Genomic DNA, 56,995 nt, shown 5'->3' on the forward strand with positions numbered 1-56,995 from the left:
GCGAACTGCCCGCGCGCGGTGCGGCCGACGCCCTCGACCGGTACCTACACGTGCCCGGGCTGGATCAGTCCCGCCGGGCCGAGGCCGGCGCGTTGCTGACGGTCGCGCTCACCGGCGCGGCGCCGGACGACCCGGAGTCGGCCGCGCGCCTCAGCCGGATGACCAGGCCGCCGCACAACGTCGCGACCTCCACGGTCGTGTCCGCCTCGGCCGCGATCAACCGTGAGGCCGAACTACTCGGCGTCGGTACGTCGCCCGCACCGCGGCGCGGACGCCATCGCGCCCAGGTCGGCAGCCGGCATCGGAGCGCGGAGGGTCGGCGCGTCTGGACGGCGCAGATCCGCGGCACCGGTCTGTCGATCGGCAGCCGTCCGAGCACGCAGCCACCGCTCACCGAGACCCATGCGCTGGACGTGCTGGCCGGTATGGACCGGCAGTCCCTGTCCGGGGCCGTCACCGACCAGCCGGCCATCGACCACGGCACGAACCAGGCGATCCTGCAGACAAGCGCGTCCGGCGTACCGCACCGGCTCCGGATCGAGGTCGGCGACACCACGCTGGGCGCGATGGGCCAGGGCGTCATCCGCGCCGGTACCGAGGCGGACCCGAGTGTCCTGCGGATTCCGCCGGGACTCAGCGACGAGCAGGTCCGCTACGTCTACACCCACCAACTGACGCTGATGAGCCAGGAGATGGCCGCCGCGGAGGCCGGTGCGTCCCGCGGGGTCCTCGGCCGGCTGCGGTCGGTCTTCAGCCACGAGCGCCGCGACCGCCGGTTGCAGGCCGACGAGGCCGCCTTCCAGGGGCTGGTCCGGGACTGGCACGAGGCCCGCGCCGAGACGCTGGCGCACGGGCAGCCGAGCGGGCCGCGGAGCGTCGCCGACCTGCAACGCGACATCGAGGCACTCGGCCGGACGATCCGCCGGCACGGCGGCGCCGAGCCGGCGCTGCCCTGGAACTCGGGCGCGGTCCTCACCCCCGACGCGGTCACCGCCGGCCGGGCCGCCGCACGTGCCGAGGCCGCGACGAAGCCGGCGCGGAACACCCCCGCGCACCTGCGCGGCGAGGTCGTGACGCAGATCGAGACCCTCCGGGCCGCGGTCGCGGATCTCGACGAGAAGGCTGCGCACAAACGCGACACCTCGCGAACGGCGACCGACGAGGCCGCGCAGAAGGAGAAGGCCGCCACCGACGAGGCCAAGGCCCGCGACCGCGGGGCGCCGGAGCGCGCCCGGCAACTGCGGGTCGCGGCCAGGACCGCGCAGAACAAGGCCGGCCGGCACACCGAGATCGCCGGCGCGTACGAGCAGGCCGCCACCGACGCCCGCGCCGCCCTGGCGGGATACCAGACTTTGCTGACCGAGCTCGACGCGGACGGCCCGCAGGCCCGGATCGCCGACCTCGCTGCCGCCGCCAAGCAGCAGGTCGCGGTGTACGAGCAGAGCCTCGGCCAGGCGATGCCGGCCAAGGACCTGCTGCTGACCGGTGTCCCGGAAGGCGACCAGCTCAGGCTGCCGATCGACGACATCAACCGAGTGCTGGCCAGGAACGGCATCGCCACCCAGGTGGCCGACCGCTCCCCGGAGCAGATGCCCGCGGCGGAGTACAAGCGGCTGATGTCCCGCGACGGGATGCTGCTGACCCTCCCCGACGGTCCGAAAACCCCGGGCGAAGAGCTGACCGAGGTGCGGGTCGTGCTGGTCGCCGACGACGTCACCGAACTCGACAAGATCGACTTCCGGATGGCCGAGCAGATGTCGGGCACGCTCGGCGAGGGCGGGATCGGCTTCGGCACCACGGACACCCATTCGTCGAACATCAACGTCGGCGTCAACTTCGGCCCGCTGCTGGCGATGGCCGCACCTGGTACACCGCTGCACGCCGCCGGGCAGCTCGTCTCGCCGCGCGTCGAGGTGTCCCGCGGCCGCTCGCTCGCCGAGAGCAGCGGCGCGACGGCGCACCACCAGGCCGGCTGGGTCGACGACAACCGCGGCGAGTCGATTCTGTACGAGTGGTCCGGGAAGTGGCAGGTCGAGGTACGCCGCTCCCCCGGCGAGCCCTGGTCCGCGGTCGAGACCATCGATGCCGGCCGCCAGCAGACCTGGGTGTCCAGCGCGTACACGGTGAAGCCGCCGGCGCAGACCGTCACGCTCGCCGAACTCGGCCACGGCAAGGACGTCACCGGCGAGTTCCCGCGGCTCGCGGTCACCAGCATCGACGGCCTGCAGGACGTCACCGACCGCCTGTTCCGCAGGACCCAGCAGCAGTACGGCGACCTGGACCGGGTCTCGTACGACCACATCGCCGGCCTGATGGTCAACGACTCGGAGCGCCTGCTGCGCGAGATGAGTCAGCCGGGCGGCCTCACCCGGCGGATCCCTGCCCGCGGCGAGACGGAGTACGAACTCACCTGGGAGGTCGAACCGGTCTGGAGCAACGCGGAACTCGTCGGCGAGGCCAGCTCCGAGATGTGGCAGGAAGAGGTCCTCGTCGACTTCGCCGGGGTCAACGCGAGCCAGACGTACACCGCGTCGGTGACCGGCACCGGCTCGGTCGGGTTCCCGGGCACACCCTCCAAGGTGAGCCCGGTGGCCGCGGCGAGTGCGCTGAGCAACGTGTTCGGCACGCCAGTAGCCGTGGGGCCGAGTGTTTCGGCCGGACGCAACGTGTCCCGGTCCGGCGGCCAGTCCGTCAGCATGACCACCATCACCCCGGCCGTGCACCGCAACCAGGGTCCGACCCAGGGCATGCGGCTCGGTCTGAACGTCCGCGCGACGTTGCGCAAGGTCGGCGATGCGAAGGCCGAGCCGATCGTCGAGACCGGCGAGGCCAAGGCGCTGGTACGGGTCGCGGAGAACGACCTGCTGCGCGTCGGCGGTCGCGCGGACCGGAACGCCGTTCAGTGGGAGGACGACGGCAAGACGCCCAAGCTGGATGCGAAGGGGCGGGTCCTGCTCCGGGGAGACGCCGAGCCGTCGACGACGCCGCCGAAGATGCCGCCGTGGCACGGCCGCGGCGAGAACCAGATGCGCGGTGTCGGCAAGGCGCTTCCGCAGAAACTCCAGGGCGCCGAGCAGACGCAGCACCAGGCGTTGACGCAGCTGGCCGAGATGGGCCTGGTCGCGCGGCCGGGTGAGCCGGCCAGCGCGCAACAGATCGCCAACTACAAGCGGATCAGGGACACGATCAGCGCGCCGCGGATCGAGGCCGGGATCAACCAGGCCTGTCAGGGCGGCCTGATCGTGATGCTCGAGGACGACGGCTTCGCGGGTACGCCGCGCTGGCGGCCGTTCCGGCTGTCCGTCACGCAGGAGACCGACCCCGCGACCGATCAGTTCCCGGTCGAGAGCGCCGGTACGAGCACGAACGAGAACGTCGTGCTGCTCGGCATCAGTTCGCGGGCCACCGGGCGGACGTCGAACCGGTCCCGCGGGGTGCCGCTGTCCGCCGGGGCGGGCGCCTCCGACGGTCCGGACGAGGGCCACCGCGGGTGGGCCGGACGGCTCGGGATCAAGCTCAGCCGGAACGCGATCGGCCGCAGCTTCAGCTGGACCGCCGGACGGCGCGTCAACCGCGTCACGCTGAGCGAGAGCACCGAGCCGCTCGACCGGATCAAGCAGAACGTCCGGATCACGTTCGCGGAGATCACCGACCGGGGTGACGCGAAGCCGATCGCCGACGTCCAGGGCAGCATGGAGGTCGCGTACGACAGCTCGATGACGCGGGCCGACACCCCCGTGTACGAGCAGGACCCGAAGCCGCCGCACCACCTGGCGGTCGAGCAGGCGATCCCGGTCGCCGTCGACGCCGGGAACGCGGCCGACGAACTGGTCAAGGCGATCCCGGCGATCAGGTCCGACTCGACGGCGCTGCCGGCGCTGCACGAGGCCCTCGCGCCGACGAGCCTGGTCGCGAACCGCGAGTGGATGAACGGCGAGTACCGGCTGCCGTTCGTAGTGGTCCGCGCACCGGGGAGCCCGGCGCACGCGTTCCAGGACGGGACGCTGCTGCCACAGGAGTACGAGGTCGTGATCCGGGGTGAGGCGGTCAGCCTCACGCACGTCGCGATGAGCCAGGAGAACACCCTGGACATCAACTTCACGATGACCGACGTCGGCTCCACGTCCGGCCGGTCCGCGGGCGGCGGGGTCAGCGGCGACGCACGGCTCGGTGTGACCCAGGCCAGTGGCGCCGCCACGTCCGGCGGTGTCTCGGCCGGTCGCACCGGCGGCCGCTCCGAGTCCGTCGCGACCAGCGAGACGTCCGGTGACGAGCGGCTGCTGGTCAACACGGGTACGCACCACGAGTTCATCGAGCGGCACAAGATGACCGCGGACATCGTCCACAACGGTCAGGTGATCCGGTCGATCGAACTGCCGGACGCGATCGCGCAGAAGGCGCTGGCCGAACGGCGCGCGCTGGAGCTGTACGGCGCCGGCAAGCTGGATCTGCCCCTGTGGGTGGCCGCCGACGCGGCCGAGCGGTATCTGAACGACAAGCTGCCGATCAGCCAGCGGGTCGCGAGCCGCTTCCTCAGCCGGTACGTGAAGGAGAAGGAGGGCGCCACCACCGGCCTCGCCGCCGACCACACGACCGAGCAGCTGACCGCGAAGCTCCGCAAGCACGGAAAGGTCCGGGCTTCGCGCGCCTCGACCGAGTCCCGACGCTTCGAATCGACGACGCAGCGGGTCGAGGCGCAGGCGGATCGCCGCCGGGTGATGCACGCGTCCGAGGCGTATGACGACAGCCTCGGCGCGGCCCAGATCGAGTCGATCACCGTCGAGGGCACCGATCAGCGGGTCGACCTGCGCGCGCTGGTGGGTCCGCAGGTGGACGAGCTGGCCCCCGGCCTGCGGGACGCCAGCCGCGTGCTCCAGGGCGCGCTGAACGTCGACCTAGGCCCGGACAGCTACCAGGGCCACCTCGACGACATGCTCGGTGCGGACGGGTTCGAGGTACCGATCGAGGTGCCGATCCAGGGGCAGGAACGCCCGGACGTGCTGTTCGTCAAAGTCTGGGCCCGGTACGAGGGCGAACTCACCGTCGACGGCGTACCGGTCGACAAGGACGGCACTCCCCTGCTCCCGAAGGAGGACGTCTGGGGCATCGGGCAGAACTACGACTACAAGCAGCTCGACCGATCGGCGAGCCGTACCGTCACGGTCTCGGGCGGTATCGACGGCAAGACCCCCGGCGCTCTCGGGGACGGATCCGTCGGCGTCTCGACCGACCTGACCTCGACGGAGACGCAGGGCAGCGGCGAGCAGAACACCACGATCGACCGGCTGGGCAACGAACTGGACAAGGCACACCGGACGATCGTGTTCGAGACCGAGGTCGTCCGAGTTCGCAACGCCGGCGCGGCCGCGATGGCCAGCGCCCGCTGGAAGCTGGGCCGGATCGACCCGGACGAAGTCACCACCGTGTCGGCGCGGCGCGAGGTGCGGGCCGACATGGTGCTGTGGGTGCCACGCGACCAGCTGCTGGACGGCCCGCGTCCGCAGGCCGCGCAGGAGTTGGAGGAGGTTGCTGAACACCGCCCGTCCCGGCTGCCGGAGGGCGCGATGGTGATCCGCGCCGCGCTGCACGCCCGGAACGGCACCCGGCGCAACGAGCTGGCCGAGAACCTGACCGAGTACCTCGCGCGTCCCGACGTACTCGGCAAGCGCGGAACGCGCGAGTACCGGCACCTGATCCGGTCGAACCTCAAGCCGACCGCGCTGAAGGCCAAGGCCGGCCGCTTGCTCGGCGACGGGATCTCGCTGCCGCCGATGGCGAAGCCGGGCAACGGGCGGACGATGGTCAGTGTCGGGATCGACGCGACCCCGGCGGGCTGGGAGTTCGTCGGCCTCGCCGACGGTCAGAGCGGCCGCGTGTGGCGCCGTCAGGACAAGACCTTCGCGTCCACCAGCAGCAACCGCCTGGCCCCGGCCACCGGATCCGCCGGCGTCGACGGAGGACTCGTCTCGGTCAGTGGCTCGGTCGGCGAACAGCTCCGGGAGCAGTCCTCGGACCAGGACGGCACCCGCAAGGAGGAGAGCAGGTTCACCGCGGGCACGATGGTCGTCGTCCGGATCCCGCTGGTGTACGACGCCACGGTGCGGACGACCACCGACAACGGCCGCGGCGAACCCGTCGTCCGGGACTCCACCCACCTGCCGGACCTGGCCCGGGGCGAGATGTTCGTCGAGATGCGCTGGCACCAGTACCTGGAGGGACTCCGGCAGATGGAGGCCGGCGCGTCGCTCGACTCCGTCCTGGCGAACGCGCGGCTGGAGGCGCGGCCCGCGGACCTCGGGCGCCCGGACATCACCGCGACCGAGTACGGGCAGGGCAAGGACGGTGCGGTCTTCCAGCCGTACCGCCCGCTGCTGAACGCCCTCGACCGGGCCAGGTCCGAGCGCAAGCCCGTCGTACTGCTGGTCCAGCAGGCCGACGGCAGCGAGCGGAAGTACCAGGCCTTGCCGAACGGAACCATGGTCGGCGACCGCGACGGCGGGTTCGCGTCCGCGTTCGCCACCCTGAATCCGAAGCTGGCGCTGATGGCCGAGGGCCGGGTCGACCTGCGCGAGCTGTACAACACGTCCGGACCGGACGGCAGCTTCAGCGCGAAGGTGTCCGGCGAACTGGAGAAGGCAGGTGTACCGCGGGACGTGCTGAAGGCGCTCGACTACACGACGGCGGCGCGCGCGCTGCCGCCGGGCACCGGGCAGGGAGCGCGCACCACGGTCGGTTCGGGCTGGACGATCGCGACTCCCGGCCCGGTGCAGGGCATCACCGGGCCGTGACGGCGATGATGGGAACCCGACTACTTCTCGAGCGAAAGGGGCTTCATGGCCTTCGCGGTGGCACGCACCTGGGACGAGGCACAGCTGTACCTGGAGCTGCATCCGTGCCCGGACTGCGGGTCGGTCGAGGCGCCCTGGGAGCAGGCGCTGGTCCAGATCGACGGTGAGCCGGCGTCCAGCTACCTGGCGGTCTGCCCGGGGTGCTCGGCCGAGCGCGAGTACCTCTTCGGTCTGCCCGCGCAGGAGACCGCGGTGCAGGGGTGGCCGACGTTCGGTGGTCCGGAACCCTCCGAGATCATCGACGCGGGCCAGTGGCTGGACGTCGCCGACACCGCCGCGGCCGCCGTCCCCACAGATCCCGCCGAGGCCGGTAGGGTGCTGGCCGTCGCGCGGGCCGCGGTCGTCGAGGTGATCAAGTTCGTCCCGGCCGGCGCGGACGCCGTACCGGACGACGAGTTCTGGACACCGGAAGGACAGGCGGTCCGGGACGCCGATCCCGGGCGGTTCCGGCTGGACAGGTTGCTGGTGACTCGGGACGCGTACGGCGAATTGGCCACTCAGATCAGCGAAACAGGAGCGAGATAACCGATGCTGACCGCGAGGACCCTGATGGAGGCCGACATCTACGTGGCCCTGACCCGCGCGCAGGCCGCGCCGGAGCTCGGTGTGGAGCTGACGCCGGCGCCCGGTTTCGAGCCCGGCGTCAACACGACCGAGGGCCCGGACGCCTGGATCTACGCGTCGCCGGTCGGCGAGATCACGATCCCGTACGCCTCGGAGAAGTCGGCGACGCTGAGCGGCGCGCACTGGGGACTGGGTCGGTCGCGGCTGATCGACGCGGCGGAGTGGACGGCGGTCGGGCGACTGTACTGGGAACGCGGGGTCGAGGCGGACCTGGCCTACAACGGCGAGCCCGGGAAGGAGCGGTACTTCGTCGAGCTGAGCTTCGAGCTGGCCGCGGAGGCGATCGCGGAGGCGATCAAGTTCCTGCCCGAGGGCGGCGACGAGGTGCCGGACTCGGAGATCTGGACGACGTACGGCGCCGATCTCAAGGCGGACGACCCGTTCGTGGTGACGCGCGCGCGGCTCGAGGACGACCTGGAGACGTATCGCGGGACACTGTCGGACTTCCGGGCGTTGTACAGCGATTCCTGATGTGACAAACCCCACCGGCAATTGTTAACCACTGTGGTGGGATTTATGGCGCGAACGTGAACAGCTGGTTGTTAATCTCCCCGTCCGGTGATCTGAACGGGGAGATTGGCGTTGACGACTGCTGCCAGCACGCAGGACAGCCCGCGGGACCGCGCGCGCCAGGCGCTCGGGCTCGCGATCGGTGTGGTCGCGCCGGATGCTTTGGCGCTCCGCGACGGCACGCTGCGGCTGCGGCACTCCCACGAACGGCTGGCCCGCAAGGCCCTGCGCCGGCTGGAACGCCGGCTCGAGCGTCGTGCCGCCGCGGTCTCCGACGACCGGCTGGTCGCCGAGGCGGTGGCGTTCGTCGGCGCCGAACTCGACCGCAGCCGAGGCGGGGCGCCGGCTGACGGCGCAACCGCGGCGCTGGACACCTTGCTGGACCTCCCGGCCCTCCCCGAGCCCCAGCAGCTCGAGGCCCGGGCCCTCCTGCAGCACGTCCTCGACGGCAACCCCCTCGAAACGGACTCGGACCTCCACCGCCTGACCAGCACCAGAGCCCGCCAGTCGAACTCGGACCGTCCTTTCGCCGCAGACCTGGTCGCCAACACCCAAGCCCTGACACGTGACTTCCAGCGCCTGACAGCACAGCCGCCGGCGTCGACTCTCAGGTCCCCAGGCGGCACCCGCCGCGCCGTCGGTGGGCGGCCGAACGGCCGAAGCGCCTCCTCCGATGGTGCGGAGCGGGTGGCGGTGGGTGGGTTCTTCGGTGGGATCCGGCGGTTCCTCGGCGGAATTCGGGCGGAAGCTCGGGCTGTGCGGGACGAGCGGGATCGGCGGGTGGAAGGGCAGTACGAGGAGTTTCGCCGGCTGGGGGTGGAGTGGCGGGAGACCCGGGACGGGTTGGGGACCCGGCCGCTGGCTGAGGTCGAGGCCGAGCTGCAGACGCTGTCCGGTGCGATTCGGCAGGGTGGGCATCCGGCGCCGAGTGTTCCGTGGGCCGGCGTGCAGGTCGTCGTACCGGAGGTGCCGCAGACGCCGGTGACCACGCCGGAGGAGCGCTTGCAGGCGTGGGTACGCCGACAGGTCGCCGAGCTCGAGTCCGCGGCGACGGATCACGATCTCCGCGCCGACGTCCGAACCGCCAGCGCGACCGCCGCCCGCGAACAGGCCGCCGAACTGTTCGAGGCCGCCGACACCGAGGCCGCGATGCGGGACTCGTCCGCCGGCGAACGCGCCCGCCGTCTCCGAGTCCGCGCCGAGGCGCGCCTCCGCGTCGCCGACCGCCACACCCAGATCGCCACCGCCTGCACCACCGCAGCCGACCAGGCCAGGACCGCCGCAGAAGCCGGCCGCGCCCTGGCAACAGGAGGCGACACCGCCGTACGAGAGGTTCAGGCGTACGAACGCGCAACGGCGGCCACCCTCCCGGCCAAGGACGTTCAGCACAACGGACTGCCGTCAGGCCGGCTGCCGTACCTGAGCAAGCTGTGCGGCGAACTCAACGACGCCCTGGGCGAGCCCGGGCTGTTCACAACGGACATCTTGCATCGAACCTTGCGCGGTGAAAGCCGACGAATCCTGTCGCCGGACGGTTTCGTGCTGACGATCGACAACGACCCGCGGGCCGGCGTCGGCAAGGTCCGGCAGGTCCACCTGCACCTTGATGCCGGCGAGCTTCACGAAGTACTGGACAGCCCACTAGCGATCGACGAGGCGCAGGTCGGGCAGGTGGTCCAGGGCGGGTTCAGCGTCGCCACCGCGGCCGCTCAGAACTCCGGCGCGTCCGCCAACGCCAGCCTGGGGTTCATGACCCAGGCGCTGCCGGACGGCAGCAAGCTGCGAGCGGCCGCAACGTTCGTCTCCCCCGGTGCCGAGCTGAGCCAGGGCCGTGGCCGCACGGTCAGCGGCGGCGCGACCGACTTCGCGCAGACCGGCGCGATCGAGGCGCTCCGCGGCGAGTTCCTCCGGTACCGCGCGGATCGCCCCCGCTGGATCTGGCGGATCCGTGAGTCCGCGACCGCCGACTGGTCGGAACCCAACCTCGTCGACACCGGCGCCGGTCGCGACGCGACCACGCTCGACCTCGGCTTCATCCACACCTACACCGTCCCGCCGCCGACCGAGACCACCAGCCTGGAAGCACTCGGCTCGAGCGCGGAACGCCGTACTGCGATGCCCGAGCACATGGCCACCCGCGTCGACGGTCTCAACGACCTGTGCGACACGACGACGGCCGAACTCCAGCAGCGCCTCGGTTCCCTCGATCGCGTCGGTCACGACCGCGTCCGCAGCCTGATCGCCGAGGACGGGATGATCCGGCTCGACGAGACCACCCGCCCCGGCGGCGTCTGGCGGCTGATCACGAGCGGCGGCCGGCCGGTCGCGTGGGCCCAGCTGGAAACAACCGTCGAGCTCGACTCCGCCGAGCTGACCAGCGACAGCTCACCGGACCACAAGCTGGAGGTCTGGCGCGTCGGCAACACCGGCGCGTCCGGCAGCCAGACGTTCAGCTCGTCGCGCACCGTCGGCCTGAACGCGAGTACGGCGATCTCCGGCATCGGCTCGACGACCGCGGACCTCGGCCCCGGACTGCGCGCCGGCCGCAACACCAGCCAAGAGGAGACGGCGTCGACCGCCGACCTCGGCAGCCGGTGGAGCACCCAGCGGATCGCACCGACGGTCGGCGTGAAGGTGCGTCTGCGGCACAAGGTCACGGTCCACCGCCTCGATCGCACCGGGTCGTTCACTGTGAACGGCGAGGGCGACGCCTGCCTGCGGATGGCGGAGCGGGACGCGTTCCGCTACGGCCTCCCCGTCCCTGCCGCGGCCTTGGTACGGGACGAGAACGGCGCCGTACGACGTGGCGCGGACGACCGCCTGCTCCTGCGCGGGGACCCGCTGCCGACCGACGCTCCCCTGCGGCTCCCGACCTGGCTCGGCAACGAACCGGGCCAGCTGCGCGGCGCCGGACCGGCGATGATCCGCGACCTCACCGGCGGCGACCAGGCACTGCACGGCTTCCTCCAGCACCTGTCGCGGCAGGGCATGATCCCGCCGCTCGACGAGCACGGCCAACCGCTGCCCGAGGACCTCGCCGGCGCGGACCCCGCGGTCGTCGTGAGCCGCGCCGAGAACTGGGAACGCGCCTGTCAGCAGATCGCCAAACACCGGCTGGAAACCGGCTACGACCATGCCGCGCAGGACCGGCTGACCTTCCAGCTCACCGAGCACCGCACCGGTCACGCGCCGCGGGTCAGGTCCTACCAGATCTCCCTGCGGCAGCACTTCGAGCGCGCGACGCCGATCGGTGTCGCGGACAACGACATGGTTGTCAACGTCGACATCGGCGTCAGTACGTCGGGACGCACCGGCACTCGCGCGCGGAGCCTGCCGTGGTCGGCCAAGCTGGGTCTGAGCAATGCTCCGGCCGCCGGCCGAGCCGGCACCACACCCGAGGCAGGCGCCTCGGTGGGCCGGACGTCACAGGGCCGCTCGCTCACGTGGTCGTCCAGTCGAGGCGTGTACCGGATGACGGTGGCCGAGTCGAGCTCGCCGGTCGCCGTGTTCGACGTACCGCACACCATCACGGTCAGCGAGATCACGTCCGACGGTACGGCGGCACCCATCACGTCGGCCGAAGGCAGCGCCAAGGTCTGGCTGGACAGCGAGTTCTGCCGCGGACCCGAGCAGACCGCGGTCGCCGTCCGCGGCAAGGTCGAGCCCAACCTGTTGCAGACGGCAACCATCCACCATGTCGATGCGCGCGATCCGATCAGCCGGCTGACCGCCGCCGTACCGGCGCTCGGCCGTCCCGACAGCGCGGCGCTGCACCACCTCAACGCGTTCCTCGCCCCGCGGAACCTGATCTCCCGGCCGGAGCTGCTCAGCACCGAGTACCGCACCGGCCTGGCCGTCGGTTCGCTGCCGTCCGACCCGCTCGACGCGATCCGGCAACGCGGCCTGACCCCACGGCCGACCGCCCTGAGCATCAGCACCCGCGTCGAGAACCTCCGGTACGTCGGATCCGGGCAGCCGATCGTCGCCGAGCTGAACGTGACGCTGGCGACCACCGGCAGCACGACGGGCACGTCCGCCGCCACGACCGCCGGCATCAGCGGCGGCACCGGCGCGGTGTCCGCCGACGGCCAGTCGTACGGCGGCTCGCTCGGGCTGACCCGGACCACGAGCGTGTCGTCGACCGCGTCCGAGTCGGCCACCACCGGCGTCGAGCGGACGCTGATGCGGGACGGGCAGCACTACCAGTTCTGGGGCGATCTCGTCCTCGAGGCCCAGCTCCGATCGGGTGGCGCCGCGCCGCAGCAGATCGCGCTCGACCACGGCGCCGTACTGCTCACGCTCCCCGAGCGCGAGGCCCTCCTGTCGTACGGGCGTCGCGAACTGGACCTCCCGCTGCACCAGGTGTCCGACGCGGTGGAGCGAGTACTCAACGGCAACCTGGACCTCCCCCGCCGCACCACGACCGCGCTGCTGCGTCGCTACCGGATCGAGAAGCGTGGGGCGACCGACGACCTCGCCGTTGGCCACACCAACGAGGTCCTGTCGACCGCGGTCCGCAAGGCGGCCGGCCTGCCGCAGCGGCCCGATCAGCGCCTGGGTGCCGTACTGCGCAGCGCCGAGGAGCTCGCGAAGCTGCGGATCGCGGCGCAGCTCCCCCGCCACTACGACAAGACGATGGGCGCCGCGCAGGTCGAGCAGGCCTCCTTCCAGGACGGGAACGGCAACGACACCGACCCGTTCCGCGCGGTGACCGCAGCGGTCGCGGACCACTCCAGGATCGCGTTGGACGATCCCGTCCTGGTCAACGCGCTGCGCGGCGACCTGGCCGGTACGCGCTGGCGGAACCAGCTGGACGACATGCTCGACCCGCGCGGTTTCGTCCGCGAGCTCCCGTTCCGGGACGGCTCAGGCACCCGCAACCTCCGGGTCCGGATGCGGCTGCGGTTCGTCGGCGAGCCGACCACGGAGGTCGGCGGCACGCGGGGCCAGAGCGGCAACGGCTACGGCCTCGTCCAATTGTGGAGTCTCCGCGACCGCACCCGCAGCGTCACCGAGGGCACCTCGTACGGCGGTTCGCTCGACGGCTCGGCCGCCGACGGGATTCCGGCGACCGCGGGCGTCGGCGGCGAACTGAGCACGTCGACCACCGCGTCGAGCAGCGAGGCGAGCACGCGGATCAACACCGGCCTGGCGATCGAGACCGCGCGCGTCGAGCGGGACTTCCAGCTCGTCGTCGAGATCGAGGACTCGGCGGAGCCGGGCGGCAAGACCGCTTCCACCACGACTCGGGTCGCCGCCGGGCGGCTGGCTCTGGCCGTACCCGCGTCCGTACTCGATTCGGCTCCACCACAGCTCGGCCCGGACGACCACCGGCCCGTCGTCCTGCCCGAGCGCTACCTCCCCGAGGCCACGCTCCCGTACCTGACCGGCGACGCGGAGGACAACGCCCTGTTCGAGGCCGCCTATGCTCGCCTCGGCGAGTCGGACATGCTCACGCCCGAGGGCGTCCGGATGCACGCGACAACCCTGGAGTCGGAGCTCAGCGCCGCGAACCGGTTGGTCGAGTTCCAGTCGATGGCCGGCGAATCGGGGTACGAACTCGTACCGCTCGCCGTCCCCGGCGAGACCGCGCGAGTGGTCACCGTCCGGGTCCGCGCCGAGATCTCGGGCCTGGAACTGGTGTCGGATCCGGACGAGGACCTGACCGCCCAGCTCGGCGAGAACACCCGTGGGCACAAGGTCAGCCAGCTCACCGCACGCAGCAACCAGATGCTGCCCGGGTCCCGGACGATCGGCGGCAGTACGCCGGGCGGCGAGCTCAGTACGAGCCTCTCCAGCAGCGGCCGCGTCAGTCAGCAGGACACCGGCACCGTCGGCGCGCGGCACGAGACCGGGGTGTACGAGTCCGGGCAGGTCGTCACGGTGAAGGTGCGCACGGACTATCACCTGGATTTCGAGCGCCTCCGGCTCGGGCGGCGCAAGCGCCCGAAGGTGGAGCGCGCGGACACGCTACGGCGGGCCGCGTCGGGCGAGGCGTACCTGACGATGTACCGGTACGAGTACGACGCGATGCGGGATCGGATGGAGGCCGGTCAGCGAGCCGGTACCAAGCCCGCCCGGGTCCCGACCGTCCAGGTGACCGTGGACGCGGACGCGCAGCACCCGTACCAGCCGTTGGTCGACGCCCTCGACCAGGCCAGGCGCGACGACGTCAACGTACGGCTGGCGGTCCGGGAGGCGAACGGCCGCCGCACCGTCTACGTCGCGCATCCCGACGGCACCATGACCGGCCGCGGCGACAACGGCTTTGCGGCCGCGTTCGCGACCCTGCACCCGCGGCTGGCTCTGCTCGCCGAGGGCCGGGTCGACCTCAGGGCCCTGCACACACCGGATTCGCCGCGCCGCTTCACCAGCGCGGTCGTCGACGCCCTGCAACAGCACGGCATCCCGGCAGCAGCCCTCGCCGAAACGGACTCGCGCGTCAGCCGTACCCGGGTCTCGAACGCACCGATGCGCCGCAGTCACACCGCCAACCCCGCGACCGGAATGACCATCGAGTGAACGGCTACGACCCGCCGTACGCGATCGCGCGGACGACCACCGAGGTGTCGCTCTACCTCGACCTCACCGCGTGCGCCGGTTGCGGCTCCGATCAGGCGTCCTGGGAGCACGATGTCCACGACGGAGCCCTGCGGTACGTCGGTGCGTGCGCGGGCTGCGGCGCGGAGCGGGAGTACCTGTTCTCACCGCCGTACCAGGGCCTCGACGACAGCACGACCTTCGGCGGGCCGGAGCCGTCGGAGCTGGTCGACGCCGGACAGTGGCTCGCGGTGGCCGACCGGATTGCCGGTGAGGTGCCGGCCGACGACCGGTCCGAGGCGGCGCGCACCGTGATGGAGTACGCGCACCAGGCCGTGCGGGAGGTGCTGAAGTTCGTCCCGCCGGCCGCTGACGCCGTACCCGAGGAAGCGTTCTGGACCGACGCCGGGCGGGCCGAACGGGATCGCGAGCCCGGCCGTTTCCGGGTGGATCGCCTGCTCGCCGTACGGGACAGCTACTCCGCCTGATCCACGTCGATCCGGATCGCCAGCGCGTCCAGCCCGGCCTGCTCGAGAACCTTCTGCTTCGGATCCGGTACGCCGAGGAACGGCGGCCGCACCAGTGCGCCGAGTTCCTTCAGGCGAGGATCGTCGAGCACGGTGTCGACCGCCCGCCGGTCTCCGCCGCAGACGAGGACGTCGAGGCGCGCCGGGGCCAGGATCCGCACCGCGACCTCGGTCGCCGCCGCGAACGCCTCGCGCGCCTGGTTGTCCCGCCGGCGCGCGTACCGCTGCTGCGACCAGCCGCCCGCCTTGGTCGTCCCCTGCACGTGCCGCGACCCGACCTTCGAGTCGAGAAGCTTGCCGCCGGCAAACACACCCGCGCCGTAGCCGCCGCGCCGCACCAGCAGCACGCCGAGCCGCCGGTCGGTCAGGACATGCGCGACGAGCCCCTCGCGGGACAACACCGCGAGGGGCTCGAAGGGTACGGCGACGACGGCAGACGCACCGTCCTCCGCGGACAACGTGACACTCGACGGCGTCACGTCGTACCGCACCGCACCGTGGCGCTCACCGAAGCCGTCCAGCCACCTGTCCAGTCGGCCCGGCGCCACCGAGACGGTTTTCACACGTTGAAGCCGAGGGCGCGCAGCTGGTCGCGGCCGTCGTCGGTGATCTTCTCCGGGCCCCACGGCGGCATCCAGACCCAGTTGATCCGGAAGTCGTTGACGAGGCCGTCCAGCGCCATCCGGGTCTGGTCCTCGATCACGTCGGTCAACGGGCAGGCCGCCGACGTCAGCGTCATGTCGATGGTCGCCGTACTGGTGTCGTCGACGGTGATGCCGTAGATCAGGCCGAGGTCGACGACGTTGATCCCGAGCTCGGGGTCTACGACGTCCTTCAGCGCCTCGGTGACGTCCTCGACCTTGGCCGGTGTCGTCCCTGCCGGGGCGGCGGCCGCCTCGAGGTCGACCTCGGGCAGCTCGATCTTCTCGTCGGTCTGGTCAGGCATTGCTCACTCCTTGGTCGGCTGCGAGGGCCTGCGCGGTGGCGTCCCGCCACGCGGACCAGCCCAGCAGTGCACACTTCACCCGGGCCGGGAACTGCGCGACGCCCGCGAACGCCACACCGTCCTCCAGGACCTCTTCGTCGGGTTCGACATTCCCCCGGCCCTGCATCAGTTCGAGGAACTTCTCGTACGTCGCCATACCTTCCGACACGGGCTTGCCGATCACCAGGTCCGACATCACCGACGTCGCTGCCTGGCTGATCGAGCAGCCGACACTGTCATGGGTAACGGCCTTCACCGTGTCGCCGTCGAGCTCGACCCGGAGCGTGACCTCGTCCCCGCAGGACGGGTTCACGTGGTGCACCTCCACGTCGTACGGGTCCGCGAGGCCCGCGTGGTGCGGGGTCCGGTAGTGGTCCAGGATGATCTCCTGGTAGAGGCTGTCGAGCTGCATATCAGTCCACCTTGAAGAATTTTCGGACGAATCCGAGGCCGTCGACGAGTGCGTCGATCTCCTCGGGAGTCGTGTACAGGTAGAAAGACGCTCTGGTCGACGATTGCATTCCGAACCGCTCGTGGACCGGGCGCGCACAGTGGTGACCGGCCCGCACGGCGATCCCCCGGGTGTCCAGAACCGTCGACACGTCGTGCGGGTGCACGCCGTCCAGCTCGAAGCTGATCGCGCCGCCGTGGTCCTTGGCGTCCGTCGGGCCGAGCAGCTTCAGACCCGGAACGGTCTTCAGCCCCTCCAGCGCGTACTCGACGATCGCATGCTCGTGCGCGGCGATCTTGTCCATGCCGATCCCGGACAGGTAGTCCACGGCCGCACCCAGACCGACCGCCTGCGCGATCGGCGGCGTCCCGGCCTCGAACCGGGCCGGCGGCGGCGCGTACGTCGAACCGGTCATCCGGACGACCTCGATCATCTCGCCGCCGCCGAGGAACGGCGGCAGCCCGGCGAGCAGCTCGTAGCGGCCCCAGAGCACGCCGATACCGGTCGGGCCGACCACCTTGTGACCGGTGAAGACCAGGAGGTCCGCGCCCAGTGTGGAGACGTCGACCGGGAACTGCGGGACGGCCTGCGAGGCGTCGACGACCACGGTCGCGCCGACCGCGTGCGCCTTGGCCGCGATCTCCGTGATCGGGTTGATCGTGCCGAGCGCGTTCGACACCCAGGTCAGCGAGACGACCTTGGTGTTCTCGGTGAGCAGCTGCTCGATGTTGCTGAGGTCGAGCCGCCCGTCCTCGGTCACGCCGAACCACTTCAGCGTCGCGCCGGTGCGCTCACACGCGAGCTGCCACGGGACGATGTTGCTGTGGTGCTCCATCTCGGAGATCACCACGACATCGCCCGGCTTCAGCGCCGCACCCAGCGTGTGCGCGGCCAGGTTGAGCGCCTCGGAGGCGTTCTTGGTGAAGACGATCTCGTCCCGCGACGGCGCGCCGATGAAGGCCGCGACCTTGTCCCGGCCGCCCTCGTACGCCGCGGTCGCCTCGGCGCCGAGCTGGTGCATGGCCCGGGCGACGTTCGCGTTGTGCTTCAGGTAGTGGTCCTCGATCGCCTGTACCACCTGGCGCGGCTTCTGCGACGAGTTCGCCGAGTCCAGGTAGACCAGCGGGAACCCGCCCGCGAGTTCGCGGGACAGGATCGGGAAGTCCGCCCGGACCGACTGCAGGTCCAAGGGACTGCTGAAAGTCCGGGCGTCGGTCACTTGGACGCGCCTGCCTTCACGAACCGCTCGTACCCGTTGGCTTCCAGCTCCTCGGCCAGCTCCGGGCCACCCTCCTCGGCGACGCGGCCGTCGACGAAGACGTGCACGAAGTCCGGCTTGATGTAGCGCAGGATCCGCGTGTAGTGGGTGATCAGCAGGATGCCCTTGTCGCCCTGGCCGGCGAACCGGTTGACGCCCTCGGAGACGATCTTCAGCGCGTCGATGTCGAGGCCGGAGTCGGTCTCGTCGAGGATCGCGATCTTCGGGTTCAGCAGCTCGAGCTGGACGATCTCGTGGCGCTTCTTCTCACCGCCGGAGAAGCCCTCGTTGACGTTGCGCTGCGCGAACTCGGGGTCCATCTGCAGCTCGGCGAGCGCGGTGTTCACGTCCTTGACCCAGGTCCGCAGCTTCGGCGCCTCGCCGTCGATCGCGGTCTTCGCGGTGCGCAGGAAGTTCGCCACCGACACCCCCGGCACCTCGACCGGGTACTGCATCGCCAGGAACAGGCCGGCCCGGGCGCGCTCGTCGACGGACATGTCCAGCACGTCCTCGCCGTCCAGCGTCACGGTGCCGCCGGTGATGTTGTACTTCGGGTGCCCGGCGATCGAGTACGCCAGCGTCGACTTGCCGGAGCCGTTCGGGCCCATGATCGCGTGCGTCTGACCACCGGCGATGGTCAGGTCGACGCCGCGCAGGATCTGCTTCGGGCCGGCCTCGGTGTCGACCGACACCTGCAGGTCGCGGATCTCGAGTGTCGCCATGGTTTCTGCTATCTCCTACAGCTCAAAGTGAAGCCTGGTTGATGGGGTTCTTCACGTCGACGAGGACGTCGTCGCCGTCGAGGCGCACCGGGTAGATCGGCACCGGGTCGTACGCGGGCAGGCTGGTCGGCTCGCCGGTGCGCAGGTCGAAGCGCGACCCGTGCAGCCAGCACTCGATCTCGCACTCGCCGACGTCGCCCTCGGACAGCTGGATCTGCGCGTGCGAGCACTCGTCCCGCACCGCGAAGTACTGTCCCTCGCTCTTCACGACCGCGACCTCGACACCGCCGACCTCGACCGGGACCACGCCCTCGTCGGGTACGTCGGCGGCGGCGCAGGCGCGCTCGAACGTGTCGCTCACTTGCCGACGACCGCCTTGGCCGACTCGCTCAGCTCGGCCGCGCGGGCGAGCTTCTCCTCGATCACGTCGTGCAGGCGGTCGGAGACCTCCGGCACGCCGATCTTGCCGATGATGTCGTTGAAGAAGCCGGCCACCACGAGCCGCCGGGCGGCGTCCTCGGGGATACCGCGGGCCTGCAGGTAGAACAGCTGCTCGTCGTCGAACCGGCCGGTCGCCGACGCGTGTCCGGCGCCCTCGATCTCGCCGGTCTCGATCTCCAGGTTCGGCACCGAGTCGGCGCGGGCGCCGTCGGTGAGGACCAGGTTCCGGTTCAGCTCGAAGGTGTCGGTGCCCTCGGCCGCGGCCCGGATCAGCACGTCGCCGATCCACACCGAGCGGGCGTTGTCGCCGGCCAGCGCGCCCTTGTAGAGCACGTTGCTCTTGCAGTGCGTCGCCTCGTGGTCGACGAACAGCCGGTGCTCGTGGTGCTGACCGGACTCGGCGAAGTACACCCCGACGAGCTCGGCGTCGCCACCCGGTCCGGCGTACCGGACGTTGGTGCCGATCCGGACGATCTTGCCGCCGAGGGTGACCGCGACGTGGTGCAGCCGCGCGTCCCGGCCGACCAGCGCGTCGTGCTGACCGAGGTGGATCGACTCGTGGTCGGCCTGCTGGATCGAGACGATCCGCAGGTCCGCGCCGTCGCCGACCTTGATCTCGACGTTCCCGCTCAGCTCACCGGCACCGGTGTGGTCGATGATCACGATCGACTTGCTGTGCCGGCCGGCCTCGACGATCAGGTGGCTGAAGCCGCGGCCGCCGAGGCTGGCGACGTTCACGTGCACGGGCTCGGTCAGCTCGGCCTCGACCGGGATCCGCACCGCCAGCACCTCGGGCGCCTGGGTCCAGGCGACGGCGGCGGAGCGGTCCTGCGGCGTACCGACCTTGACCGCGTCGGCGGCGACGGTCTCGATCACGACGCCCTCGGGACCGGAGGCGTCGATCTTCGGGCTCTCGGTGCCCGGCGCGTCCTCGAACAGCGCCTTGAGCTGCTTGACCGGGGTGAAGCGCCACTCCTCCTCGCGCCCGTTCGGCACCGCGAAGTCGGCCACGTCGTACGACGTCGGCCGCTCGCTCCGCGCCTGGAGCGGGACCGGTGACCCCGGCCCGTGGGAGTGTGCCTTGTTGCCGGTAGCAACAAGCGTTTCAGAGGTCGACATCAGCCGACGGCCCCTTCCATCTGCAGCTCGATCAGTCGGTTCAGTTCCAGCGCGTACTCCATCGGGAGCTCGCGGGCGATCGGCTCGATGAAGCCGCGGACGATCATCGCCATCGCCTCGTCCTCGGCCATCCCCCGGCTCATCAGGTAGAAGAGCTGGTCGTCGCTGACCTTGGACACGGTCGCCTCGTGCCCCATCGCCACGTCGTCCTCGCGGACGTCGACGTACGGGTAGGTGTCCGAACGGCTGATGGTGTCGACCAGCAGCGCGTCACAGCGCACCGTGGACTTGCTGTGGTGCGAGCCCGGCGCCACCTCGACCAGACCGCGGTACGACGTCCGGCCGCCGCCGCGGGCCACCGACTTCGAGACGATCGAGCTGGAGGTGTACGGCGCGTTGTGCACCATCTTGGAGCCGGCGTCCTGGTGCTGGCCCTCGCCCGCGAACGCGACCGACAGGGTCTCGCCCTTGGCGTGCTCGCCCATCAGGTACACGGCCGGGTACTTCATCGTCACCTTGGAGCCGATGTTGCCGTCGATCCACTCCATGGTCGCGCCCTCCTCGCAGGTGGCGCGCTTGGTGACCAGGTTGTAGACGTTGTTCGACCAGTTCTGGATGGTCGTGTAGCGGCAGCGGGCGCCCTTCTTCACGATGATCTCGACGACCGCCGAGTGCAGCGAGTCGGACTTGTAGATCGGCGCGGTGCAGCCCTCGACGTAGTGCACGTAGGCGCCCTCGTCGACGATGATCAGCGTCCGCTCGAACTGGCCCATGTTCTCAGTGTTGATCCGGAAGTAGGCCTGCAGCGGGATGTCCACCTTGACGCCCTTGGGGACGTAGATGAACGAGCCGCCGGACCAGACCGCCGTGTTCAGCGAGGCGAACTTGTTGTCGCCGACCGGGATGACCGAGCCGAAGTACTCCTTGAAGAGCTCCGGGTGCTCCTTCAGGCCGGTGTCGGTGTCCAGGAAGATGACACCCTGCTCCTCCAGGTCCTCGCGGATCTGGTGGTAGACGACCTCGGACTCGTACTGCGCGGCGACGCCGGCGACCAGGCGCTGCTTCTCCGCCTCCGGGATGCCGAGCTTGTCGTAGGTGTTCTTGATGTCCGGCGGCAGCTCCTCCCAGGAGGTGGCCTGCTTCTCGGTGGACCGGACGAAGTACTTGATGTTGTCGAAGTCGATCCCGGACAGGTCGGCGCCCCAGGACGGCATCGGCTTGCGGCCGAAGAGCTTCAGGCCCTTGAGGCGCAGGTCGAGCATCCACTCCGGCTCGTTCTTGAGGGTGGAGATGCCTCTCACCACGTCCTCGCTCAAGCCGCGCTGAGCGACCGCGCCGGCGGCGTCGGAGTCGGACCAGCCGTACTGGTAGTTGCCGAGGCCTTCCAGTTCGGGGTGAGCGGTTTGCGTCATCGCGTAGTCCTCGCAGATTCGCCGTCGGTTACAGGGGCCACAGGGGCAGGGCCCGGGATATGCGTCGTACACACACCGTCGCCGTGGGCGATGGTGGCCAAACGCTGTACGTGCTTGCCGAGGAGTCTCGAGAACACCTCGGTCTCGGCCTCGCACAGCTGGGGGAACTGCTCGGCCACGTGCGCGACCGGGCAGTGGTGCTGGCAGAGCTGGGCGCCGTGGCCCGCCTCCGCCGTGGAAGCGGCGTACCCGTCGGCCGTCAGGGCCTGGGCGAGCACCTCCGCCTTCTTGTTCTCGGGAGCCTGCGCGAGCAGCTCCCGGTACCGCTCCTCCACCTCGGCGACGCGGCGCCGGGCGAACTCCGTGATCGCGTCGTCACCGCCCGCTTCGGCGATGAACCGCATCGCGGTGGCCGCCAGGTCGTCGTACGCCTGGTGGAAGGCGTGCCGGCCGGTGTCGGTCAGCGCGAACACCTTCGCCGGGCGGCCGCGGCCGCGCGGGCCGTAGACGCGCTCCTCGCGGGACTCCACCAGGCCCTCGTCGAGCAGGTGGTCCAGGTGCCGGCGGACCGCCGCCGGGGTGAGCTCGAGCCGCTCGGCCAGCACCGCGGCGCTGGACGGGCCGTTGGTCAGGATCGAGCGGGCGACCCGGTCCCGGGTGGACTCGTCCCGCGCGGCGCCGCTGACGGCTCCGGTGGTCGCAGGATTTTTCACAACATCAGTGTCGCGTAATTCCCCGGAGCCTTCAAATAAGGTTCACCTAACCGTTCCCGGGCTCACGCGGAACTCCAGGGGTAGGCGTGAGCGAGGTCACTCCGGGGCGTTCTCTATGCTGCGTTTGTGCCAGTCGCGGTGGAGATCGACAACCTCGTCGTGCGGTACGGCGAGAAGACCGCGGTCGACGGTCTCAGTCTCACCGTAGCCGCCGGCACGGTGACGGCCGTGCTCGGCCCGAACGGTGCCGGCAAGACCACGACCGTGGAGACGTGTGAGGGCTTCCGGCGCCCGGACTCGGGCAGCGTCCGGGTGCTCGGCCTGGACCCGCTCGCCGACCACGACGAGCTGATGCCGAAGATCGGCGTGATGCTGCAGGAGGGCGGCGCCTGGTCGGGCGTCCGCGCCGTCGAGATGCTCCGGTACGTCGCGACGCTGCACACCCACCCGCTCGACATCCCCGCGCTCGTGGAGCGCCTGGACCTGGGCAGCTGCGGGCGCACGCCGTACCGCCGGCTCTCGGGCGGGCAGAAGCAGCGGCTGTCGTTCGCGCTGGCGATCGTGGGGCGGCCGGAGATCGCCTTCCTCGACGAACCGACGACCGGGCTCGACCCGCACGGCCGCCGGGAGATCTGGCAGCTGATCCGCGACCTGCGCGCCGACGGCGTCACCGTGGTGCTGACCACGCACGCGATGGACGAGGCCGAGCAGCTGTCCGACCAGGTGCACGTGGTGTCGGCCGGCCAGGTGATCGCGTCCGGCACGCCCGACGAGCTGACCCAGCACCACACGAAGTCCCTCGAGGAAGTGTTCCTCGAGCTCACCACGCCGAGGGGCAAGCAATGACAGCGCTGATGCCACGCCTCCGGCGCGGCGGGTCACGGGGCTGTGACTCCCGTCCTTCCCTCGTCGCTCCGGTCGCTTCGCTCCCTCCGCTCCTCAGTCCAGGACGGGAGGCCCCGTGACCGGCTACGCCCCGCAGCCCGGCAGCGCGCCGTGGACACGGAAGGTGATCGCGCACACGCGGATGGAGTTCAGGCTGCTCGTCCGCAACGGCGAGCAGTTGCTGCTCGCGCTGGTGATCCCGCTCGGCCTGCTCCTGCTGCTCGGCGGCACCGGCCTCGGTGAGCGGCTCCCCCTCGGCAGCGGCCGGCCGATCGACGAGGCCGTCCCGCGGGTGCTCGCGCTGGCCGTCCTGTCGTCCTCGTTCACGTCGCTCGCGATCGCCACCGGCTTCGAACGGCGGTACGGCGTCATCAAGCGCCTCGGCGCCTCCCCGCTCTCCCGCACGGGCCTGCTCGCGGGGAAGATCGGCGCGGTCCTGATCGTGCAGGCCATCCAGCTGGCGGTGCTGATCGGCACCGGGTTCGCGCTCGGCTGGAAGCCTGTCGGAGGATTCGCCGCGGTCTTCGGTGTGATCCTCACCGTCCTGTGCGGTACGGCGGCGTTCGCGTCACTGGGCCTGCTGATGGCCGGCCTGCTCCGGGCGGAAGCAACCCTCGCCGCGGCGAACCTGCTCTACCTCCTGCTGCTCGTGGGCGGCGCGATCATGACGCCGGTCACCGAATACCCCGAGGGCATGCAGGGCATCGTCCGCCTGCTGCCGAGCGCGGCTCTGGCCAGCGGCATCGCGAACTCCACCGTCGAAGGCGTGATCCCGTGGGCCGCCGCGCTCTCGCTGGCGTTGTGGGCCGCGGTCCTCGGATACCTGGTCTCCAGGACCTTCAAATGGGACTGACCTTTAGAGTGTGCCGGTGATGACGACGGAGACCCCGCCCCAAGAGACCGAGCCAGTGCGCGGATTCTGGCGACTGGTGCCCGAGCCGAGCCTGGACGTCGTCCGGCGCTGGGGCTGGGCGTCCGTGGCGGTGAACATCGGCATCGTGGTCACCGGCGGACTGGTCCGGCTGACCGGTTCGGGGCTCGGCTGCCCGACGTGGCCGTCCTGCACCGACGACTCGTACGTCCCGCATGCCGCGCTCGGCGTGCACGGCGCGATCGAGTTCACCAACCGGATGCTCGGGTTCGTCGTCGCGATCGTCGCGATCATCACCTGGCTGGTCGTGATGCGCTACCGCCCGGTCCGGCGGGACCTGCGGCGGCTCGCGACCGCGGCCGCGCTCGGGGTCCCGCTGCAGGGCGTGATCGGCGGCATCAGCGTGCTGACCGGACTGAACCCGTGGATCGTCTCGGCGCACTTCCTGGTCTCGCCGATCATCATCACGCTGACGGTCTCGATGATGCGCCGGTCACGCACCAGCCCCTACCCGCACACTCCCCCGGTGGTCCGCGCGCTCGCCACCGCCTGTGTGGTGGCGGTCTGGCTGTCCGTTGCCCTCGGCACCGTTGTCACCGGCGCCGGTCCGCACTCCGGCGACCCGGAGACCGGCCGCAACGGTTTCGACCCGGAGCTCGTCAGCCAGTTGCACGCCGACGTCGTCTTCGGCCTGTTCGGCATCTCGATCGCGCTGGTGATCGCCACCAGGGTGACGGCTACCTCGCGGACGCTCCGCAAGCTGGCTGCGTGGCTGCTGGCCGTCGAGCTGCTGCAGGGCGCCGTCGGTTTCACGCAGTACTTCACCGGCCTGCCCTGGCCCGTCGTGCTCGTCCACATGTTCCTGGCCGCGCTGCTGATCGCCCTGGTCACCGCTGTGTACGGCGAACGCGGGACACCCGCCACCTGACGGGCGCCCCGCGCGTCTCTCAGTACCTCACCTTGTAGACCGCGCCCGGCCCGAAGACCGGTCCGGCGACATACAGTCCGCCCCACCGGTTGAACGCCGTGCCGCCCGGCAGTGTCAGCTGATCCTTCACCAGCTCACGCTTGTAGCCGGCCCGGTGGTTCTTGCCCGGGTACTGCAGGAACAGGCCGCCGTGCGTCGGCCCGCTCAGCTCGAACTTCAGCCAGCTGGCCTTGTCGAGCTCGACGACCGCGAGCACGCCCCGCGGACCGCCGGCCAGGTCGACGATCGACGTGTAGCCGTCGGCGTACCGCTGGCACTTGCCCTTGTTCGGCTTGACCGGGTCGCAGATCGCACCGACCGTGCCCGGCTTGATCCGCCAGATCTGCGACGTCCCCGGCGTGGCCGGGAAGCCGCGGAGCTCGCCGACGTACCAATAACCGTCCGAGCCGACGGTCACCGAGGTCGCGACGGCCTCGGCGGTGATCGGTGTCCCCGCCGGTGGCAGCGGGTTGCCCTCCGGGTCGGTGGCGGGCAGACCGGACGGGACCTTCACCACCCGCGGCTTGAGCTTCGCGACCGTCTTGATGTGGCCGTTCGGCCAGACCCGGAGCAGGTCGTTGCCGGCCGCGTCCGAGACCAGGACCGTGCCGTCGTTCAGGGCCGCGACGCCGAACGGGTTCGAGTCCGTCGGGTTCTGCTCCTGGTCGTAAGGGTCCGGATCCGTCTTCTGGTACGCCCCGATGTCGGCGATCTTGACCGGCGACTTGCCGTACCGCATCCGGTACAGGGTCGTAGCGCCCGGAACCGGCGGCTGGCCCGGTTCACCGCCCGCGCCGGTCAGCGCGTACGTCGTACCCCACTTGTTGGTGTCGATCGCGGGCGCGAACCCGCCGGAGCCCGGCACCGTGCCGAGCTTCAGGGTGCGCCGCCCGTCGGTCACGTACACCGACCCGTCGGAGACGCTGTAGACGACCCAGTTCTTGTACGTCGAGACTCCGCGCGGCCCGTTCAGGCCCGTTGCCACCGGCTTCAGGCTCGAAGAGTGCTTGCCCCCGGCCTCCGCCTGCCCCGCGACCAGTACCGATCCTGCCAGCGCGAGTGCCGCGAGTGCGGCAATACGTGCTCGTACCCCCATAGATCCCCCTGCTGCAGCGCCTCCCCAGGCGTGGATCCCCCTCCACAGGCAGGACCCCATCGCAACATCAGATCACGATCAGGTCAACGGGGAAAACTCCCCGCACCCGGCATGCGACGCTCAGTGCAGCAGCGGGTCGATCGCCGCGGCGATGAACAGCAGCGCCAGGTAGATGTTCGAGAAGTGGAACAGCCGCATCGGCCGCAGGGCGGCGCCGTCCGCGCCGGTATGGGCCCGCAGCAACAACCGGCGCGCCTCGCGCAGGAACACGAAGCCGAGCACGATCGCGGCCAGCGGGTACACGAAACCGGTGTCGCCGATCGGCCAGAGCGCGATCGACGTGATCACCATGACCACCGAGTACGCCATGATCTGCCGCGCGGTGGCGACCGGGGTGGCGACCACGGGCAGCATCGGCACGTCCACCGACGCGTAGTCCTCGCGGTACCGCATCGCGAGCGACCAGGTGTGCGGCGGCGTCCAGAAGAACACCACCAGGAACAGCACGACCGGGGTCCAGGCGAGCTTGCCGGTGACCGCGGTCCAGCCGATCAGGGTCGGGAAGCAGCCGGCGATCCCGCCCCAGACGATGTTCTGCACGGTGCGACGCTTCAGCACCATGGTGTAGCCGAAGACGTAGAACAGGTTCGCCGCCAGCGCCAGGCCGGACGAGAGCCAGTTCACGAAGAAGCCGAGCTCGAGGGTGGCCAGCACGCCGAGCACGACGCCGAACGTGGTCGCCGAGCGCGGGCTGACCGCGTGCCGCGGCAGCGGGCGGCGCCGGGTGCGGCGCATCTGCTCGTCGATGTCGCGGTCCAGCACGCAGTTGATGGTGTTCGCGCTGCCGGAGGCGAGGATGCCGCCGATCAGGGTGGCGACCACCACCTGCAGACCGGGCACACCGCCGGCCGCCAGGAACATCACCGGCACGGTGGTGATCAGCAGCAGCTCGATGATGCGCGGCTTGGTCAGACCGACGTACGCCTTCACCACGTCGCGCACCGACGGACGCACCGTTGCAGCTGATACAGCGGTAGCGTCCGGCAGCGGCGTCGGGTACGACGTCGTCGCGGCGGGACGCGGGTCGACGGCCGTCACGAACACCTCGAACAATCTGGGTTGACGCCGGAGCACCGGCGCTGACGATTCAGCAGTCTACGACGCCCCGTAGGAGGGTTCTGCCACCCCCCTCCGATCGCGTGTGTCTGCGGCCGAACAGGTCGGGGAACAGGCAGAGTCGGCGAACGGTTGACAAACAAGTGAGCGGTGCGCAAGGGAACGCCCCGGCCACAGTAGGCTCACCCTGAGGCGACATCGGAAGACCATCGAGAGGAGCGCCGCCGGCGTGACGGAGAAGACCAGCCCAAAGCTTGAATGGACCGAGCTCGACCAGCGCGCGGTCGACACCGTGCGGGTGCTCGCGATGGACGCGGTCGAGAAGGTGGGGAACGGACATCCCGGTACGGCGATGAGCCTGGCGCCGGCGGCGTACCTGCTGTTCCAGAAGGTCATGCGGCACAACCCGACCGACCCGCACTGGGCCGGCCGCGACCGGTTCGTGCTGTCCGCGGGGCACTCCAGCCTGACCCTCTACATCCAGCTGTACCTGGCCGGCTTCGGCCTGGAGCTGGACGACCTGAAGTCGCTGCGGACCTGGGGCAGCAAGACCCCCGGCCACCCGGAGTACCGGCACACGGCCGGTGTGGAGACCACCACCGGCCCGCTCGGCCAGGGCGTCGGCAACGCGGTCGGTATGGCGATGGCGGCCCGCCGCGAGCGCGGCCTGCTGGAGCCCGACGCCCCGAAGGGCGAGGGCCTGTTCGACCACCAGGTCTACGTGATCGCGTCCGACGGCGACATCGAGGAAGGCGTCGCGTCCGAGGCCTCGTCGCTGGCCGGCACCCAGAAGCTCGGCAACCTGACGGTCATCTACGACGCGAACAAGATCTCCATCGAGGACAACACCGACATCGCGCTGTCCGAGGACGTCGCGGCCCGCTACGCGGCGTACGGCTGGCACGTCCAGGACGTCGACTGGACCCAGGGCGGCACCGGCTACCACGAGGACGTGGAGGCGCTGTACGACGCGCTCGAGGCGGCGAAGGCGGTCACCGACAAGCCGAGCTTCATCCGGCTGCACACGATCATCGGCTGGCCGGCCCCGAACAAGCAGAACACCGGCAAGATCCACGGCTCGGCGCTCGGCGCCGACGAGGTCGCCGCGACCAAGAAGATCCTCGGCTGGGATCCGGAGCAGTCGTTCCAGGTCGCCGACGACGTGATCGCGCACACCCGCGAGGCGCTGGACCGCGGCAAGGCCCTGGAGGCCGAGTGGAGCGCGAAGTTCGACCAGTGGAAGGCCGCGAGCCCGGAGCGCGCCGCGCTGCTCGACCGGCTGTCGAAGCGTGAGCTGCCTTCCGGCTGGAAGGACGCGCTGCCGAGCTGGGACGCCGACGCCAAGGGCGTCGCGACCCGCGCTGCGTCCGGTGACGTGCTCACCAAGCTCGCGCCGGAGCTGCCCGAGCTGTGGGGCGGCTCCGCCGACCTGGCCGGCTCGAACAACACCACCCCGAAGGGTCAGCCGTCGTTCATCCCGGCGGAGTACTCGACCAAGGAGTTCTCCGGCGACGAGTACGGCCGGGTCCTGCACTTCGGCATCCGCGAGCACGCGATGGGCTCGGTGCTGAACGGCATCGCCCTGCACGGCCTGACCCGCCCGTACGGCGGCACGTTCCTGGTCTTCTCCGACTACATGCGCCCGTCGGTGCGGCTGGCGGCGCTGATGCAGCTCCCGGTCACGTACGTGTGGACGCACGACTCCATCGGCCTCGGCGAGGACGGCCCGACACACCAGCCGATCGAGCACCTGTCGGCGCTGCGCGCGATCCCCGGCCTGGACGTCGTCCGGCCCGGTGACGCGAACGAGACGGCCGCCGCCTGGGCGACCATCCTCGAGCACACCGACCGCCCGGCCGGCCTGGCGCTGACCCGGCAGAACGTGCCGACCTTCCCGCGCGGCACGGACGGCTTCGCCACCACCGAGAACGTGCACAAGGGCGGCTACGTGCTGCTCGACGCTGATGGGGGCACCCCCGACGTCGTGCTGATCGGCACCGGCTCCGAGCTGCAGATCGCGGTCGAGGCCCGCAAGGTCCTGGCCGAGGAGGGCGTCCAGGCCCGCGTGGTGTCGATGGTCTCCCGGGAATGGTTCGACGAGCAGGACGACGCGTACCGCGAGACCGTCATCCCCGCGGACGTCCGGGCCCGGGTCTCGGTCGAGGCCGGGATCGCGCAGAGCTGGCACGACATCGTCGGCGACTCGGGCCGGAGCGTGAGCCTGGAGCACTACGGCGCCTCCGCGGCGTACCAGACGCTGTACGACGAGTTCGGCATCACCACCGACGCCGTCGTCCAGGCCGCGCGGGACAGCATCGCCGCCGCCGCGAAGATCAGCGGACCGGGTGTACCGCCCGGGCGCGCGGCCGCAGGCCCGGTCGGGCCGGCCGACACGAGCGAAGCCAACTGAAGACACCACAACAGAACATTCCGGAAGAAGGCATCGGAACCATGAACGATCGCTTGAAAGCACTCGCCGACGCGGGTGTCTCCATCTGGCTCGACGACCTGTCCCGTGTGCGGCTGACCAGCGGCAGCCTGCAGGCCATGATCGAGGACAAGCACGTCACCGGCGTGACCACCAACCCGACGATCTTCGCGAAGGCGATCTCGGACGCCGACGCGTACGCCGAGGTGATCGGCAAGCTGGCCGCGCAGGGCGTGTCCACCGACGAGGCGATCCGGGTGATCACCACCAGCGACGTCCGCGACGGCGCCGACGTGTTCAAGCCGACGTACGACGACACCGAGGGCCAGGACGGCCGGGTGTCGATCGAGGTCGAGCCGACGCTCGCGCACGACACCGCGAAGACGGTCGAGCAGGCCAAGCAGCTGTGGGACATCGTCGGCCGGGAGAACATCTTCATCAAGATCCCGGCCACCAAGGCGGGCCTGCCGGCGATCACCCAGACGCTGGCCGCCGGGATCAGCGTGAACGTGACGCTGATCTTCTCGCTCGAGCGCTACAAGGCGGTCGCGGACGCGTTCCTGACCGGCCTGGAGCAGGCCGTCGAGAACGGTCGCGACGTCACCAAGATGGCCAGCGTCGCGTCGTTCTTCGTCAGCCGGGTGGACACCGAGGTCGACAAGCGGCTGGACGCGATCGGCACCGACGAGGCGAAGGCGCTGAAGGGCAAGGCGGCGATCGCCAACGCCCGGCTGGCCTTCGAGGCGTACGAGGAGATCTTCGACACCGACCGCTGGCGCGAGCTGGAGACCGCCGGCGCGAAGCCGCAGCGTCCGCTGTGGGCGTCGACCGGCACCAAGGACCCGTCCTACTCCCCCACGCTGTACGTCGACAACCTGGTCACCCGCGGCGTCGTCAACACGATGCCCGAGGCAACGATCAAGGCGGTCGAGGAGCATAGCGAGTTCACCGGGGACACCGTCCGCGGCGACTACGCGGGCGACCGGAAGGTGATCGACGACCTGGAGCGGCTGGGCATCTCCTACGACGAGGTCGTGCAGGTGCTCGAGGACGAGGGCGTCGCGAAGTTCGACGCGTCCTGGTCGGAGCTGCAGGACACCGTCACCGCGGCCCTGAAGGCGGCCGCCAAGTGAGCACTCCGAAGGTAACCACGCAGAACGGCGACTGGGCCGAGGTCGTCGACAAGCTGGTAGCCGGGAAGATCGCGTCCCGGATCGCCGCGAAGGACGCGACGATCTGGGGTCCGGAGGCCGAGTCCGAGGCCTCGATCCGGCTCGGCTGGGTCGACCTGCACGACACCTCGCGTCCGCTGCTCGCCGAGATCGAGGCGCTGCAGGCCGACCTGCGGTCCGAGGGTCTGGACCGGATCGTGCTGTCCGGCATGGGCGGCTCGTCGCTGGCGCCGGAGGTCATCACCCGGACGGCGGGCGTGGAGCTCGTCGTCCTCGACTCGACCGACCCGAGCGTCGTCAAGCGCGCGCTGGACGGTGACCTGTCGAAGACCGTGATCGTCGTGTCCAGCAAGTCCGGCGGCACGGTCGAGACCGACAGCCACCGCCGGACCTTCGCCAAGGCGTTCACGGACGCGGGCATCGACGCGGCCTCGCGGATCGTCGTCGTGACGGACCCGGGGTCGCCGTTCGAGAAGCTGTCCGCGGACGAGGGCTACCGCAAGACGTTCCTCGCCGACCCGAACGTCGGCGGCCGGTACAGCGCGCTGACCGCGTTCGGCCTGGTGCCTTCCGGTCTGGCCGGCGCCGACATCGCCGAGCTCCTCGACCAGGCGGCCGAGGCGGCGCCGGCGTTGCAGGCCGACTCCGCCGACAACCCGGCCCTGTGGCTGGGCGCCGTGCTCGCGGCGAGCGCCGGCCGGGACAAGGCCATCATCACGGCCGACGGCTCCGACATCGTCGGGTTCCCGGACTGGGCCGAGCAGCTGATCGCGGAGAGCACCGGCAAGAACGGCACCGGCGTACTGCCCGTCGCGGTCGAGGTGACCGCGCCGGAGCTGACCAGCGAGGCCGCCGACCTCACCAACGCCCTGCTCGCGGAGAAGGCGACGAGCGGCGTACCGACGGCGCTGACCTCGGGCTCGCTCGGCGGTCAGTTCCTGCTCTGGGAGGTGGCGACAGCGGTGGCCGGCTACCTGCTCGGCATCAACCCGTTCGACCAGCCGGATGTGGAGAGCGCGAAGAAGGCGGCCCGTGGCCTGCTCGACGCGCAGCCGGAGCCGGAGGCCGCGGCCTTCACCGAGGGCGCTGTCGAGGTCCGCGGTTCCGAGGGCTTGCTCGACGGCGTCGACTCGCTGCAGGGCGCGGTGGACGCGCTGCTCGGCAAGCTCGAGGACAAGGGCTATGTCGCGGTGATGGCGTACCTGGACTCCGAGCGCGACGCCGACCTGCTCGCGGTCCGGCCGGCGCTGGCGACCAGGACGGGCCGTCCGGTGACCTTCGGCTGGGGACCGCGGTTCCTGCACTCGACCGGTCAGTACCACAAGGGCGGTCACCCGGAGGGCGTGTACCTGCAGATCACCGGTGCGCACCCGACCGACGTCGAGATCCCGGACCGTCCGTTCACGTTCGGCACGCTGATCTCGGCGCAGGCCGCCGGTGACGCGAACGTCCTGGCCGAGCGCGGGCGTCCGGTGCTGCGGCTGCAGCTCACGGACGTGGCGGCCGGCGTACAGCAGCTGTTGTCCCTGTTCCAGTAAGAACGACACTCGGAGGGAAAGCGGCCCATGACCGCTGAGCTCAACGAAGAGCCGGCCGGCCCGGTGAACCCGCTGCGCGATCCGCAGGACCGGCGGCTGCCGAGGATCGCCGGGCCGTGCAGCCTGGTGATCTTCGGCGTCACCGGCGACCTGGCCCGCAAGAAGCTGATGCCGGCGGTCTACGACCTGGCGAACCGGGGGCTGCTGCCCCCGGGTTTCGCCCTGGTGGGGTTCGCCCGCCGGGACTACACCAACCAGGACTTCGCCCAGATCGTGCACGACTCGGTGAAGGAGCACGCCCGGACCCCCTTCCGTGAGGAGGTCTGGCAGCAGCTCGCCGAGGGCTTCCGGTTCGTGCCGGGCGACCTGACCGACGACGAGGCGTTCAAGCGGCTGCGGGAGACCGTCGACGAGCTCGACGTGACCCGCGGCACCGGCGGCAATCACGCGTTCTACCTGTCGATCCCGCCGGGGCTGTTCCCGGAGGTGGTCCGGCAGCTGTCCGAGCACGGGCTGACCGACGAGCACCCCGGCTCGTGGCGGCGGGTGGTGATCGAGAAGCCGTTCGGTCACGACCTGACAAGCGCCCGCGAGCTGAACCGGGTGGTCGAGTCCGTGTTCCCGCCCGAGGCGGTCTTCCGGATCGACCACTACCTCGGCAAGGAGACGGTGCAGAACATCCTCGCGCTGCGGTTCGCGAACGCGATGTTCGAGCCGATCTGGAACAGCAACTACGTCGACCACGTGCAGATCACGATGGCCGAGGACATCGGCATCGGCGGCCGCGCCGGGTACTACGACGGCATCGGCGCCGCGCGCGACGTGATCCAGAACCACCTGCTCCAGCTGCTCGCGCTGGTCGCGATGGAGGAGCCGGTCAGCTTCGACGCCTGGTCGCTGCGCCAGGAGAAGAAGAAGGTGCTCAACGCCGTCCAGCTGCCGGAGCGGTTGGACCTGCACAGCGCCCGCGGGCAGTACGCCGCCGGCTGGGCCGGTGGCACGAAGGTCAAGGGCTACCTGCAGGAGGACGGCATCCCCGAGTCGTCGGCGACGGAGACGTTCGCGGCGCTGCGGGTCGACGTCGACACCCGGCGCTGGGCCGGCGTCCCGTTCTACCTGCGGACCGGCAAGCGGCTCGGCCGCCGCGTCACCGAGGTCGCGGTGATGTTCAAGCGCGCGCCGCACCTGCCGTTCACCAAGACCGAGACCGAGGAGCTCGGCCAGAACGCGCTCGTCCTGCGGATCCAGCCGGACGAGGGCATCACGGTCCGCTTCGGCGCCAAGGTGCCCGGCACGTCGATGGAGATCCGCGACGTGAACATGGACTTCGCGTACGGCGGCTCGTTCACCGAGTCCTCCCCGGAGGCGTACGAGCGGCTGATTCTCGACGTACTGCTCGGCGACCCGCCGCTGTTCCCGCAGCACACCGAGGTCGAGCTGGGCTGGAAGATCCTCGACCCGGTGCTCGACTACTGGGAGCGGCACGGCAAGCCGGAGCAGTACGCGTCCGGCGGCTGGGGCCCGGACTCGGCGCACGAGATGCTCGCCCGCGACGGACGGGCCTGGAGGCGGCCATGATCATCGACCTGACCGACACCACGTCGAGCGAGATCGCGTCGGCGCTGCTGAAGGCCCGGCGGAACGCCGGCTCGCCGGCCATGGGCATGGTCGGCACCATCGTGGTGGTCGTCGACGAGGCGTCCCACCACGACGCGATGAAGGCCGCGAACGAGGCCGGTCGCGAACACCCGTCCCGGGTTCTGGTCGCGATCCTGCGCCCCGGGCGCGGCCCGTCCGGGCTGGACGCCGAGGTGCGGGTCGGCGAGGGCATCCCCGGCGAGGCGGTGCTGCTGCGGCTGCACGGTGAGCTGGCGAAGGTGCCGGAGTCCGTGATCACGCCGCTGCTGCTGCCCGACTCCCCCGTCATCGTCTGGTGGCCGGGCGGCGGGCCGCGCGTTCCCGCGGAGGACCCGCTGGGCCGGCTCGGACGGCGCCGGGTGACCGACGCGGCGGCGACCCGCCGGGCATCGATCGACTACAGCGCCCGCGCCGAGGGCTACGCGCCGGGCGACACCGACTTCGCGTGGACGCGGTTGACGCCGTGGCGTGCGCTGATGGCCGCTGCCCTCGACCAGTACCCGACGAAGGTGACCGGGGCCGAGGTCGCGGCCGCCAAGGGCAACCCGAGCGCCGACCTGATGGCCGCGTGGCTGCAGTCCCGGCTGAAGGTGCCGGTGGAGCAGCGCAACTCGCGCGGGCCGGGTGTGACCGCCGTACGGCTGTTCACGCCGTCCGGCCCGATCGCGTTGACCCGGCCGGACGGTGCGGTCGCGACGTTCAGCGTGCCCGGTCAGCCGGATCGTCCGGTGGCGCTGAAGCGGCGGACGACGTCCGAGCTGCTGAGCGAGGAGCTGCGCCGGCTCGATCCCGACGACGTGTATGCGAAGACGCTCGCGACCATGGGCGAGCGGGACGCGCTGCCGGCCGACGCCAAGAAGGTCGGTGAGACGGCGCGGAAATCGACCGCCGCGAAGGTGACCGCGGCCGGCAAGAAGGTCGCCGCCTCGAGCGCCGGCAAGGAACCGGCGTCCGCAAAGCGGGCAGCTGCCAAGAAGACGGCGCCGAAACCGGCGGCTGCGAAGAAGACCGCAGCGAAGAAGACGGTTGCCAAGAAGGCGGCGAAGCGATGACGGTCGATCCGGAACTCCTGATCCATTCCGACGCCGGGGACCTGGCGTTCTCGGTGGCTTCCCGTTTCGTCACGGCGCTGGTCGATGCCCAGAGCACCGGTGCGGTCGCGCAGGTCGTGCTCACCGGCGGCCGGGTGGCCGCGGCGGTGTACCGCGCGGTCGCGGAGTCGCCGGCGCGGGTCGAGGTCGACTGGCGGCGGGTCGAGTTCTGGTGGGGCGACGAGCGGTTCCTGCCGTCCGGCGACCCCGAGCGGAACGAGACGCAGGCTCGGGACGCCTTCTTGTCGGCCCTCGACGTCGATCCGGCACGGGTGCATCCGATGCCGGCCGACACGGGGCAGGGCGCGGAGGCGGCGGCTGCGGCGTACGCCGAGGAGTTGGCCGCGGCGGGTTCGCCGACGTTCGACGTACTGATGCTCGGCGTCGGGCCCGACGGGCACGTGGCGTCGCTGTTCCCGGGGTTTCCGCAGCTCGGCGTGACGGACGCGGCCGCGGTCGCCGTCCACGACTCGCCGAAGCCGCCGCCCACTCGGGTGTCGCTGACCCTGCCGCAGCTGAACCAGGCCCGTGAGGTCTGGTTCGTTGTCTCCGGCTCGGACAAGGCCGAGGCCGTCGCGAAGGCGCTGAGCGAGGGTGACGTCCCGGCGGCCCGCCCGAAGGGCCGCAACCGCACACTGTGGCTACTCGACGAGGCCGCCGCGGAGAAGATCCCGAACGCCTGATCGGTCGGCCGGCGTACTACCTGTACTGGGTTCGGCGGGCGCCGAAGCGTTCGGGTGACAGACTCGGGGCATGACGTTCCGCGAGTTGCATGCCGGTCAGTTCGTGATGCCGAACGCGTGGGACGCCGGGAGCGCGGTGCTGCTCGCCGCGGCCGGGTTCCCGGCGATCGCCACCACCAGCGCGGGGATCGCGTTCTCGCTGGCGAAGGGCGATCACACGCTGCCGGACGGCGCGCCGGCGGTGTCGCGCGAGCAGATGTTCGAGCGGGTCCGCGAGATCACGGCCGCGAGCGGCGTACCGGTGAACGGGGATCTCGAGGACGGGTACGGCGCGGAGCCGGCGCGGGTCGCGGAGACGATCGCACTGGCCCGCGAGGCGGGGCTCGCCGGCGGGAACATCGAGGACTACGACGGGCGGGAGCTGTACGACGCCGGGCTCGCGGTCGAGCGGATCGTCGCGGCGCGGGAGGCGGCCGGACCGGACTTCGTGCTGACCGCACGGACCGACGGGCAGCTGCTGCGGACACCGACGTCGCTGGCCGACTCGATCGACCGGGCGAACCGCTTCCGCGCGGCGGGTGCGGATTGCCTCTATGTGCCTGGAGTCAACGATCTCGACGCGATTCGGACGCTGGTCGCCGAGATCGACGGCCCGCTGAACGTCGTCCTCGGCCTGGGCACATCGGCGCTGACGGTCGCCGATCTGCAGTCGGTCGGTGTCACGCGGATCAGCCTCGGCGGCAGCATCGCGCGAGCCGCCCTCGGCTTCATCCGGCGCAGCGCCGAGGAACTGGCCACCCACGGCACGATCACCTTCGCCGCCGGCCAGATCCCGCAGGCTGCCCTCAACGAACTCTTTGCGCGATCATCCAAGGGTGAGCGCTGAGCCGGACGCCGTACGGCCGGTGGCGCTGGCCCACGGGATCGTGGGCCTCGCCACCTGTTTGTGCCTGATCCTGTTCTACGCGGGCGCTGATGCGCTCGGGGCCGTCAACGACGTGGGCAATGCGGTGTTGGGCGTGTTGAGCCTGGCCCTGGCGTGGACTTTGCACGCCGCCCCGCGCCGCACGTCACGCGCCCTCGCCCTCCTCGGAGTCGCCGCCGTCGGCGCGGTGCTGACGATCATCGGCACAACCCTCGTGATGACCGAAGCCACCGGTTTCTACCTCGCCGGCCTGTGGTCGAGCTTCGGCTTCGCCCTGATCGGGATCTGGCTCCTCGGCACCGCATCAGGCTCGCTCCGGCGGGCGGGGTTGATCGCCGGCGCGGTGATGACGCTCGGCCTGCTCGGCGTACCGGGGATCCTGATGGGAATCGACGACCTGGACACCGCCCCACCCTGGACCTTCGCAGCCGGCTTCAGCTGGGCCGGCACCTACCTGCTGTTCCCCACCTGGACCCTACGCCTGGCCAGACGCAACACCCCTGAAGCCTAGGACTGGCCGGGTGGGACGGTGCCAAAGGCTTCAGCCAGGGGTGGGAACATCGCGCGTACGTCTCCCCCGCCTACCCACATGCCGATCGCCAGGGCTGCGGTTGCCTCCAGCAACTTCGCGTGGCGGAGGCCGCCGGCGAGGACCGGTGTGCAGCCGAGGGCCTCGACCAACTCCGCGACCTGCTCGACGCCCTCGTTGCCGCACAGCGGCACCCCGAGTCCGCGCGGCGGGTTTCGCCACACCGCGTCAGCCGCCAGGTTGAACGCCTTGACCACCCGCACCCCCGGCGCCGCGGCACTGACGGCTTCCGCAACAGAGTCCTGGGCCAGCGTGAAGTCCCGGTGGTCCAGGGCATTCGTGCAATCGACCAGCGTCCTCCCGGCCGGCACCTCCCGCGCAACCGCTACCGCGACCTCCGCCGGCACGGCCAGCAGCACGATCTCGCCGTACGCCGCCGCCTCCGCCAACGATCCCGACGCCGCACCGACCCGCCCGGCCACCGCACCGGCCCGGTCCGCCGACCGCCCACCGATCAGCACGTCGTGCCCCGCCGACACCCAGTGCGTGGCGAGCGCCTCGGCCATCATTCCGTTGCCCAGTGTTCCTATTCGCATGGACTCGACGGTAGGCACTTCGATCCGCACCACCGGGTGCCTATCGACCGACGCACAATGGACGACGTGAGATTCTTCGCCGACTGCCAGGCGCGCGTCGCCGCCGACCTGATCAGCGGACGCTGGCCGATGGTCGTGCTGTACTCGCTCGCCGACGGTCCCGCGCGTCCCGGCAGGCTCCGCGAACAGATCGGCGGCATCAGCCAGAAGGTCCTCACCGAGACCCTGCGCCGCCTCGAGCACAACGGTCTCGTCGAGCGCCGCCGGTACGCCGAAGCGCCGCCGCGCGTCGAGTACTCCCTCACCACCGCCGGCACCGACCTGCTGGTGCCGATCCGCGCACTCGGCGACTGGGCCGCCGTTTACGCCGACCAGGTCCCGACCGAGAACAAACCGTAAACGCCTCGCGGCGTATTTCACCCGGTGACACCTATCCGGAGGGTCCTCCGCAACGAGGGATAGGATCGGGGGCATGACTGCTTCCGATTCCACCGACCGTCCGTACGGCGCCTTCCCCGCCCGGATCGGTCTGCAGGTCCAGCCCCAGCATGCCCAGTACGCCGACATCCGGCGGACCGTGGCGGCGGCCGAGGAGATCGGCGTCGACGTGGTGTTCAACTGGGACCACTTCTACCCGCTCAGCGGTGAGCCCGAGGGCCTGCACTTCGAGTGCTGGACGATGCTGGCCGCCTGGGCCGAGGCGACCGAGCGGGTCGAGTTCGGCGCGCTGGTGACCTGCAACTCCTACCGCAACCCCGACCTGCTCGCCGACATGGCGCGCACGGTCGACCACATCAGCGACGGCCGGCTGATCTTCGGCATCGGCTCGGGCTGGTTCGAGAAGGACTACGACGAGTACGGGTACGAGTTCGGCACCGCGGGCGGCCGGCTGGACGCCCTCGGCGAGGCGCTGCCGCGGATCGAGCAGCGCTGGGAGAAACTGAACCCGAAGCCGACCCGGGACATCCCGGTGCTGATCGGCGGCGGCGGCGAGAAGAAGACGCTGAAGCTGGTCGCCAAGCACGCGAACATCTGGCACGGGTTCGGCGACGCCGAGACGCTCGCGCACAAGCACGCCGTGCTCGACGAGCACTGCCGCACGATCGGCCGCGACCCGGGCGAGATCGAGCGCTCCGCGGGCGTCGGCGACAAGTCGCCCGAGGACATCGGCAAGTCGCTGCTCGATGTCGGCACCCGGCTATTCACGGTCTCGTCGTCCGGCCCCGACTACGACCTCGGCCTGCTCCGCGAGTGGGTCTCGTGGCGCGACGAGGTCAACGCCAAGTAGTCAGCGCTCACCTTGGGCACCCACCAACCGTCTGGGCCACCCGGAAACGGTTGGTGGGTGCTCAAGGATGCCTGGCGGCCGGCGGATAGGATTTCCCGCATGTCTACGTTGCCTGGGAACGGTTCGGTGCGGCCTATCACCCGTTGGGGTGAGGACGTCATGCACCGGGTCAATCAGCCGGTCACCGACTTCGGGGACGAGCTGCAGACGCTGGTCGCCGACATGGTCGCGACGATGCGCGCCGCCGAGGGCGTCGGCCTGGCCGCGAACCAGGTCGGGGTGGACCTGCAGCTGTTCGTGTTCGACTGCCCGGACAAGGACGGCAAGCACCTGCAGGGCGTCGTGTGCAACCCGACGCTCGAGCTTCCGGAGGGCAAGGACCGCAACCTGGACGAGGGCGACGAGGGCTGTCTGTCGCTGCCGGGCGCGTTCACGAAGTGCGCCCGTCCCGACTTCGCCAAGGTCACCGGCGTCGACCAGCACAACCAGCCGGTCACGTACGAAGGCGACGGCCTGCTCGCCCGCTGCCTGCAGCACGAGACCGACCACACCCAGGGCACGGTCTTCGGCGACCGCTTGTCCCGCAAGTACCGTAAGCGCCTCTTCGCCGAGGCCGAGGAGTTCGCGCCGGAATACCCGTCGGACTGGCCCGTCTCCCCGATGGTCGACCACGACCACGAGGACACCCCCGCGACCTGAGCTACCAGCGAGCCTTCTCCAGGTCGATCGCGTCGACGCTCTCGGCCGCCGTCCGGCCGGTGGTGTCCAGCCACAGGCCCCGGCGCGGGGTCTCGTCGAGGTCGGCCTGGAGGGCCCGTACGGCGTCCTCCAGCGTGCCGCCCGGTTCCTGCCAGTCGCGGTACGAGTTGGCGCCGCCGCGGCCGATCTCGCGCTGCACGATCGACTCCACCGATGGGACCAGCACGACGAGGTACTTCTCGACGTCGCGCAGCCGGGCGAACCAGCGCTCGACGTCCTCGCCGAAGATGATGTCGCTGCAGACGAAGTCGAAGCCGCTGTCCACGTAGTGCTGCGCCACCAGCGCGCTCGCGTCGTACCGCAGCCGGAGCTGGCGCAGCGCTTCGGCCGACGGCTCCGGCGTCATGACCTCGGCGCCTGCGACCACGCCGCGGTAGAACACATCGCCGTCGAGCGTCGCCGCCGGCGGCCCCATCCGCGCCGCCAGCAACGGGGCGATCGTCGACTTCCCGGCGGCCTGCATCCCGGTGATCAGCACTACTTTCGGCACGGGACTATGGCATCACCATGGTCAACTGCTTTTGAGAGCACGCGCGGAGTTCCAGAGCACACCGCGGTTCAGCCGGTCGGGGTAGCTCTCGAGTACGGCGTTGTAGAGGTCGAGCGCCGTGCTGGTTCCAGCCGCGGCGCGCGCGAAGGTGTTGAGGTACCGGCGGGTCTCGTCGATGTACCGCGGATCGTCGGACGCGTCGGCCTGGCGGTGTCCGGAGACAACGGCGACCGGGTCCAGGGCCTCCAGCTTGTCGAGCGCGGTCAGCCAATGGTCGAGGCCGCCGTCGGCTGATTCCGCCAGGTAGAGGTGGACTTCGTCGTACACGGCGTCGCCCGCGACGACCAGCCCGATCGACGGGACGTACAACGCCGAACTGCCGTCGGTGTCGGTGTGGCCGAGATCCATCGCGATCAGCTCCTCGCCTTCCAGCGTGAAGGCACCGTCCAGCGGCTCGGCTACGACCAGGCGCTCGGGCAGCTGGCCCGGGAACCGCACCCGCCAGAATCCGTCCAGCCACGGCGCGGTGAGCTGCTTGCGCATCCCCTCGACGACGGAAGGCAGCGCGACCAGCCGGGCCTCCGGGAAACGGTCGAGGACCGGCGCGGCGCCGAAGAAGTGGTCGCCGTGGCTGTGCGTCACGAAGATCGCGGTGAGGTTCTTCCCGGTGGCGGCGATCCAGCCGGCCAGGTCCTCGCCTTCGGCCTGCGTCATCAACGGGTCGACCAGGACGGCGTCGTGATCGCCGGAGATCAGCGTCGCCGCGGTGGGCGACCACATCCGCTGCACCTCCCCCGGCGGCAGATCGTCGGAGACGGCCGGCTTGGACGGCGCGACGTACGTCGAGTACTTCAGGGTTGTCATACACACAGCGTCGATCGGACTCCCGCCTCCGGGAAGGTCGCCTCTTCCTGGGTGCGCCGCACCCAGGCAGCTCAACCCAGCCGGGCGAGTGCCTCCGCACTCCCGCTGCCCGGCTCCGCCGTACCGACGAGCAACTGTTGTCCCGGCGCGGCGCGGACGTCGAAGGTCTGGTAGGTGAGCTCGATCCGTCCGGCCTCAGGGTGGTGGAAGATCTTGTACGCGCGGCTGAATCCCCGCGCCGTCCGGTCCTCCCACAGGGCGCGGAACTCGGGCGATCGCGGGAGCAGATCCGCCACCAGAGCCTTGATCTGCGGGTCGTCCGGGTACGTCGCCGCGTTGAACCGGACGGCGTACACGGCCCGCCGTACGACCGTCTCCCAGTCGCCGAAGATCTCCCGCGCCTCGGGATGCTCGAACATCATCCGCAGCATGTTCGTCATCCCGAACGGGGCCAGCAGACCGTGCGCGACCGCGTTCGTCGCGAGGATGTCGTACGCCGGACCCAGCACGTAGGCCGCTGCGCGCGGGAAGTTGTCCAGCAACTGCAGCAGCGCCGGGTGAACCTGGTCCCGCGCGGTGCCGAGGGCCGGGGTCGGCGCCATCCCGGCGAGCCGGAACAGGTGGGCGCGCGCATCCGGGTCGAGCCGCAGCGCGTGGGCGATCCCGTTGAGCACCTGCGCGGACGGGTTGCGCTCACGTCCCTGCTCGAGCCGCGTGTAGTAGTCGGCGCTGACCACCGCCAGTACGGCGACTTCCTCGCGCCGCAACCCGGCGACGCGCCGATCGCCGCCGGCAGGCAGGCCGACGGCCGACGGCTCGACCCGGGCCCGCTCGGCGCGGAGGAATGCCCCGAGCTCACCGACCGCCTTCATGGCGGTCAGCGTACGCGGTGCCTGAGGCTCCTCAGCAGCGAGTGGCGTAGAACGCCACGGCGGCCGAGGAGGCCACGTTGAGGGAGTCGACGCCGCCGGCCATCGGGATCCGGACCGTCAGGTCGGCCTGGCGCAGTACGTTTGGTTTGAGGCCGTGGCCCTCGGTGCCGAAGATCAGCGCGAGCTTGTCGTCCTTGCGGTCGGCGAGCTCGTCGAGCGTGATCGAGTCGTCGGTGAGCGCCATTGCGGCCGCGACGTACCCGTAGTCCTGCAGCTGCCGCAGGTCGCCCGGCCAGCTCTGCAGCCGGGTCCACGGGACCTGGAAGACGGTCCCCATCGACACCTTGATCGAGCGCCGGTACAGCGGGTCGGCGCAGGTCGGGGTCACCAGCACCAGGCCGACACCGAGCGCCGCGGCGGCGCGGAACCCGGCGCCGACGTTGGTATGGTCAACGATGTCGTCGAAGATCGCGATCCGGCGTACGTCGTCGGTCAGCAACTGCGTGAGCGGTACGGCGGCCCGCCGCTTGTACGACGCGAGCGCGCCGCGGTGCACGTGGAACCCGGTGACCTGCTCGGCCAGCTCCTCCGAGACGACGTACACCGGCTTGTCCGGCCACTGCGCGAGCACGTCCTGCAGCGAGTCCAGCCAGCGCGGCGCAAGCAGGAACGACCGCGGCTCATACCCGGCGTCGGCCGCCCGCCGGATCACCTTGTCCCCTTCGGCGATGAAGAGCCCGTGCTCTTCCTCGAGCAACCGCCGCAGACTGACCTCCCGCAACCGGACATAGTCCGCCAGCCGCGCATCACCGGCATCCTCGACCGGGACGAGCGTCACGCCTGCCCCACCATCCCGCCGGTCGCTTGCTCGGTCCGGCCCTGCGCCGCGACGTCGACCACGTTGCCGATGACAACGATTGCGGGAGCGCCGACGCCATCGTCCGCCATCGCCTGGGCGATGCCGGCCAGGTCGGACGTGACCATCCGCTGGCCGGGAAGGGTGCCGTCGGCAATCGCCGCCGCGGGGGTCGTGCCCGGCTTGCCCGCGGCGATCAGCCGTTCCGCGATCGCCGGCAGGTTCTCGACCGCCATCAGCAGGATTAGCGTCCCGTGCAGGTGGGCGAGCGCGTCCCAGTTCACCAGCGAGTCCGGGTGCGACGGCGGGATGTGCCCCGACACGACTGTGAACTCGTGGGTCACGCCGCGGTGCGTGACCGGGATCCCCGACACCGCCGGCACCGAGATCGAGCTGGTGATCCCCGGCACCACGGTCCACGGCACACCGGCCGCCGCGCACGCAAGCGCCTCTTCGAAGCCGCGCCCGAAGACGTACGGATCCCCGCCCTTCAGCCGGACGACGACCTTGCCCTGCAGTCCGCGATCGACCAGGATCCGGTTGATCTCCTCCTGCCCCGCGGCCCGCCCGCGCGGCAACTTCGCCGCGTCGAACAGCTCGACGTCCGGGTGCAGCTCGTCCAGCAGTTGCTGCGGCGCCAACCGGTCCGCGACCACCACGTCCGCTTCCGCCAGCAACCGCCGTCCGCGCACCGTGATCAGGTCCGGGTCGCCAGGCCCCCCGCCGACGAGGTAAACCCCCGGCCGCCGATCCACGTCCCGCGCCGCCAGCTCACCGACCCGCAGACCCTCGAGGATCGCGTCCCGTACGGCGGCCGACCGGCGGTGATCGCCGCCGCCGAGGACGCCGATCGTCACGTTGTCGTGCTGCCCGGACGCGGGCGTCCACGCCGTCGCGCGGGACCGGTCGTCGGACCGCACGCAGAAGATCCGCCGCTCCTCCGCCTCCGCGGACACCTGGTCGTTGACCGCGGCGTCATCGGTCGCGACCACGACGTACCAGGCCCCGTCCAGGTCGCCCGCGGCGTACCCGCGCTCGATCCAGGACAGCGCCGGGTTGCCGAGCAGCCCTTCGATCGTCGGCGTGATCGACGGTGACACGAGGTCGATCCGCGCGCCGGCCTCGAGCAGCCGCGGCAGCCGTCGCTGAGCGACACCGCCACCGCCGACGACGACCACGCGCCGCCCTTCGAGGACGAGGCCGGACAGGTACTGGTTCGTCACGAAGTGATCCCCGCGTCCTCGAACGTGGCCATCTCGGCGAGCGCCCGCACGGCGCAGGTCAGGATCGGGTACGCGAGTACGGCGCCGGTCCCCTCGCCGAGGCGCAGGTCCAGGTCGACCAGCGGCTGCAGCCCGAGCTGCTTGAGCGCGACCGCGTGACCGGGCTCGGCCGACCGGTGTCCAGCGACGCAGTAGTCGATCACTGCCGGGTGGAACGCCTGGGCGACGAGCGCGGCCGCGCCCGCGATGACGCCGTCGAGGATGACCGGTGTGCGGTTCGCCGCCGCGCCGAGGATGTACCCGGCGAGGGCGGCGTGCTCCAGGCCGCCGTACGCCTGCAGCGCCTTGAGCGGCTCGGTCGACGGTACGGCGTGCAGCGCGAGTGCGTCCCGGACGACGGCTGTCTTGTGCGCGAGGGCCGCGTCGTCGATCCCTGTCCCGCGGCCGGTGACGGCGTCGGCGGTCGCGCCGGTGAAGGTCGCGATCAGCGCGGCGGACGCGGTGGTGTTGGCGATGCCCATGTCACCGGTCAGCAGGCAGCGGTACCCCTCCCGGACCAGCTGGTCGGCCAGGTCGAAGCCGACGGCGATCGCCGCGCGCGCCTCGTCCTCGGTCAGCGCGTCCGTCTGCGCGAGGTCGCGGGTGCCGCCGCGGACCTTCGCGTGCACGATGTCCAGCTGCTCGACCGGCGTGGCGACGCCGACGTCGACCACGCGGACGTCGACGCCGTTGTTCTTGGCGAACGCGTTCACCGCGGCGCCGCCGCCGGCGAAGTTCGCCAGCATCGCGGCGGTCACTTCCTGTGGCCACGGGGAGACGTTCTGCGCATGGACGCCGTGGTCGGCGGCGAACACCGTGACGACGGCCGGGGCCGGCACGGCGTACGTACCGGTCATCCCGGCGACCTTCACGGACAGGTCCTCGAGGACGCCGAGGGAGCCGGCCGGTTTGGTCAGCCGCGCGTGCCGCTCGGCGGCCGCGCGCATCGCCGCCTGATCAGCCAGAGCGATCCGCTCCAGGTACTCGTCCACCAGGTCCTCCATCCGTTCGGCGGGTGCGCCGGTCCCGATCTTCGCATCTCCGAGTGTGTGCCCCGGGACGGACCGGCAGGATGTGGACAGTAGTGTCGGAATCACCACACATCGCGAGCTGCCGGAGGGTTTACAGATGTCGCTTGATCGCCCCGTCGCACCGGACCCGTACAAACTCCTGCCGGAGGTCGGGTCGTTCACCGTCACCAGCACCGACGTCGCCGACGGCAAGCCGCTGTCCGACGATCAGGCGTTCGCAGGCGGGAACACGTCGCCGCAGCTCAGCTGGTCCGGGTTCCCGGCGGAGACCAAGGCGTTCGTGGTGTCCTGCTTCGACCCCGACGCGCCGATCGTCTCCGGCTTCTGGCACTGGACCCTGGTCAACCTCCCGGTCACCGTCACCGAACTGCCCACCGGCGCCGGCACCACCGAACGCCTCGACAACGGCGCCTTCCACGTCCGCAACGACTTCGGCACCAAGAACTTCGGCGGCGCGGCCCCGCCGCCCGGCGACCAGATCCACCGCTACTACTTCGTCGTCCACGCCATCGACGTAGAAGCCCTGGACGTAGACCCGGACGCCACCCCCGCCGTCGTCGCCTTCAACCTGGCCTTCCACACCCTCGCCCGAGCCACCCTCACCCCGACATACCAGATCCCGGAGTAGCGCTCAGAGCGCCGCGACGTACACCCATTCGCCGGCTTCGCGGGTGAAGGTGCTGTTTTCCTGTTGGGTGCCGGGGTGGCCGTTTCTGGTGTAGTGGGCGCGGAACTGAACGGTGCCTTCGGTGTGGAAGGGGCTGCCGCCGGTTGCGTTCACGATCTCCAGGCCGGTCCACTTCTGGCCGGGGGTGAAGTCGATGCGGGCCGGGCGGGTGGTGAGGGACCAAGTCTTGCGCAGGTACGCCGCGTCGTGCATCACGAAGGCGGCGTACCTGGACCGCATCAGCTCCTCCGCGGTGCGCGCCGTCGCCTCGCCGCGATGGAGGCGGCCGCAGCAGGCGGCGTACGGCAGGTCTTGTCCGCAGGGGCAGGTGGGAACGGGCATGTGCCGATTGTTGCCGATCGGTCAACCGTCAGCGTGATTCACTGCGGGGATGGTGACCGACGCGGCGCGCTGGCGACGGCAGGTGGTGCGGCCGCTCCTCGACTGGTACGCCGCTCTGGAGGGCGTCGACGCGGTGATGCTGGGCGGGTCGACCGCCCGCGGTGACGCGGATCGCTGGTCGGACGTCGAGGTCGGGGTGTTCTGGGAACGCCTGCCCACGGCGGCCCAACGTCGAGCGGTACCGGCTGAGGTCCGGCTGCTCAACGTCGACGGCCCGCCTCCGTGGGACGACCAGGTGCACCTCGACGGCCTGATGCTCGAGGTCGCGCACACCCTGTCGGAGTCGGTCGACGACGCCTTGAACGACCTGCTGGCCGGCCGGCCCGACGGCGCGACCCTGCAGCTGGCGCAGGGCTTCGTCGACAGCACCGACGTGACCGGCCGACGCCCCGAACTCGTGGCCCGGTGGCAGGAGCGCGTGGCGACGTACCCGCGCGACCTCGCGATCGCCGTCGTACAGCACGACGGCAACATCGAGAAGTTCTGGCGCCTGCAGATGCTGATCGAGCGCGAGAACCCGCTGCTGATCTCCCGCGAGTTCGTCCGCATCACGGGCCAGTTCCTGACCGTGCTGCACGCCCTCAACGGCCGGTACTGCGGTCACATCCTCGCCTTCAAACGCCTCGACACCATGGAACGCGACCTCCCCCTGGCCCCACCATCACTCGCCGCCCGCGTCCGCGCGGTCTTCACCTCGCCCGCCCCGACCGGCGCCCAGATCCTCCACGACCTCGTCGAGGAGACATACGACCTCGTCGAACACCACCTCCCCGAGGTCGACGTCAACCACCTCCGCGCCACGTTCCGCACCGCGCCTCCGCGTGGGACTCGGCCGGCAACCGATCGACGAGGTGATTGACGTGCAGCCGATACGCGATGGCCTGCTCGCGCGTCACAATCCGCATAGCCCTGACCGTAGACACAAAACACGCCAGCTGATGACCTACTTCTCGGGAGCGCCATGCTGAAGACGGCCCGACTCGGCCTGGTGGCGCTCGACGTTCGGGGACAACGGCGGGTGGACGTGGGTACTGCGGGTGCGCCCGGCGCACGACGCGGCCGGCGTGATCGGGGTGTTCTCGGATCAGGGCAGCTCGATCCGGGGTATGAGCTGGTATCTGCGACGCGAGCGCTGGGGCGCGGGGCTCGTCGACTCCACGTCGCCCGAGGACACACCGTGGTACCGCCGCACCTTCACCCTCGTCCTGTCCGAGGGCCACCGGCTGACGATCTCGGGACCGGTTCGGCACTGACGACAAGAGGTGTGGCTGGTTCGGCGCCCCATGCCGCGCTGTTTGAGCGTGGCCGGTGGGTCTACTACACATATACGTACTGTCGTTAGGGCCCCTCGTGGAGTGGGAAGGCGCGGATGATGACCGCGGTGGGGGTCCCGGCGGTGGGTTCGGCGGTGGTGAAGTCGCGGAGGACGCGGTGCAGGCGGGCGCGGAGTTCGGCGAGTTCGCCGTCTGCCAGGGTGACGACCGCACTGAATGCGAAGTCCTCGTCGTCGGAGGTCTTCGCGGCCAGCCAGCTCGCGTACGCGGTGTCCTCGAGCTCGCGGTTCAGCGCCGCCTGCTCGGTGCGCACCCGGCGCCACGGCTTCACCCGGCCCGCCGCGCCCGGCTCCGGCTCGATCACCCCGAGGGCCTCCAGCCGGCGCAGGTGGAACGAGCACGACCCAGTGCTCTCCCCCAGTTCGCGGGCGGCGATCGTCGAGGTCGTCGTACCGTCCCGGTCGATCAGCGCCAGCAGCGCCTCCCGCAGCGGATGCGCGCGGACGACGGCACGGCGGTTCGGCGTACTGGGCTCCATGGCGGCATCCTAGCCCTGGCTTTGCAAAGCTAGAACTTTGCAGAGTACGGTCTTTGCATGCCGACGTACATCCTGGGCCGCCCGAGCCGTCGCCTGCCCGAGCTGACCGACGAGGTACGGCGCGGTACGCCGCTGCGCATCACGGAGTACGGCGAAGAGATCCTGCATCGCCCGTGCCGGCCGGTGACCGCGTACGGCGCCGCGCGGTGGAGCGGGCTGATCGACGACATGTTCGCGACGATGTGGATCGCCGAGGGATGCGGCCTCGCCGCGAACCAGGTCGACGTCGACGCGCAACTGTTCGTCTACGACCTCACCGACGAGTACGGCGACCGTCACGTCGGGCATGCGTTCAACCCGCGCATCGAAACCGCGACCGCCCTGGTCGGCACGCAGTCCGGCACCGAAGGCTGTCTCTCCGTCCCCGGCGCCAACGCCGCCCTCGACCGCCCGGCCCGCGCCACGCTGCACGCGTACGACGTCGAGGGCCGCCCGTTCACGATCGAGTCCTCCGGCTACTTCGCCCGCTGCCTGATCCACGAGACCCAACACCTCGCCGGCACGGTCTACGTCGACCACCTCTCCCCCGGCCCGCGCACCCAAACCCTGGCCACCTCCACCGCCAACCGCACCACAGTCCTGGCCCAACGCGCCACCCGCCAAGCCCTGCTCGAGAAGTAGCTTGGTCGCGTGGAGGACCCGAAACAGGTTGTGCGACGCGGGCTCCGCGCTAGCGGGGTGTGATCGGTGTGGTGGTTTCCTGGCGGAGGGCTTCGAGTACGTCGAGTTCGCGGTCGATCTCGCGGCGTTTGGACTGGAGGCGTCGGACCTCCTGGGCGAGAAGTTCCTCCAGCAGGCCGGTGCGCTCCTCGGGTGGGGCGTCCAGGCACGGGAGCAGTTCGCCGATGATGCCGCTGCTCAGGCCCGCCGCGTACAGGTGCTGGATCATCACGACCCGCTCGATCATCGAGGCGTCGAAGTCCCGCCAGCCACCCGGTGTACGGGTCGAGCGGATCAGGCCCTGCTCCTCGTAGTACCGCAATGAGCGCGTGCTCACGCCGCCGGCCTCCGCGAGTTCTCCGATCCGCATGGTCCCAGTGTTGCACCTGACACCAGTGTGAAGTTTCACCCTCGGGAGGACGCACCCTTCCCGGAAGGAACCTCATGCACTGGCTCTACCTCGCGATCGCCGTCGTGTTCGAGATCGCCGTCGCGATCGCCGCCGGCAAGGCGCAGGGCTTCACGCACCGCGGCTGGACCGCCGCGACGCTCGTCACCGGCGGGCTCGGCACGTACTTCCTCAGCCGCGCACTACTCACCTTCGACGTCGGCGTCGGGTACGCGCTGTGGACGTCCCTCGCCGGAGTAGGCATCACCCTGCTCGGCGCCCTGATCTTCGGCCAGCGCCTCACCTGGCGCAAAGCCATCGGCATCGCGCTCGTCATCGCCGGGGTCGCCGGCCTCCAGCTCACCACCTGAAGGAGCACTCCCGTGCCACACTCATCCCGCGCTTGGCTCACGCTGCTGCTGGCCGGAGCCTTCGAAATCGGCTACGCCCTCTCGGTCGCCGGCAGCCAAGGCTTCACCATCTGGTCCTGGTCGGCCGTGGCGGTCGTGTTCTTCCTACTCACCCTCTGGGCCCTCAGCCGCGCCCTGCGCACCATCGAGGTCAGCATCGGCTACGCCATCTGGGCCGGCATCGGCGCCGCAGGCGCCGCCCTCCTAGGCCCGGTCTTCTTCGACGAGTCCCTGACCACCCGCAAAGCCCTCTGGCTGGCAGTCATCATCACCGGAGTCATCTGGCTGAAACTCGCCGACCGCTCCCCCACCCCCCAACCAACGCCCGCACCGTAGCCCGGGAGGGTGGCGGGGAGCCTGGTGGACTCCCCGCCGGTCTGGGTCAGTCCTTGATGCCGGACTGGGTGACGCCCTGGATCAGGTAGCGCTGGAGGAAGGCGAAGATCAGCACCAGCGGGAGGATCGAAACCGCGACGGCCATGAACAGTTCGTGGATGTTGATGGTCTGGGCGGTGATGAAGGTCGACATCGCCACCTGGATGGTCCACGACGAGGAGTCCTGGCCGATCACCAGCGGCCACAGGAACGAGTTCCAGTTGCCGATGAACGTGATCGCCGCGATCGCCGCGAAGAACGGCAGCGAGTTCGGTACGACGATCCGCCAGAACACCCCGAAGTACCCGGCGCCGTCGACCCGGGCCGCTTCCTCGAGCTCGCGCGGAAATCCGAGGAAATACTGCCGGAAAAGGAACGCCGCGAACCCGCTGAACAGTGTCGGGATGATCAGGCCGCGCAGCGACGAGACCCACCCGAGCGAGGACACCACGATGAAGGACGGGATGAAGGTCACCGCGCCCGGGATCATCAGCGTGGCGACGATCGCGTAGAAGACCTTGTCCGCGTGCCGGTACGGGATCCGCGCCAGCCCGTAGCCGGCCATCGAGGCCAGCAGCAACTGTCCGCCGGTGCCGAGGATCGCGACGACGGCGGAGTTGTACAGCGCCCGCGCCATCGGCACCGTGGTGTCGTTGAACAGCTCGCTGATGTTGCTCCACTGCAGGTGCGAGGGGAACAACGTCCAGTCGGGCGCGGTGATGTCCTGTTCGGTGGACAGCGCGTTGCGGAGGATCAGGTAGAACGGGATCAGGAACAGCACGACTGCGACGAACAGCGCGATCCAGCGCAGCACCATCCCGACGACGCCCATCGTGCTCCGGCTGAACCCGATCGGCTGCGGGGTTCCCGTCGTACGCTCGGAGACAGCCATCAGTCGCCCGCCTTTCCGAGGCCGAAGATCCGGTTCTGCAGCAGCGTCACGAGCATGATGATCACCGCCAGGATCAGCGCGCCGGCCGATCCGTGCCCGAGGTCCTGGATCGACCCGAGCGAGATGCCGTACAGGTAGACCAGCGGCGGCCGCGCGTAGTTCACATTGCCGACCAGGTTGTAGAACTCGTCGAACGCCTGGTACGCCGCGATCAGGTTCAGGATCAGGACGGCGACCGACGTCGCCCGCAGCTGCGGCAGCGTGATGTAGCGGAACACCTGCCACCCGGGCTTCGCCCCGTCGACGTACGCCGCCTCGTACAGCGTCGGCGAGATCCGCTGCAGGCCGGCGATGAACAGGATCATGTAGAACCCGAGCTGCAGCCACAGCCGCACCGTCACCAGCGGGATCCAGTACCAGGGCGGGTCGACCGTCGACAGCCAGGCGATGTTGTCGATGCCGAACCAGCCGAGCACCGTGTTCGCGAGCCCGAACCGGACGCCGTTGAAGATCGACAGCTTCCAGATCAGCGACGCGACGACGTACGAGCAGGCGGTCGGCAGGAAGAACACCGACCGGAAGAACGCCCGCGCGATCTTCACCTGGTTGACCAGCAACGCCAGCGCGAGCGAGAGCGCGAACGTCAGCGGCACGATGAACACCGCGAAGATCGTGAACGTGCCCAGGCTGGACAGGAAGTTGTGGTCGGTCAGCATGTCGACGTAGTTGCGCAGCCCGACGAACTTCGACGGGGTCGCGGTGTTGTACGCCTCGAAGAAGCTGAGGACCAGGCTCCACAGGATGGGCAGGTACGAGAAGATCAGCAGCCCGATCACGAACGGGCCGACGAACACCCAGAACCACAGGGTGTTCCCGGCGATGCCCTTGTGTCGGCGCTTCCGCGTCTCCCGCTGCTCACCAGTGACAGCGGGATCCGCGGACGTCTTGGCCGGAGCGCTCATCCGAACAACCGCTGGAGCTCGGCGTTGACGGTCTTCTCGGCTTTGGCGATCTCGGCAGCTGGGTCGGCTCCCTTCTTGATCACGTTGGTGAGCATGTCGGTGAACGCCGTACCCATCTTCGGAGTCCAGGCCGGGTTGTCGGTGTGCCCGTAGTCCTGGTTGAGCTTGACCGTGTCGGCCGCGACACCACTCTGCAGCTTGGATGCCTTGGCGGCCAGGCTCTTGCGCGGCGGGATGTGGAAGCCGTAGTTGAGTGACCAGTCCTCCTGGTACTCCGACTTGTCGAGCCACAGCCACTTGACGAACTTCTTCGCGGCGTCGACGTTGGCACTCTTGGCGGACACGAACTGGGTCCAGCCGCCGGAGTACACGGCCGGCTTGCCCTCGGCGTCCAGCTTCGGGAACGGGATCACGCCCAGGTCGTCGCCGAGCGCCTTCTGCATGCCCGGCACGGCCCACATGCCGATCCACTGCATAGCCACCAGGCCCTGGTTGATCGCGGTCGGGTCCCACCAGTCGGTGGGCGCGCCGAGCAGGACGCTCTTGCTCGCGTAGAGCTCGTGCAGCTTGCCGAACGCCGTCGCGGCGCGGGGGTCGGTGAAGCCGGGCTTGTTGTCGTCGGTCAGGTAGCTGCCGCCGGACGACCACAGCGCCGGGCCGCCCATCGCGTTGCCGCCGTCGTTGCCGACGAAGATGCCCTTGACCTTGTTCGTGGTCAGTTCCTTGGCCGCGGCGATCAGGTCGTCGACGGTCTCCGGCGGCTTGATTCCGGCCTTGTCCAGCATCGACTTGCGATAGTAGATGACCTGCGGATCGATGATCATCCGGATGCCGTAGATCTTGCCGTCGATGGTGTTCGTGGCCAGGTCGCCGGGCAGGAAGTCGTCCTTGACGTCGGCCATGATGTCGTCGAGCGCGACGACCTGGTTGCTCTTCACCATGCCGATGTTGAACTGGCTCTCGAACACGTCCGGGCCCTTGCTGGACAGCAGCCCGGAGGACAGCTTGGCGGCGTAGTCGCCCGGCGTCCACTGCACGGCGACGTTCGCGTCGGTGTAGGCCTTGGCGTACTTGAGCGCCGCCTGCTGCGTCCCGGTCTCGCCGTACTGGTGGTACCACTGCGACAGGTTCACCTTGGCGCCGCCGTCTCCGCCGCCGGAGGAGGACGGCCGGCCGGTGTTTCCGCCGCAGGCCGCGGTCAGTGCGGCGAGGGCGGCCAGGCCACCGGTCCGCTTGAGCAGATCCCGCCGGGTCAGACCGGCGTTCGGAACATGAGCAGGCATGAATTCCACCTTCCCGGGAGCGACGCCGCAGGGGTACGACGCCAGCGGTTCCGAGTTACTTAACTAGGTTAAGCATCTCTGATTTTGGCACACCGTACTACAGGTCAATCGTTGTAGAAGTGCCAGCACAATGTCTCAAAAGCGCGCCCGGCGCAAGACCGGACGCGCTCTCGATTGTTCGAAACTGTGGAATGTTGTCAGGCCGTGATCACGTAAACATCTCACCGTCGGCGGACATCCGAACCAGCAGAGCCGGCGGCTCGAACCGGGAGCCGTACGCCGCCGCCAGCTGACGGGCCCGCTCCGCGAACGCAGACACCCCGTAGGCGTTCACGTACTGCAGCGCGCCGCCGTGCAGCGGCGGGAACCCGATCCCGAAGATCGACCCGATGTTGGCGTCCGGCACCGAGCGCAGCACGCCCTCGTCGAGGCACTTGACGGTCTCCAGCGCCATCGCGAACAGCATCCGCTCCTGGAGATCGATCAGCGGTACGTCGGTCTGCCCGCCGAACTGCTCCCACAGCCCGGGCCACAACCGCTTCGGCCCGTCGGCCGGGTAGTCGTAGAACCCCGCGCCGGCCGCCTTCCCCTTGCGGCCGAACTCGTCGACGAGCCGGTCGGTGACCGCCATCCCGGGGTGGTCGTCGAAGGCGCCGGCGCTGTCACCGGCCGCCCGCGCGGCGTCCCGGATCTTCTGCGGCAGGGTCAGCGTGACCTCGTCGAGCATCGCCAGCGGCGGCGCCGGGAACCCGGCCTGGGTCGCGGCGCGCTCGATCGTCACCGGGTCGACGCCCTCGGCGACCATCGCGGCGCCTTCCATCACCAGCGTGCCGAACACCCGCGAGGTGAAGAACCCGCGGCTATCGTTGACCACGATCGGCGTCTTCCTGATCTGCCGTACGACGTCGTACGCCCGCGCGATCGCCCGGTCCGAGGTCTTCGCGCCGACGATCAGCTCGACCAGCGGCATCCGGTCGACCGGCGAGAAGAAGTGCATGCCGATGAAGTCGTCGGGCCGGTCGACGCCGTCGGCAAGCGCGGTGATCGGCAGCGTGGAGGTGTTCGAGCACAGCAGCGCGTCGGGCTCGACCACGGCCGCGATCTCCGCGAACACCTTCTGCTTCAGCCCGCCGTCCTCGAAGACGGCCTCGATCACCAGGTCGCACCCGGCCAGGTCGTTCGGGTCGCCGGTCGGCGTGATCCGGCCCAGGAACGCCTCGACGTCGGCAACGGTCGTCCGGCCCTTGGCGACCTGTTTCGCGAGCAGCTTCTCCGAATATTCCTTTCCGCGCGCGGCCGCCTCCAAAGAAACATCTTTGAGCACAACCTCGAGTCCGGCCTTCGCGCACACATAAGCGATTCCCGCGCCCATCATCCCCGCACCGAGCACCCCGACCTTGCGCGCGGAATACTTCGGTACGTCGGCCGGCCGCGACCCGCCGGCGTTGATCGCCTGCAGGTCGAAGAAGAACGCCTGGATCATGTTCTTCGCGATCTGGCCGGTCGCCAGCGACACGAAATACCGCGACTCGATCCGCGAGGCGGTCTCGAAGTCGACCTGGCTGCCCTCGACCGCGGCGCTCATGATCGCCCGCGGCGCCGGGTACGGCGCGCCCTTCAGCTGCTTGCGCAGATTCGCCGGGAACGCCGGCAGGAACGCGGCCAGCTTCGGCGACGACGGCGTACCGCCGGGCATCTTGTACCCGTCCCGGTCCCACGGCTGCTTCGCGTCGCCGTCGTACGTCGTGATCCAGCGACGAGCCGCGTCGAGCAGGTCCGCGGCCGCGACGACCTCGTCGACGATGCCGACGCTCAGCGCATGGGCGGGCTTCATCCGCTGACCCTGGAGCAGCACCTTCATCAGCGCGTCCTGGAGGCCGAGCATCCGGACCGTTCGGGTCACTCCCCCGCCGCCGGGCAGCAGGCCGAGGGTCACCTCCGGCACCCCGAGCTCGATCCGGTTGTCGTCGGCAACGATCCGGCGGTGGCAGGCGAGCGCGATCTCCAGGCCGCCGCCGAGCGCGGATCCGTTGATCGCGGCGACCACCGGAACGCCGAGCGTCTCCAGCGTGCGCAACTGCTGCTTGACCAGCTCGATCGTCTCGAAGACCTGGGCGGCGTCCGACGGCTGGATCTGCGCCAGCATCTGCAGGTTGCCGCCGGCGAAGAACGTCGACTTCGCCGAGGTGACGATCACGCCCTTGAGCAGGGCCTTCTCGGCCACCAGGCGCTCGACGGTCCGGCCCATCGCCGCGACATACACGTCGTTCATCGTGTTGGCCGAGGCCGACGGATCGTTCAGCGTCAGCGTGACGACGCCCGCGTCGTTCTTCCACTCGATCATGCGGCGATCCTTTCGATGATCGTCGCGACGCCCATCCCGCCGCCGACGCACAGGGTGGCCAGTCCGTAGCGGAGCTCGCGGCGCTCCAGCTCGTCCAGCAGGGTTCCGATCAGCATCGCGCCGGTGGCGCCGAGCGGGTGCCCGAGCGCGATCGCACCGCCGTTCACGTTCACCTTCTCGTGCGGTACGCCGAGATCCTTCATGAAGTGCATGACCGCGGCCGCGAACGCCTCGTTCATCTCGAACAGGTCGATGTCGCTCACGTCCAGCCCGGCGCGCGCCAGCGCCTTCCGGGCCGCCGGCGCCGGGCCGGTCAGCATGATCGTCGGATCGGCCCCGCTGACACCGGTTGCGACCACCCGTCCGCGCGGCGCCCGGCCGAGCGCCGCACCGGCCTTCTCGTTGCCAACAGCAACCAGCGCGGCGCCGTCGACGATGCCGGAGGAATTGCCCGCGTGGTGCACGTGCTCGATCCGCTCGACGGTCAGGTACTTCTCCAGGGCGACCGAGTCGAAGCCGCCGTGCTCCCCGATCGCCGCGAACGACAACGGCAGACCGGCCAGCGTCTCGACCGACGTCCCCGGCCGGACCAGCTGGTCGTGGTCGAGGATCCGCAGGCCGTTGCGATCCACCACCGGTACGACGGAGCGCGCGAAGTAGCCGTTGGCCCAGGCCTTCGCGGCCCGCGCGTGCGACTCGGCGGCGTACGTGTCGACGTCGGTGCGGGAGAAGCCGTCGATGGTCGCGATCAGGTCCGCGCTGATGCCCTGCGGGATGAAGCCGGTCTCGAGCGCGGTCTCCGGGTCCATCGCCCAGGCGCCGCCGTCGGAGCCCATCTTCACCCGGGACATCGACTCGACGCCGCCGGCCAGGATGAAGTCCTCCCAGCCGGACCGCACCCGCTGCGCGGCCTGGTTGACCGCTTCCAGGCCCGAGGCGCAGAACCGGTTCAGCTGCACGCCGCCGGTCGTCTCGGGGTAGCCGGCCATCAGGACGGCGGTCCGCGCGATGTCCATGCCCTGGTCGCCGATCGGGGTGACGACGCCGAGCACCACGTCGTCGATCGCGGCCGGATCCAGGCCGGGATGCCGGGTGCGCAGCTCCGTCAGCAGTCCCGTGATCAGCTGGATCGGCTTGACCTCGTGCAGCGCGCCGGTGGGTTTGCCCTTGCCGCGCGGCGTCCGGATCGCGTCGTACAGGAAGGCTTCGCTGGTCATAGGGCTGATTGTGACAGTAGTGCTGTCATGATCGTCAAGGGCGACTCGTTATGATCTCCGCCATGTCGGAAGTGGCGGGGGCTGCATCATTCGAAGGCGCGACCCTGACGGTCGACGAGCTGTCGACGCGGGTCGGGATGACGGTGCGCACGTTGCGGTTCTACGCGGGACGAGGGCTGATCCCGCCGCCGATCCGGCGCGGGCGGGTGGGGTACTACGGGCCGGAGCACATCGCGCGGCTCGACCTGGTGCGGGAGCTGCAGGCGCACGGCTTCACGCTGCAGGCGATCGAGGGCTACCTGGACCGGATCCCGTCCGACGCGACACCGCAGGACATCGCGCTGCATCGCACGCTGCTGACGCCCTGGATGCGGGACCTGCCGGAAACGCTCGACCGCGCGGCGCTGGTCCGGCGC

Annotated in this window: 52 protein-coding genes (1 of these 52 cut by a window edge); 26 read left to right on the plus strand and 26 right to left on the minus strand. The window is 70.3% G+C overall.

Going from position 1 to position 56,995, the window contains the following annotated elements:
• The first annotated feature begins 50 nt into the window (after nucleotides 1-50).
• From ACWEOO_RS07920 to ACWEOO_RS07940, 5 genes are all read left to right on the plus strand, one after another.
• A complete protein-coding gene (locus ACWEOO_RS07920; protein WP_452142351.1) occupies nucleotides 51-6,788 on the plus strand; it encodes a hypothetical protein in 6,738 nt (2,245 codons plus the stop codon).
• 45 nt (nucleotides 6,789-6,833) lie between these two features.
• Nucleotides 6,834-7,373, plus strand: a complete 540-nt coding sequence (locus tag ACWEOO_RS07925) for a hypothetical protein (protein WP_452142352.1) — start codon at nucleotides 6,834-6,836, stop codon at nucleotides 7,371-7,373.
• Between the two features lie 3 nt (nucleotides 7,374-7,376).
• A complete protein-coding gene (locus tag ACWEOO_RS07930) occupies nucleotides 7,377-7,943 on the plus strand; it encodes a hypothetical protein (RefSeq protein ID WP_452142353.1) in 567 nt (188 codons plus the stop codon).
• 111 nt (nucleotides 7,944-8,054) lie between these two features.
• On the plus strand, nucleotides 8,055-14,504 hold the full coding sequence (locus tag ACWEOO_RS07935; RefSeq protein WP_452142354.1) for a hypothetical protein: 6,450 nt from the start codon (nucleotides 8,055-8,057) through the stop codon (nucleotides 14,502-14,504).
• On the plus strand, nucleotides 14,501-15,010 hold the full coding sequence (locus ACWEOO_RS07940; protein WP_452142355.1) for a hypothetical protein: 510 nt from the start codon (nucleotides 14,501-14,503) through the stop codon (nucleotides 15,008-15,010). The genes ACWEOO_RS07935 and ACWEOO_RS07940 overlap by 4 nt, the downstream gene beginning before the upstream one ends.
• Here the strand turns inward: ACWEOO_RS07940 and ACWEOO_RS07945 are convergent.
• From ACWEOO_RS07945 to ACWEOO_RS07985, 9 genes are read right to left on the minus strand one after another with little or no spacing between them, the layout of a single operon-like run.
• A complete protein-coding gene (locus tag ACWEOO_RS07945) occupies nucleotides 14,998-15,612 on the minus strand; it encodes an acVLRF1 family peptidyl-tRNA hydrolase (RefSeq protein ID WP_452142356.1) in 615 nt (204 codons plus the stop codon). The genes ACWEOO_RS07940 and ACWEOO_RS07945 overlap by 13 nt on opposite strands.
• The gene (locus ACWEOO_RS07950; RefSeq protein WP_359929254.1) at nucleotides 15,609-15,995 is read right to left on the minus strand and encodes a metal-sulfur cluster assembly factor; all 387 of its coding nucleotides are present in this window, start codon (nucleotides 15,993-15,995) and stop codon (nucleotides 15,609-15,611) included. The genes ACWEOO_RS07945 and ACWEOO_RS07950 overlap by 4 nt, the downstream gene beginning before the upstream one ends.
• Nucleotides 15,988-16,446, minus strand: coding sequence for a Fe-S cluster assembly sulfur transfer protein SufU (sufU, locus tag ACWEOO_RS07955; RefSeq protein WP_452142357.1), 459 nt, complete (start codon nucleotides 16,444-16,446; stop codon nucleotides 15,988-15,990). The genes ACWEOO_RS07950 and sufU overlap by 8 nt, the downstream gene beginning before the upstream one ends.
• Nucleotide 16,447: 1 nt before the next feature.
• The gene (locus ACWEOO_RS07960; RefSeq protein ID WP_452142358.1) at nucleotides 16,448-17,704 is read right to left on the minus strand and encodes a cysteine desulfurase; all 1,257 of its coding nucleotides are present in this window, start codon (nucleotides 17,702-17,704) and stop codon (nucleotides 16,448-16,450) included.
• Entirely contained in the window at nucleotides 17,701-18,465 is a 765-nt protein-coding gene (gene sufC / locus ACWEOO_RS07965) for a Fe-S cluster assembly ATPase SufC (protein ID WP_363711015.1), read from the minus strand. The genes ACWEOO_RS07960 and sufC overlap by 4 nt, the downstream gene beginning before the upstream one ends.
• Before the next feature lie 22 nt (nucleotides 18,466-18,487).
• Entirely contained in the window at nucleotides 18,488-18,826 is a 339-nt protein-coding gene (locus tag ACWEOO_RS07970; protein WP_359929260.1) for a non-heme iron oxygenase ferredoxin subunit, read from the minus strand.
• A complete protein-coding gene (gene sufD, locus ACWEOO_RS07975; RefSeq protein WP_452142359.1) occupies nucleotides 18,823-20,025 on the minus strand; it encodes a Fe-S cluster assembly protein SufD in 1,203 nt (400 codons plus the stop codon). The genes ACWEOO_RS07970 and sufD overlap by 4 nt, the downstream gene beginning before the upstream one ends.
• Nucleotides 20,025-21,437: a Fe-S cluster assembly protein SufB gene (gene sufB / locus ACWEOO_RS07980; RefSeq protein WP_359929264.1), complete on the minus strand. Its 1,413-nt coding sequence runs from the start codon at nucleotides 21,435-21,437 to the stop codon at nucleotides 20,025-20,027. Before sufB ends, sufD begins: the two co-directional genes overlap by 1 nt.
• Nucleotides 21,434-22,150, minus strand: coding sequence for a helix-turn-helix transcriptional regulator (locus ACWEOO_RS07985; protein WP_452142360.1), 717 nt, complete (start codon nucleotides 22,148-22,150; stop codon nucleotides 21,434-21,436). The genes sufB and ACWEOO_RS07985 overlap by 4 nt, the downstream gene beginning before the upstream one ends.
• A gap of 126 nt (nucleotides 22,151-22,276) precedes the next feature.
• Here ACWEOO_RS07985 and ACWEOO_RS07990 point away from each other — a divergent pair, with 126 nt between their 5' ends.
• The 3 genes from ACWEOO_RS07990 (at nucleotide 22,277) to ACWEOO_RS08000 (ending at nucleotide 24,834) form a co-directional block, all read left to right on the plus strand.
• The gene (locus ACWEOO_RS07990) at nucleotides 22,277-22,996 is read left to right on the plus strand and encodes an ABC transporter ATP-binding protein (protein ID WP_359929267.1); all 720 of its coding nucleotides are present in this window, start codon (nucleotides 22,277-22,279) and stop codon (nucleotides 22,994-22,996) included.
• Between the two features lie 115 nt (nucleotides 22,997-23,111).
• Nucleotides 23,112-23,888, plus strand: coding sequence for an ABC transporter permease (locus ACWEOO_RS07995; RefSeq protein WP_452142361.1), 777 nt, complete (start codon nucleotides 23,112-23,114; stop codon nucleotides 23,886-23,888).
• A gap of 19 nt (nucleotides 23,889-23,907) precedes the next feature.
• Nucleotides 23,908-24,834 carry a COX15/CtaA family protein gene (locus tag ACWEOO_RS08000; RefSeq protein WP_359929271.1) on the plus strand — a complete coding sequence of 309 codons (927 nt, stop codon included), beginning with the start codon at nucleotides 23,908-23,910 and terminating at the stop codon, nucleotides 24,832-24,834.
• 19 nt (nucleotides 24,835-24,853) lie between these two features.
• On the opposite strand, the gene ACWEOO_RS08005 is transcribed toward ACWEOO_RS08000, so the two are convergent.
• Both ACWEOO_RS08005 and ACWEOO_RS08010 read right to left on the minus strand, forming a co-directional pair.
• Nucleotides 24,854-25,969 carry a ScyD/ScyE family protein gene (locus ACWEOO_RS08005; protein WP_452142362.1) on the minus strand — a complete coding sequence of 372 codons (1,116 nt, stop codon included), beginning with the start codon at nucleotides 25,967-25,969 and terminating at the stop codon, nucleotides 24,854-24,856.
• A gap of 120 nt (nucleotides 25,970-26,089) precedes the next feature.
• Nucleotides 26,090-27,073, minus strand: a complete 984-nt coding sequence (locus tag ACWEOO_RS08010) for a heme o synthase (RefSeq protein ID WP_452142363.1) — start codon at nucleotides 27,071-27,073, stop codon at nucleotides 26,090-26,092.
• Between the two features lie 241 nt (nucleotides 27,074-27,314).
• On the opposite strand from ACWEOO_RS08010, the gene tkt reads away from it, so the two are divergent.
• The 8 genes from tkt (at nucleotide 27,315) to ACWEOO_RS08050 (ending at nucleotide 37,071) form a co-directional block, all read left to right on the plus strand.
• On the plus strand, nucleotides 27,315-29,495 hold the full coding sequence (tkt, locus tag ACWEOO_RS08015) for a transketolase (RefSeq protein ID WP_452142364.1): 2,181 nt from the start codon (nucleotides 27,315-27,317) through the stop codon (nucleotides 29,493-29,495).
• A 41-nt stretch (nucleotides 29,496-29,536) separates the two neighbouring features.
• A complete protein-coding gene (tal, locus tag ACWEOO_RS08020) occupies nucleotides 29,537-30,646 on the plus strand; it encodes a transaldolase (RefSeq protein ID WP_452142365.1) in 1,110 nt (369 codons plus the stop codon).
• Nucleotides 30,643-32,223 (plus strand): glucose-6-phosphate isomerase, encoded by a 1,581-nt coding sequence (locus ACWEOO_RS08025; protein WP_452142366.1) that lies wholly within the window; start codon nucleotides 30,643-30,645, stop codon nucleotides 32,221-32,223. Before tal ends, ACWEOO_RS08025 begins: the two co-directional genes overlap by 4 nt.
• A 27-nt stretch (nucleotides 32,224-32,250) precedes the next feature.
• A complete protein-coding gene (zwf, locus tag ACWEOO_RS08030) occupies nucleotides 32,251-33,801 on the plus strand; it encodes a glucose-6-phosphate dehydrogenase (RefSeq protein ID WP_355690669.1) in 1,551 nt (516 codons plus the stop codon).
• On the plus strand, nucleotides 33,798-34,913 hold the full coding sequence (locus ACWEOO_RS08035; protein WP_452142367.1) for a glucose-6-phosphate dehydrogenase assembly protein OpcA: 1,116 nt from the start codon (nucleotides 33,798-33,800) through the stop codon (nucleotides 34,911-34,913). Before zwf ends, ACWEOO_RS08035 begins: the two co-directional genes overlap by 4 nt.
• Nucleotides 34,910-35,635 carry a 6-phosphogluconolactonase gene (gene pgl / locus ACWEOO_RS08040; protein ID WP_452142368.1) on the plus strand — a complete coding sequence of 242 codons (726 nt, stop codon included), beginning with the start codon at nucleotides 34,910-34,912 and terminating at the stop codon, nucleotides 35,633-35,635. Before ACWEOO_RS08035 ends, pgl begins: the two co-directional genes overlap by 4 nt.
• 70 nt (nucleotides 35,636-35,705) lie before the next feature.
• Entirely contained in the window at nucleotides 35,706-36,521 is an 816-nt protein-coding gene (locus tag ACWEOO_RS08045) for an isocitrate lyase/PEP mutase family protein (protein WP_452142369.1), read from the plus strand.
• Nucleotides 36,511-37,071, plus strand: coding sequence for a hypothetical protein (locus ACWEOO_RS08050; RefSeq protein ID WP_452142370.1), 561 nt, complete (start codon nucleotides 36,511-36,513; stop codon nucleotides 37,069-37,071). Before ACWEOO_RS08045 ends, ACWEOO_RS08050 begins: the two co-directional genes overlap by 11 nt.
• Here the strand turns inward: ACWEOO_RS08050 and ACWEOO_RS08055 are convergent.
• Complete coding sequence (locus tag ACWEOO_RS08055; RefSeq protein ID WP_452142371.1) at nucleotides 37,068-37,685, minus strand: NADPH-dependent F420 reductase; 618 nt, start codon at nucleotides 37,683-37,685, stop codon at nucleotides 37,068-37,070. The two genes, ACWEOO_RS08050 and ACWEOO_RS08055, sit on opposite strands and share 4 nt — an antisense overlap.
• A 66-nt stretch (nucleotides 37,686-37,751) precedes the next feature.
• On the opposite strand from ACWEOO_RS08055, the gene ACWEOO_RS08060 reads away from it, so the two are divergent.
• The 3 genes from ACWEOO_RS08060 (at nucleotide 37,752) to def (ACWEOO_RS08070) (ending at nucleotide 39,672) form a co-directional block, all read left to right on the plus strand.
• On the plus strand, nucleotides 37,752-38,084 hold the full coding sequence (locus tag ACWEOO_RS08060; RefSeq protein ID WP_452142372.1) for a winged helix-turn-helix transcriptional regulator: 333 nt from the start codon (nucleotides 37,752-37,754) through the stop codon (nucleotides 38,082-38,084).
• A gap of 73 nt (nucleotides 38,085-38,157) precedes the next feature.
• A complete protein-coding gene (locus ACWEOO_RS08065; protein WP_355479328.1) occupies nucleotides 38,158-38,973 on the plus strand; it encodes an LLM class F420-dependent oxidoreductase in 816 nt (271 codons plus the stop codon).
• Nucleotides 38,974-39,072: 99 nt separating this feature from the next.
• Nucleotides 39,073-39,672, plus strand: a complete 600-nt coding sequence (def, locus tag ACWEOO_RS08070; RefSeq protein ID WP_452142373.1) for a peptide deformylase — start codon at nucleotides 39,073-39,075, stop codon at nucleotides 39,670-39,672.
• A gap of 1 nt (nucleotide 39,673) precedes the next feature.
• Here def (ACWEOO_RS08070) and ACWEOO_RS08075 read toward each other — a convergent pair whose 3' ends face one another.
• The 6 genes from ACWEOO_RS08075 to cobT form a co-directional block, all read right to left on the minus strand.
• A complete protein-coding gene (locus tag ACWEOO_RS08075; RefSeq protein ID WP_452142374.1) occupies nucleotides 39,674-40,222 on the minus strand; it encodes a phosphotransferase-like protein in 549 nt (182 codons plus the stop codon).
• 21 nt (nucleotides 40,223-40,243) lie between these two features.
• Nucleotides 40,244-41,086, minus strand: coding sequence for an MBL fold metallo-hydrolase (locus ACWEOO_RS08080; RefSeq protein ID WP_452142375.1), 843 nt, complete (start codon nucleotides 41,084-41,086; stop codon nucleotides 40,244-40,246).
• Nucleotides 41,087-41,157: 71 nt separating this feature from the next.
• The gene (locus tag ACWEOO_RS08085; protein WP_452142376.1) at nucleotides 41,158-41,958 is read right to left on the minus strand and encodes a helix-turn-helix transcriptional regulator; all 801 of its coding nucleotides are present in this window, start codon (nucleotides 41,956-41,958) and stop codon (nucleotides 41,158-41,160) included.
• A 31-nt stretch (nucleotides 41,959-41,989) separates the two neighbouring features.
• Nucleotides 41,990-42,796 carry a TrmH family RNA methyltransferase gene (locus tag ACWEOO_RS08090; RefSeq protein ID WP_452142377.1) on the minus strand — a complete coding sequence of 269 codons (807 nt, stop codon included), beginning with the start codon at nucleotides 42,794-42,796 and terminating at the stop codon, nucleotides 41,990-41,992.
• Entirely contained in the window at nucleotides 42,793-44,037 is a 1,245-nt protein-coding gene (cobA, locus tag ACWEOO_RS08095; RefSeq protein ID WP_452142378.1) for a uroporphyrinogen-III C-methyltransferase, read from the minus strand. Before cobA ends, ACWEOO_RS08090 begins: the two co-directional genes overlap by 4 nt.
• Complete coding sequence (cobT, locus tag ACWEOO_RS08100; RefSeq protein WP_452142379.1) at nucleotides 44,034-45,068, minus strand: nicotinate-nucleotide--dimethylbenzimidazole phosphoribosyltransferase; 1,035 nt, start codon at nucleotides 45,066-45,068, stop codon at nucleotides 44,034-44,036. The genes cobA and cobT overlap by 4 nt, the downstream gene beginning before the upstream one ends.
• A gap of 136 nt (nucleotides 45,069-45,204) precedes the next feature.
• Between cobT and ACWEOO_RS08105 the strand changes: the two genes are divergently transcribed.
• Nucleotides 45,205-45,735, plus strand: a complete 531-nt coding sequence (locus ACWEOO_RS08105; protein ID WP_452142380.1) for a YbhB/YbcL family Raf kinase inhibitor-like protein — start codon at nucleotides 45,205-45,207, stop codon at nucleotides 45,733-45,735.
• A gap of 3 nt (nucleotides 45,736-45,738) precedes the next feature.
• Here the strand turns inward: ACWEOO_RS08105 and ACWEOO_RS08110 are convergent, their stop codons facing one another.
• Nucleotides 45,739-46,116 carry a YchJ family protein gene (locus ACWEOO_RS08110; protein ID WP_355690643.1) on the minus strand — a complete coding sequence of 126 codons (378 nt, stop codon included), beginning with the start codon at nucleotides 46,114-46,116 and terminating at the stop codon, nucleotides 45,739-45,741.
• A 49-nt stretch (nucleotides 46,117-46,165) separates the two neighbouring features.
• Here ACWEOO_RS08110 and ACWEOO_RS08115 point away from each other — a divergent pair, with 49 nt between their 5' ends.
• Together ACWEOO_RS08115 and ACWEOO_RS08120 are read left to right on the plus strand one after the other, a co-directional pair.
• The gene (locus ACWEOO_RS08115; RefSeq protein ID WP_452142381.1) at nucleotides 46,166-47,035 is read left to right on the plus strand and encodes a hypothetical protein; all 870 of its coding nucleotides are present in this window, start codon (nucleotides 46,166-46,168) and stop codon (nucleotides 47,033-47,035) included.
• 178 nt (nucleotides 47,036-47,213) lie between these two features.
• Nucleotides 47,214-47,429: a hypothetical protein gene (locus ACWEOO_RS08120; RefSeq protein WP_452142382.1), complete on the plus strand. Its 216-nt coding sequence runs from the start codon at nucleotides 47,214-47,216 to the stop codon at nucleotides 47,427-47,429.
• An 85-nt stretch (nucleotides 47,430-47,514) separates the two neighbouring features.
• Here the strand turns inward: ACWEOO_RS08120 and ACWEOO_RS08125 are convergent, their stop codons facing one another.
• Complete coding sequence (locus ACWEOO_RS08125) at nucleotides 47,515-47,988, minus strand: winged helix-turn-helix transcriptional regulator (protein WP_452142383.1); 474 nt, start codon at nucleotides 47,986-47,988, stop codon at nucleotides 47,515-47,517.
• Nucleotides 47,989-48,045: 57 nt separating this feature from the next.
• On the opposite strand from ACWEOO_RS08125, the gene def (ACWEOO_RS08130) reads away from it, so the two are divergent.
• Nucleotides 48,046-48,669, plus strand: a complete 624-nt coding sequence (def, locus tag ACWEOO_RS08130; RefSeq protein WP_452142384.1) for a peptide deformylase — start codon at nucleotides 48,046-48,048, stop codon at nucleotides 48,667-48,669.
• 49 nt (nucleotides 48,670-48,718) lie between these two features.
• Here the strand turns inward: def (ACWEOO_RS08130) and ACWEOO_RS08135 are convergent, their stop codons facing one another.
• Nucleotides 48,719-49,078, minus strand: coding sequence for a MerR family transcriptional regulator (locus tag ACWEOO_RS08135; RefSeq protein ID WP_363710989.1), 360 nt, complete (start codon nucleotides 49,076-49,078; stop codon nucleotides 48,719-48,721).
• A 74-nt stretch (nucleotides 49,079-49,152) separates the two neighbouring features.
• Between ACWEOO_RS08135 and ACWEOO_RS08140 the strand changes: the two genes are divergently transcribed.
• Both ACWEOO_RS08140 and ACWEOO_RS08145 read left to right on the plus strand, forming a co-directional pair.
• Complete coding sequence (locus ACWEOO_RS08140) at nucleotides 49,153-49,467, plus strand: DMT family transporter (protein ID WP_452142385.1); 315 nt, start codon at nucleotides 49,153-49,155, stop codon at nucleotides 49,465-49,467.
• Between the two features lie 12 nt (nucleotides 49,468-49,479).
• A complete protein-coding gene (locus ACWEOO_RS08145; RefSeq protein WP_363710988.1) occupies nucleotides 49,480-49,842 on the plus strand; it encodes a DMT family transporter in 363 nt (120 codons plus the stop codon).
• Between the two features lie 46 nt (nucleotides 49,843-49,888).
• On the opposite strand, the gene ACWEOO_RS08150 is transcribed toward ACWEOO_RS08145, so the two are convergent.
• The 5 genes from ACWEOO_RS08150 to ACWEOO_RS08170 form a co-directional block, all read right to left on the minus strand.
• Entirely contained in the window at nucleotides 49,889-50,773 is an 885-nt protein-coding gene (locus ACWEOO_RS08150; RefSeq protein ID WP_359929328.1) for a carbohydrate ABC transporter permease, read from the minus strand.
• Entirely contained in the window at nucleotides 50,773-51,735 is a 963-nt protein-coding gene (locus tag ACWEOO_RS08155) for a carbohydrate ABC transporter permease (RefSeq protein WP_359929330.1), read from the minus strand. The genes ACWEOO_RS08150 and ACWEOO_RS08155 overlap by 1 nt, the downstream gene beginning before the upstream one ends.
• Complete coding sequence (locus ACWEOO_RS08160; protein ID WP_452142386.1) at nucleotides 51,732-53,018, minus strand: ABC transporter substrate-binding protein; 1,287 nt, start codon at nucleotides 53,016-53,018, stop codon at nucleotides 51,732-51,734. The genes ACWEOO_RS08155 and ACWEOO_RS08160 overlap by 4 nt, the downstream gene beginning before the upstream one ends.
• 208 nt (nucleotides 53,019-53,226) lie before the next feature.
• Nucleotides 53,227-55,362 carry a 3-hydroxyacyl-CoA dehydrogenase NAD-binding domain-containing protein gene (locus ACWEOO_RS08165; protein WP_452142387.1) on the minus strand — a complete coding sequence of 712 codons (2,136 nt, stop codon included), beginning with the start codon at nucleotides 55,360-55,362 and terminating at the stop codon, nucleotides 53,227-53,229.
• Complete coding sequence (locus ACWEOO_RS08170; protein ID WP_359929336.1) at nucleotides 55,359-56,579, minus strand: acetyl-CoA C-acetyltransferase; 1,221 nt, start codon at nucleotides 56,577-56,579, stop codon at nucleotides 55,359-55,361. Before ACWEOO_RS08170 ends, ACWEOO_RS08165 begins: the two co-directional genes overlap by 4 nt.
• A 62-nt stretch (nucleotides 56,580-56,641) precedes the next feature.
• On the opposite strand from ACWEOO_RS08170, the gene ACWEOO_RS08175 reads away from it, so the two are divergent.
• Nucleotides 56,642-56,995, plus strand: the 5' end (the start) of a protein-coding gene (locus ACWEOO_RS08175; protein WP_452142388.1) for a MerR family transcriptional regulator. It continues 399 nt past the right edge of the window; 354 of the gene's 753 nt are visible here — the first part of the coding sequence; the start codon lies at nucleotides 56,642-56,644; its stop codon lies off the right edge, out of view.

It is taken from the genome of Kribbella sp. NPDC004138, from assembly GCF_053603655.1.

Excerpts from the sequence above, each read along its gene's own strand:
- ACWEOO_RS08155 (WP_359929330.1), bottom strand. The coding sequence starts at position 51,735 with ATGAGCGCTCCGGCCAAGACGTCCGCGGATCCCGCTGTCACTGGTGAG.
- sufB (WP_359929264.1), bottom strand. The coding sequence starts at position 21,437 with ATGACGCAAACCGCTCACCCCGAACTGGAAGGCCTCGGCAACTACCAG.
- ACWEOO_RS08055 (WP_452142371.1), bottom strand. The coding sequence starts at position 37,685 with ATGCGAATAGGAACACTGGGCAACGGAATGATGGCCGAGGCGCTCGCC.
- ACWEOO_RS08035 (WP_452142367.1), top strand. The coding sequence starts at position 33,798 with ATGATCATCGACCTGACCGACACCACGTCGAGCGAGATCGCGTCGGCG.
- ACWEOO_RS08105 (WP_452142380.1), top strand. The coding sequence starts at position 45,205 with ATGTCGCTTGATCGCCCCGTCGCACCGGACCCGTACAAACTCCTGCCG.
- ACWEOO_RS08170 (WP_359929336.1), bottom strand. The coding sequence starts at position 56,579 with ATGACCAGCGAAGCCTTCCTGTACGACGCGATCCGGACGCCGCGCGGC.
- ACWEOO_RS08110 (WP_355690643.1), bottom strand. The coding sequence starts at position 46,116 with ATGCCCGTTCCCACCTGCCCCTGCGGACAAGACCTGCCGTACGCCGCC.
- pgl (WP_452142368.1), top strand. The coding sequence starts at position 34,910 with ATGACGGTCGATCCGGAACTCCTGATCCATTCCGACGCCGGGGACCTG.
- ACWEOO_RS08135 (WP_363710989.1), bottom strand. The coding sequence starts at position 49,078 with ATGCGGATCGGAGAACTCGCGGAGGCCGGCGGCGTGAGCACGCGCTCA.
- tal (WP_452142365.1), top strand. The coding sequence starts at position 29,537 with ATGAACGATCGCTTGAAAGCACTCGCCGACGCGGGTGTCTCCATCTGG.
- ACWEOO_RS08165 (WP_452142387.1), bottom strand. The coding sequence starts at position 55,362 with ATGATCGAGTGGAAGAACGACGCGGGCGTCGTCACGCTGACGCTGAAC.
- ACWEOO_RS07930 (WP_452142353.1), top strand. The coding sequence starts at position 7,377 with ATGCTGACCGCGAGGACCCTGATGGAGGCCGACATCTACGTGGCCCTG.
- ACWEOO_RS07950 (WP_359929254.1), bottom strand. The coding sequence starts at position 15,995 with ATGCCTGACCAGACCGACGAGAAGATCGAGCTGCCCGAGGTCGACCTC.
- def (WP_452142373.1), top strand. The coding sequence starts at position 39,073 with ATGTCTACGTTGCCTGGGAACGGTTCGGTGCGGCCTATCACCCGTTGG.
- sufD (WP_452142359.1), bottom strand. The coding sequence starts at position 20,025 with ATGTCGACCTCTGAAACGCTTGTTGCTACCGGCAACAAGGCACACTCC.
- ACWEOO_RS08160 (WP_452142386.1), bottom strand. The coding sequence starts at position 53,018 with ATGCCTGCTCATGTTCCGAACGCCGGTCTGACCCGGCGGGATCTGCTC.
- ACWEOO_RS08005 (WP_452142362.1), bottom strand. The coding sequence starts at position 25,969 with ATGGGGGTACGAGCACGTATTGCCGCACTCGCGGCACTCGCGCTGGCA.
- ACWEOO_RS08150 (WP_359929328.1), bottom strand. The coding sequence starts at position 50,773 with ATGGCTGTCTCCGAGCGTACGACGGGAACCCCGCAGCCGATCGGGTTC.
- ACWEOO_RS07925 (WP_452142352.1), top strand. The coding sequence starts at position 6,834 with ATGGCCTTCGCGGTGGCACGCACCTGGGACGAGGCACAGCTGTACCTG.
- ACWEOO_RS08115 (WP_452142381.1), top strand. The coding sequence starts at position 46,166 with ATGGTGACCGACGCGGCGCGCTGGCGACGGCAGGTGGTGCGGCCGCTC.
- ACWEOO_RS08085 (WP_452142376.1), bottom strand. The coding sequence starts at position 41,958 with ATGAAGGCGGTCGGTGAGCTCGGGGCATTCCTCCGCGCCGAGCGGGCC.
- ACWEOO_RS08065 (WP_355479328.1), top strand. The coding sequence starts at position 38,158 with ATGACTGCTTCCGATTCCACCGACCGTCCGTACGGCGCCTTCCCCGCC.
- ACWEOO_RS08125 (WP_452142383.1), bottom strand. The coding sequence starts at position 47,988 with ATGGAGCCCAGTACGCCGAACCGCCGTGCCGTCGTCCGCGCGCATCCG.
- ACWEOO_RS08140 (WP_452142385.1), top strand. The coding sequence starts at position 49,153 with ATGCACTGGCTCTACCTCGCGATCGCCGTCGTGTTCGAGATCGCCGTC.
- sufU (WP_452142357.1), bottom strand. The coding sequence starts at position 16,446 with ATGCAGCTCGACAGCCTCTACCAGGAGATCATCCTGGACCACTACCGG.
- sufC (WP_363711015.1), bottom strand. The coding sequence starts at position 18,465 with ATGGCGACACTCGAGATCCGCGACCTGCAGGTGTCGGTCGACACCGAG.
- ACWEOO_RS08000 (WP_359929271.1), top strand. The coding sequence starts at position 23,908 with ATGACGACGGAGACCCCGCCCCAAGAGACCGAGCCAGTGCGCGGATTC.
- ACWEOO_RS08045 (WP_452142369.1), top strand. The coding sequence starts at position 35,706 with ATGACGTTCCGCGAGTTGCATGCCGGTCAGTTCGTGATGCCGAACGCG.
- ACWEOO_RS08080 (WP_452142375.1), bottom strand. The coding sequence starts at position 41,086 with ATGACAACCCTGAAGTACTCGACGTACGTCGCGCCGTCCAAGCCGGCC.
- zwf (WP_355690669.1), top strand. The coding sequence starts at position 32,251 with ATGACCGCTGAGCTCAACGAAGAGCCGGCCGGCCCGGTGAACCCGCTG.
- def (WP_452142384.1), top strand. The coding sequence starts at position 48,046 with ATGCCGACGTACATCCTGGGCCGCCCGAGCCGTCGCCTGCCCGAGCTG.